Genomic DNA, 45472 nt, shown 5'->3' with positions numbered 1-45472 from the left:
TCATGAGCGAGGATACCGCAAGCATCCCTTGAGCGAGGCGCAAAAAGAGGCAAACCGGGAGAAATCGAAGACTCGTGTGCGGGTAGAGCATGTGTTTGGAGATTGGGTAATGCGGATGGGAGGGAAGGGGAATTTGTATATTAATCGCTTGCATCTACCATTATCTCACCAGTTTAAAAGAGATTGATTTATCGATGGGCGATCGCCACGCCTCAGACTAGAAACCGGGTTGCACGGATCGCCAGGTTCCGCCCCAATTGTCCCAAAAACCCGGTTTCTTGATCAATTTTAATCCCAAAACTGAGGGACTTATTGGTTGAGATACGCCGCCAAGATCGTGATGCAATGATCGATCGCCCCCAGATGGGCAATTTCATAACCGTGGGTGTTATCCGTCGGGAACCCCAAACAGGCCCCCCTCGCCACATGGCCAAACTTCATCGCTATCGAGGCATCACTGCCAAACCCGGCGATCGCCCCCATCTGCACCGGCAAATGCACCCCCCGCGCCGCCGCCATCAACTCCCCATTTAAGCCCTCATCATAAAGGCCATAACTATCCTGAGCAAGGAGAACGGGGCGATCGCCCTCCACCAGGGGATATTCCCGCGCCAAGGGGCAAATTTCCAAGGCAATCAACCGATCCACCCGTTGCCGCTGGGAAAAATACAACGCCCCCACCGCCCCCACCTCCTCCTTCGCCGAAGCTACGAGATAGGTATCATAACGGGGGGCTTTCACGATCTGAGCCAAGTTGAGCAGAATCGCCACTGAAGCCTTGTTATCCAATGTGTAACTGGCAATATAATCCCCCAACCGGAAAGGCTGCTTCCGATGCTTGCCCACCACAACCCGACTCCCTGGCCGTACCCCCGCTATCTCTAATTCAACAGACTGAAGCTTTGTCTCCACCCAAGCCTGCTCCCAACGCAGGGGCGCGTTTTCCTGTTGGGCCTTGTGGGGGGATTCATGGGAAACATGGCGAGAGCCAAAGGAGAGAATGCCGCTAATGGTGTGGCGATCGCCCAAAATATCCACCACCCCCTCCCCATAGACCCAGGGGAATGCTCCCCCCAAAGCCCGCACCGATAGCCGTCCCTGGGGCTGAATCCCCTTCACAATCGCGCCAATCTCATCCTTATGGGCCGTAATCGCCACCGCCCCCGCTTCCCGCCCCGAAATCTTGGCAATGATATTCCCTGCCTCATCCTGCCAATGGTCGATCCCGATGGCTTGCAACTGCTGGAGAATAAACTGATCAATCTCCCCCTCTACACCGCTAGGGGAATGGTGCAAAACGAGTTCAGCAATTTGGTTAAAGAGGGAATCAAAATCTGGCATAATCCAGTCCAACAGATGAGAGGGGCAGGGGGCGATCGCCGGAAAGAAGAAACCGCCCAAATAAATTGGGCGGAAAAGTGGTGTGAGGAGTGAACGGAAACTTTCGTCTCCGCTACCTCCATTGTAGGATAATGCCTTAGTTTTGACAGTCAGCGTTAGATTAATTGCGCATTTGGGGTATGCGTAACAATTCGCAAGGAAAAAATCCCCCGCCCAGTTTTCCCGTGGGGGCGAAAAATTCTTCGCCCTCTCCCTTTCGCGCCTAAATCCGATCGTTGAGGATATTGGCCAGATCCAGCAACGGGCGCAGCGGAGTTGCCTCAGCGGGATACATGACGGCGGTAAACATCCCTACATCCCCCTGCCGGAATGTGATCAAGTCTGCTTTAAAGTTCGTTTCATACAGTTCTAGCTCTAACTGGAGACCCGCCGACTCATCCCCCACATCCTGCATACCGGGCAAAGAGGTGTATTTATTGAGGGCGACGTTTTGCATTTGGGCGAGGCGTTCCTGGATGCGGGCGGCGATCGCCTGTTGAAATTCCGGCTGTTGGGAGCGGGCTAAATAGGCATCAAACTGAGCAGAATCCGCCACCGCCGCATGAAAACCGACGACAATCTGAAAGGCTGTGGGATGGAGAAAGACAAAAATATGATCAGGATTAATCCCATTGGCCTGCATTTGCCCGCTCAATGGGGCAATCTGTTGGGCAATTTGGGCCGCCACCTCAGGGGGGGGAGCAATGAATCCTTCGGGGAGATCCCCTAGGGTGAGCCGCAGGTTGGGGTTACTGGGGGCAACTTGGGCAATTTGAAGCGTTGCCTCTGGAGAAAGGGGGGCAGCCATCGCCGGAGCCGTGAGGGGCATCAGCAGAGCAAGACCGAAGCCCGTCCAACGGAGTAGGGAGAAGAGTTTAATCGTCATAAATTTGTAGATAAAGGCTAAAAATGTTGTGGCGATCGCCCCGGAAAAAGTTCCCGTGGTGGGCAATCCATTGAGTAGGGGCGAAAAATCTTTCGCCCCCACGCCAATCCATTGAGTAGGGGCGAAAAACCTTTCGCCCTCAGTGCTTTCCCATTGCCCCACCCTAGCACAGGGTAAATTAACTTTGAGAGAGCCGTTGTACCGCTGTCCCCCCTAGGAGTTCCGCCGCCTCTTGTAACAGAGCCGGGATGCGGTGACGGTGGGGACTTTCGGCAATTAATCCACTCAAGGTTTTAAAAGCATCAGAATCAGGATTGAGCCGTTGGCCGGGAAACCAATGGCCGCCATTATCCAAGAGGTTATAGCGGGCTTTGCCATATTCGACGAGATCATAGGCTAGGGCCAAATTGCGCAACCACAGAATTGTTTTGACGCTAATCGCCTCCGGGGCCTGATGGGGATCGGGCAAACCCTGATCCCAAGTGCTATACCATTCTGCCCCCAAACACCGCACCGCTTCTGCTTCCAACCGCGCCACAATCGGCGGCAAAATTTCAGCCCCATGGGCTAACAAAGGCAAAGTTTTTAAATGCTCATCAAAATCTTCCGGGCTTTTTGCGCCGATGGAGAGGGTGTGAACTTGGGGATGGGAAAGACAAAAAAGGTTATTAAACACCATCGGGCTGAGAGGATTGCACAGATCGACTAATTTTTGCGGCGGATCATAAAGGCGGCCCCCTTTATCGGAGGGACTGATAATAAAAACCCCCATATCTTGGCTCTGGGCTGCCTCAATCGCGGGCCAATTTTCCTGATTAATGTAGTACCAATGCAAATTAACGTAGTCGAAAACCCCGGAGGCGATCGCCTCACAAATCACATCCGTCGGGCCATGGGTCGAAAACCCCACAAAGCCAATCCGTCCCTGGCGTTGGAACTCCCGCACCACATCCAAACAACCCCCCGGCCGCAGGGTATCGTTTAATAATTCAAAAGTATTAATCCCATGGATTCCCAACAGATCCACCCTCTCTAGGTTCAAAAACCCCAGGGATTGCTCCAGATTGCGGCGAAAGGCCAAAGGGTCAGATTGGGGGGAAACCTTCGTTTGGACAATCATTTCCTCCCTAGGCAGGTGAGGCAAAATCCGCCCCAGTTGCATTTCCGATGTGCCATAACCCCGAGCCGTTTCAATGTGGTTAATCCCCACCGCCAAGGCGCGATTGATGATGGCCTCTAAATTGCGCTGCCCCGCTGGAGGAATCTCCGACCAGGGCGTATCCTGCCATTTGTGTTGATAGCGCATCCCGCCACAGGAGAAGACGGGCATCGCCAGTTCAGTCCGACCAAAACGCCGATATTGCATAGATTGATGTCTCAATATACCCTTGGGAATCTTAACGCAATCCCTCAGGGCTATGGGTTGGCGATCGGTTCACTGGATGGGGGCGAAACATATTTCCAGATTTCGCCAGATTTCGCCAGATTTCGCCCCTCCTGAGATACGGCGGAGCATGGGGCGGCATTGCGGCGATCGCACACTGGATTGAGAAGAGGAAGCTGGCGATGCCCCCTTGTGGGCTTGCTATGTTACCATTTGGGGGGAATTTTTAACACATTAAATCATCCCGGTCAGCGGAGGAAACCCATGAGCAAGGTTCTAGTGCTAAATGCCTCCTATGAACCGCTCAATATTACCAGTTGGCGGCGAGCGGTTGTTTTACTCTTAAAAGGCAAAGCAGAGCAGCTTGAATATACGGTGACAGCAGTTTCTACCCGTTTCCCTTATCCCACAGTGATTCGGCTACGGTACTATGTCCGCGTTCCCTACAAAGAAATTCCCCTCACCCGCCGCAATATCCTAGAGCGCGATGATCATACTTGCCAGTATTGCGATTACCGAGGGGACAATTTAACCCTAGATCATGTGCATCCCCGCTCCCGGGGTGGCCCGGATACTTGGGAGAATTTAGTGGCGGCCTGTGTGCGTTGTAATGTCAAAAAAGGCAGTCGCACCCCAGAGGAAGCCCAAATGCCCCTGCGCTCCTTGCCCCGTCGGCCCTACAGTAGCCTCCATTTTGAAATTGCCCGCTATGTCCGCAGCGGTCGCAATACCGAATGGAAGAAATATGTCATTGGGATTTAACAATCTTCAACTCTGGTGAGGAGTGGGGAGTAGGAAGTGGGAAGTGGGAAGTGGGAAGTGGGAAGTAGGAAGTGGGAAGTGAGGAATCTCAATTTCACTCTATCCTCTCTTCTCTATCCTCTTTTCTTCCCAACGGCCGAAAAGTCCCTCTCCCTCCCTGGGAGAGGGATTTAGGGTGAGGGGCATTTTTAAAATATTTTTTAAAATAATTGTGCCTTCCTGCTGACAACCGAATTTCCCATCAGCACGGATTGCTCCCGCTCTTGCTACAATCAGGACTTAAATCCTTAATCCTTCACCAGAGAGCAACAGTCAACAATGCAGGCGCAGGTTTCCGACCACTGGCAAGTTGGTGAGACCCTCCTTAACCTGTATCGGGTCATTGAGCGCCTTGGCGAGCGGGAATCTAGCGCCACTTACCATGTTTCCCATCGTCTTTGGCATCAGTCTCTGGCGATGAAAGTCTTGCCCCGTCAGCAGCAAACGGAAGCAGAACTTCAGGATTTTCGCCAACGGTGTAAGGGTTGGTTAAAGTTGGGACTCCATCCCCACATTGCCAGTTTTTACTATGTCCGCCAATGGCAGGGGCAACTGTTGCTCTTTTCGGAATATGTGGCGGCGGGTAGTTTGCAAACTTGGCTACAAACCGGGCGGTTAGCTCGCAATAGTGATGCGATCGCCCTCAAGCAAATTCTCGATCTGGCGATCCAATCCGCTTGGGGCCTGGATTATCTCCATCAACACCGCCTTGTTTGTGGCCGGTTCAAACCCCAAAACCTGCTGATCACCAGTTCCGGGATTCTCAAGCTCACCGATCTCCACTACAGCACCAATCTTCGCCCCGTTGATGATCTGCGGGCCTGGGCAACATTGATCCTCGGCCTTGCCCCCCATCTCGATTGGTGGCCGGCAGAACTGCGAGAGTTATGGAAATCCTGTGAAGCGAAACGGCCCCCCACGTTGCAACAATGCACCCAAAGCTTGATTGAGTATTATCACCATCACTTTCACAGCCCCTATAGCCGCCAAGCCCCCATTCCCCAACAGTGGCAGGCGGATAGCCTCAATAATCAAGCTGTTGCCCTCATTGACCTCAACCGTCCCCAGGAGGCGGTGCGCCTCTGGCAAAAGGCGAAACAACTCCAACCCCAACACCCAGGGGCTACCTATAACCATGACCTGTGGCGGTGGCGATCGCGCCAAATTAGCGAGGAGCAACTCCTAGCGGATCTCGCCACCTTGCCCCCCACGGCGGCGGATCTCGTCGCCTTTATGCAACTGGAGCGTAACGATCCCCAAGCGGCCCTCCAGGCCTTTGCCACCTATCGCCACCATTGCCCCCAACTCTCCGCCACCCAACAGGCCGCCTTTGCCCTCGCCCAAGAAGTGCAAAGCCGCACCACCAGCCCAGAGGGCAAAACCCTCGACCCCCAAGCCCCCACAGTTTTAGACTATAGCCCTGATGGCCAATATGCCCTCTGGGGAAGTCCCGATGGCAGTATCCTACTTTGGGAATGTCGCACCTATCAGAGCCATCGCCTTGCGGGCCATCCGGGGGAACGGATCACGTTAATGGCCTTCAGCCCCGACCAATGTTATTTAGTCACCATTGCCAGCCATCCCACCACCAATGAGCAAACCCTGAAGCTCTGGAGTCGGATGACGGGGAAATGTCTGGCCACATTTTCCCAACTGCAAACTTGGGAGGGTCTAGAGCGGGGCCCGATCCAACAGCGTTGGAGTGCCGATGGTCGTTATTTTTTGCGCCAAACGGAGGTGACGCTCCGGTTGATGGAGGTGGCGACGGGGGATTGCTTATTCATCTCTCATCGGGATGGGACGGCCCTCTTGCCCACACCCCAAGGACAGTATGGCGTGACCGTTAGTTCACAACCTCGGTTATGGGATCTCCACCGGGAAACCTGTTTAACCAGTTTTGCCGCTCCCCAAGGGGTGACGGCGATCGCGATGCACCCCGATGGCCGCCGGTGCTTAACGGGCAATGGGGCGGGGGAGTTAACGATTTGGTCGTTGCAGGGGAAGGTTTTAAAAACACTACAAATTGCGCCGACGTTGATTCATTCCTTGAGCATTAGTCGAGATGGTCAGTTGTGTTTGGTGGGGAGCCAAACAGTGGAATTGTGGTCATTAGAAACGGGGCAATGGTTGCGATCGCTCACCCGTAACCCCTCCCAACGGGCGGTGTTAAACCCCGATGGCAGCCAAGCGTTGGTGAGCGGCGAGCAATTGACCCTCTGGCATATTCACCAAGAACAAATAACGTACCAAGCCCCCTTTTACCTCTGTGCGGCTCAGTCCTTGGCCGCCGAGCGTTCGGTGACTCAGGAATACCACCAAGGGATTGCCCAGGCTGAAAAGGCCCTAGGGCAGGGGCGATGGTTGGAGGTGTGGCAGGCTTTACAGGGGGTGCGATCGCTCCCTGGCTATCGGGAAGACCGCCATGCCTTTGGCCTCTGGACGCAACTTTATACGAAGCTCCCCCGTCAACAGCTCCAACATACTTGGGAACTCCAAAGCTTCACCGCCCATGTGGGCAGCATCCACACCGCCGCCTTCACCCCCGACGGCCAAGCCTTTACCGGCAGCCGCGACGGTACGATTAAACGCTGGCACATCACCCCAGAGCGCACCCTCGGGCAGGTGGTGGGCAATCCCCGTGGCTATCTCGATAGTTGTAGCATCCATCCCCAAGGGCAGACGGTGATCACCAGTAGCCGCAAAAGTGGCTTGCAGCAATGGGATGTAGCCACGGGGCAACTACTGCAAACCTTGAGTACACCTCAATTTCACTGTATTCAGTTAGCCCAGAGCATCGACGGCCATTACCTCGTTGGGGGGACAGCCCAAGGGGAACTCTATCTGTGGGAACTCACCACCGGCCAAATGCTGCGTCATTGGCAAGCCCATGGGGCGGCCATTAACGCCCTCTGTTTTAGCCCCGATAGTCTTTACTGTGTGTCAGCAGGGGCCAGTAATAGCTGGAAACGCTGGGACATTGCCACGGGGGTTTGTGTGCAAACCGTCACCACGCCCCAATCCACGCTCACCTCCCTGGCCTATAGTCCCGATGGCCATTACCTCGTCACCACCAGCCAGGATCAAACCCTGATTGTTTGGGCGGTGAACCTGGGCCGTCGCCTCCATACGTTGCGGGGCCATCAAGGCACGATCACCGCCGCCTGCTTTAGTCGTGATAGTCATCATTTGCTTTCTGGTAGCACCGATGAAACGGCGAAATTGTGGAATGTGCTGACGGGGGATTGTGCAGCCACTCTGGCTGTACGGGGAACAGCGGTGACGGGGGTGGCCTTGAGTCCGGATAGTCGCTATGCCTTGACGGTGACGGAAAATGGCTACGGCAAGCTGTGGGCGTTGGATTGGCAGTTGGCGGAGCAGCCTGATGAGGGTTGGGATGAGGGGGCAAGACCCTATTTGGAAACCTTTTTAAATCGCCAAACTCCCTACCGGGCGGAGCCGGCCTTGGATACGCCGATGATTTCCTGGCAACAGCGTTGGCAGGATTTCCCTTGGGGGTTTGTGGGGTTATGGTTTGGTTTGGTGTGGGCGGGGACGGCGGCGGCCCTGGAGATTTTTGGCGGGGTTTGGACTACGCCTCAGGCTTATTTGTTGGCGGTGGGGATGGCGATCGCCCTCCTGAGCTATTTCGGCGGTCGGCAAATCGGCAACCCGACGATTCAACTGGGTTCGCTGTTTGGGGCGGGGGTGTTAACGCTGGTGGGGGTGGTGGATGCCACGGTGCGCTGGTCTTCCTTGGCGGCGGTGCTGTGGGGGGCGATCGCCACGCTGATGATCTCCGGGGCGCTCTGGGGCTTTTCCCCCTTCACAGCGGTATCCACCCCCCCAGGTCTCAGGGTTTGCCAAGCCCTGCGCCGCTACTGGGGAATCTGGGGCGGGGTGGGAATTTTAGCCCTGGCCACTGGGGCGGGCATCACAATGGAATTGTTGACGGGAATTTTAGGGGTTCCGGCGGTGGCGATGGCGGGGGTAACGGTGGCGATCGTCTTGGTCAGCCAATTGTGGCAATTAATCCGCACGGGGGTTCGGCCCCCCAGTTTGCTCCAAGGGTTCTGTTTGATTCTGCTTTTGGGGTTAACGGCCTTTAAATGGGCTGTCCCCAGTTATTTGGGGATTTTACCGAGGGAACTCTGCACCGATGTCCCTGCTATCCATGCCTATTTGGCCCGGGGGGGTTCTCCCAATGGTCGGTTAAACCACGATGACGGTTTGCCCCTGATCCAATGTGCGTTTCGATCTCAACAGGGGGAGATTGTTGAACAACTGTTAGCGGCGGGGGCGGATGTCAATCAAGAGGACGATGCGGGGAATACGCTCTTAATCGATGCGGTACGTCAGGGCAATGGTGCATTTGTCACCCAACTGTTACAGCGGGGGGCGGATGTCAATCACCGCAATCACAATCAACGGACTCCGCTTCATTTTGTCGAAGATGTGGCGATCGCCCAGCAATTGCTCACAGCAGGGGCGAGGGTGGATGCTTTAGCCCCCAATGCCGGTACGCCACTCCATTGGGCGATCGCCTCCAATCAACCGGAACTCTTCCAACTCCTCCTCACAGCCGGGAGTGATATCAATGCCTACTGTGCCGTCTGTGAAGCCCCAACCCCGCTCCACGCCGCGATCTTCCATGACCGGATCCCCATGCTCACCCAACTCCTAGCCGCCAAGGCTAACCTGACCCAATTGGATGAAGATGGCCAAACCCCCCTGGAGTTTGCCCAGCGGCAAAATCGAGCCAAAGCCGTACAAATCATTGAACAGGCCTTAAGACGGCGAGAAAACTAAGGTCACATTCTGTTATAAAACTTAAAAGAACCCCTCCACGGAATTGATAACCGAGAATGCTAAGGCTGATCACCGATTTCGACGGCCCGATCATGGATGTATCTGCGCGGTATTACCATGTGTACCAAATTTGCCTAGGGCGCACCAAAACCCCAGATCAACCGTTGACAGTGCTTTCCAAGGCAGAGTTTTGGGACTGTAAACGGGCCCAAATTCCAGAGCGGGAAATTGGCCGCCGTTCCGGTTTGGATCGCGACCAGGCGCGGCGTTTTGCCCACCTGCGCCGGGAATTGGTGCATCAAGTCCCCTATTTAATCCATGACCGCCCCGTCCCGAAGGCGATCGCCGCCCTCGAAACCCTCCAAGCCTGCGGTATTGATCTAGCCATCCTCACCATGCGCCGCGAGCGGGAGTTAGCCGCCCCCCTCCAACGCTACAACCTAGAGCGCTTTTTCCCCCCCGCCCAACGGTATTGCATTGGCAACGACTACCATAAAACCGGCGATGTCAATGATAAAACCCTGCTCATGGCGCAAGCCCTTGCCACACTCCCCCCGGCTCGCAAAACTTGGATGATTGGGGATACCGAGGCGGATATTGTCGCCGCCCAGACCCACAAGATCCCGGTGATTGGCGTATTGTCGGGGATTCGCAACCGCGATCGCCTCGCCAGTTACTACCCCGACCGCATCGTTCCCGACCTCGCCGCCGCCTTAGAAATCCTCTGTCCCCCCGTTTCCATTAGCCGTTCCTAACGTAAAAAGCTACTGGACAGCCAAAACAGAATCAGCGTGACGATATTCACCACCTGGGGTGCTGACAATCCGCCATTGCCCAAAGGGACACCGCTTAAATTGACCAACACCGTCCCAATCCCCACCCCCAGCACCAAGCCCAGGAAGGAGATCAAGAGCGATCGCCCAAAGCGTTTTTCCTTGCGCACCAAGAAGTAAATATTCGCCCCCAAGGCAAAGGTCAAGACCAGCGCCAAAATGGGGTCTTTGGCCGATTGGGCCAAAAGCACCAAACCAACCCCCACCCCAAACACCACCGCCGGCCAAAGAATATCCCCTTGGCCTGGTGTATCCAAGTAGTCTTGGAGCCAACCCAAGGAGGGGGAAGTTGTCCCCGTTGCCACGGGCGTAGGGGCCACGGGGGGCTTCGGAAAGCGGATACCATCGGGGACTTTGATTTTGCCTTCTTGACGCAGTTTGAGGCGATCCATGATGATAGCATCATAGGCTGCTTCAATCCGGTCAACTGCCTGACGATCGCCGCCCTGTTCTTGACTCAAACGATTGCGAGCCGTCTGGATTTCTTCAAAGGAAGACTCTGTTGTCACCCCAAGGGTTTGATAGGGATTTTGCTCACTCACTGTTGGGATACCTCTGAGATCGGTTGGGCCGGCCGACCACTTCCGGCGAGACAGTATCGTTCTACACTGGAAGCGTCCAGCGTTGACTTTTTCGTAGTGTAGCCCGAACTGCCTCAATCTGCGACAATCCAGGCGCGATCGCCCCAGTCCGCTGGCGGAGAGGATGTCAATTTTTCGCCTCATCCATGATTTAGGGTGAATTCTGAGTACACTCATAGTGTGAACTCCAGAATAATGCTAAATCGGTGTGTTTGAATTTTCCTAAAGAGTAACTATGGCGACCGACCCCACCACCAAGATTCTCGTCGTGGATGACGACCCAGCCATTCGTAATCTGGTGTATCGTTTCCTCCGTCAGAAAGATTATCAAGTCGAAGCAGCGGCCGATGGGAAGTCTGCCTTAGAACTCTTTGGGCGATTTAACCCCTCTTTGGTAATTTTAGATGTCAATCTTCCCGATGCCCTGGGGTATAACCTTTGCGAGGAAATGCAAAAACGGACTGATGTTTTTGTATTAATGCTCACCAGTCGCACCGACACCGAAGATAAGGCCATCGGCTTTGAGAAAGGAGCCGATGACTATCTCACCAAGCCCTTTGCCCTCCAAGAATTAGAATGGCGGGTGAATGCTCTCCTCAAACGCACCCGCACTGTCACTCCCCCCATGGAGCAACTGCTGCTCACCTTCAACCACCTGAGTATTGATCCCCTTCAGCGACAGGTACAGGTGAACGGCAACTTGGTTCCCTTCACCACCCTAGAATTTGATCTGCTTTATTTTTTAGCAAAAAACCCCAACAAGGCCCTCAGCCGTGCTCAGTTGATTAGCGAAGTCTGGGATTATGATGAATCCGCCATTGGCGATCAGCGGGTGGTGGATGTGCATATTGGCCAGATTCGCAAAAAAATTGAAGCCGACCCCTCCCAACCTTCGATGATTAAAACAATTCGGGGTTTTGGCTATCGCTTTGATGCGGGGGAGTAACCCCCTTGGATTCAGAAAGGACATAAATCTTAACAGGAAGGGGGCGATCGCCTCCGTCCCTCCACCCCTAGAAAACTCGCCCCTTGACCCGCGCCCCCATCGTCAAGCCTGGCCAAACCCAGCCCCCATCGGCAAAAAGCGTAAGAATGTACTGTAAATTCTCAGAATTTGCGATATACTGAAAACATTCATTGCACCATTACCCCTTAAGGCTCAATGGCAATGCGTTTACAGCCTTTACCCAGTCATCAAACATCACCCTTGAAGAGCCGTCACTCTCCCTAGGGAACGGACGAAAGTCCGCAAAACACTACTGTATTTAAATTTATGAACACACCCAGCAGCAAAACACAAATTCTTGCTCAATTTCAGCAACTGCTCACCCAACATAAACAAACCGCCTCCCAAATTGCCACCAAGGAGGAAGAAGCCGAAAAAGCCAAAAATCAAGAACTCCTCACCCAAGCCGCCACCTACACCGTTGATAGCATCGTCAATGGCATGGCCACCCTCCAGCTTAACTTCGGCAGTGCCATCACCGAATTAGCCCAACGGTTAGCCCGTGAATCCGGCAAACTTGACGAGCTAAAACGCGCCATCTTGGTTGAGCAAGACAACTTACAACAGCTACGCCAAGTGCGGATCGTTGCCGATGCCCTATACATTTTGCGCCAAGAGCATCAAAGCCAACTCAGGACTTTAACGGAAGAAGCCCAAACTCAACGGGAAGCCCTCGCCAAGGAAATCAGCCAAACCCGCAAACTTTGGGAAAAAGAACAGGCAGAATTTACCCTTCGTGTTGAAGAAGAAGCCGCCCAAATTGTTAAAGATCGCGAACAAAGTCAAGAGGATTATACCTATCAAATTCAACAGCAGCGTAAAATTGAGTTGGATGAGTATGAACAAGCGAGGCGGCTGCAAGAGCGGATGTTACAGGAGTTAAGCCGCGAAAAAGATAAAGATTGGCAAGAACGGGAGCAAGTTTTGACTGCGAATCAAGCCGAATTTGTCGCCAATGAAGCAAAAATTGCGGGATTTGAAGAAGCCCTTAAACAGGCTTACAATGATGCAAAGGGAGAGGCGATTAAAAAAGCCGAGCGTGAGGCCAAGGTTAAATCTGATCTCTTAGAAAAAGAATGGGAATCTGAAAAACAGGGCTATGAATTCAAAATCACGGCAATTGAGGCAACAATTCAGCGTCAATTAGAACAAATTGCAGAGTTAACTACCCAATTGCAAACAGCTACAACCCAAGCGCAGACTTTGGCGATGCGTGCTTTTCAAAGTGCAGAGGCTACGAAAGGTTAAGGGTGACAGTTTTGATTGATAACAGCAAAACCCAGTGCTGCCACATTGGGGAAGGATTAGGCGAAAGTCCACAGTCCAAACTAATCACGCATCTCCCTAAAACCAGCTTGATCATCTAGTGCGATCCTAAATCAATTGAAAAATAAGCCCTCACCCCCAATCCCAGTTGGGAGAGAGGATTAGTCAATTTCACAGATCATTCAAGATTGCCATAGCTTGGGTTTTTGAGCATTTTTCATTCCACTTCTTAGCGAGGAATTCCCATGGTTAAAAAAGTAACAGCCAAAAGCACTAAAGCTGAAATTCTCGAGGCTTTTGAGGAACTCAATCAAGAGAAATCTACTCTAGAAGCTCAGGTTCAACAACTCCAAAAACAAAGCCAAACCCCTCCCCTTAATCCTACGCCTGTTACTCCACCCGCTCCACCCGCTTCCCCTCAACCGCAAAAACCGGCCATGACATCCACCCAACAAGCCAAGTCTGATATTAACTTAATTCTCAAAGATCTCGAAACCTTACAAGTAGGTTTCGGGAGTGCCGTGAGTTCTCTTTCTGAGCATCTGATTAAAGAGGCTTCGACCCTGGCTGAAATTCAGAATGCTGTTACCGAAGAACAGGAACAGTTAACAGAATTGCACGAATTGTCTGAGATTGGTGAAAACACGTTAGCAACATTGATTGCTGATTATGAAACCAGTAGTAAAGCATTTTCTGAAGAACTGAATGGGCAACAAGAAACCCTCGATCAAGAGTTACAGGCGGCCTGTCATGCTTGGCAAAAAGAGCAGGAATTGCATAATGATGCTGTTGCGGAACGAGATAGTAACTATGAAGTTACTCAAAAGCGTGATGCGACGGAACATGAGTATAGTTTACACCTTGAGCGGCAGTTAGCCCAAGAAGAGTATGAGCAGGAGAAAAAACAGCGTTATCAAGAGTTAGCTGAAATTAAAAGCTCACAGGAAAAGGCTTGGGAGGAGCGGGAGAAGGCGATCGCCCAACAGGAAAAAGCCCATCAAGAAGCGAAGGAAAAGGTTACTGTTTTTGATGCCAATGTAGAGCAGAAGAAAAAAGAAGGCCAAGAGGAGGGTTATCGTATTGGGGTTTATCAGGCGAAGGTGCGCCACGATTTACGGGAGAAGGAAATTGAAGGGGAGAAACGCAATTATGCCTTACGCATTCAGGGTTTAGAGCAAACGATTCAACTCCAAGAAACCCGTTTACACAATCTGGGGCAACAGTTGGAATCTGCATTGAAACAGGTGCAAGATTTGGCGGTGAAGGCAATTGAGGGAACATCTAACCGCAATTCCTTTGATGCCCTTAAAGAGATTGCCATTGAGCAGGCGAAAAACCAACAAAAAAGTAAGTAATGATCAATGGGTCTGTAGGGGCGAAAAATTTTTCGCCCCAATTTTTCGCCCCAATTTTTCGCCCCTTTGTCTTTACCAGGGACTGCCCACCATCATAAAAGCACTCCAATAGAAGGGATGATTTAAATCGGGGTTGGTGGTTTGGGTGAGAGTAGGAGGGAGGGGGATGGTGGTGCGATTGCCCCCGCTGCGCAACACTAAAGCATTGCCCTCAATGGTTTTTTGCCCCTCTAATAGGGAAAGTTGAGCGCGGCGCAGGGCTTCGGCTTTGATCGTCACTTCAGGATCGCGCAGGTGGCGATAAAATTCATTCATTAAGCTTAAACTGCCTAAATCGCTCACATACCATAGGCTAGCTAGGGCAGATTTGACCCCCGCCCCCACCGCCAACCCGGCAAAGCCGAGTTCTGCTTCTGGACTCCCCAAGGCAGTCCGGCAAGCACTGAGAACGAGGAGTTCAATTTGAGGATCGGTGTACCATTGCAGTTGGCGGAGTTCTTCAAAGCCGATCGCCCGATCCCACAGTTGAATATAGGCTTGATCGGGGCGATCGCGGAAATCCGCATGGGTGGCGAGGTGAACAATTTGATAATCTTGGTTGCGGCTGTAATTCCGCAGGTTCTCAAAGGTAAACGCTTCGTTATGGAATGTAGCCCCCCCATCTTGAGTGATTAAGGCCAACTCCAAAGGTACGGCGGGTAAAGGGTTGTGGGTGGCAAAGGTGGAGGCCCCCATGGCCACGACGGGGGCTTGATGGAGGGGTTGATAACTGCTGTTGGTGAGGCTAAGGCTAGGGATTTGCCCAAGGCTGAATTCTTCGATCAGGAAGTTTTCGCCATCGTGAAGCGCCGCCAAAGGAATCGTCCGCAGCCCCGCATCCAGGGTAAACAGCAACGTATCGATATTGAGAGATTTCAGGTCAGCATGGATGGGGCGAATCAACCAATCGTAGAGTTGTTGGGCGGGTTGGCGATAGCTCTGAAGGAGGCGAGGGTTGCTCACCCCACGGCTGAACCGCCCGATCTCCATTTGGAGGGCAACTTGATTCGCTTCTGGAACAACACGGCGAATCAGGTAATTTTCCGGCGTGACCACCACCACCTCTAACTGATGGGGATAGCTAAACACATAAATGAGGGCGGGGTTTGTGCCGGTTTGGGCATGGATGCGGCTGAGGGTGGCCCGCATCGAGGCGATGGAAGTCCCTTCGGATTCTTCTTCCTCTTCCCCGTTGCTTCCCCGTCGGGCGGCAAGTTGTGAGCCAAACTGCTCTTCAAACCGAGCGGCAAAGGCTTCATCTAAACGGGGTAGTTCTAATTCAAGGCGACCGAGATCGCCGCCGCCTTCGCCATCCCAATTGAAGCCTTTTTCGGTGAAGGTGGTGCGCGTACCAAGGCGATCGCCAATGTTATTCACCAAATCATCAAACAAATCAACCCCCGCCTGGGTGTTGGGGGTCGAGCCAGCAAGGATCGTGGCGAAATTGGGGGGGAAAATATCGGGGGTAATTTCGATCCCGGCTTGGCGATGGGTGAAGCGGTAGCTATTGAGGGGCAAAATTGTTTGTTCCGGCCCTGTGCCGGTGGTAATGCCGCCCGCGCTGCCGTTGATCGTGCTATCGCCCACGATAAAAGGAATCATCCCTTTCCCCCCATGACGAATCAACACCGTCCCCCCCCCAGCCCCGCCAGCGGTGGCAATGCTCCAGTTGCCCCCTTGAAACGCGCTATTGCTAACCGTTCCCGTCAGGCGTACCATTTTGGCAGTTTCGAGGCGAACTGCTCCCCCTTGGCCCGTCAGGGATTCAGTGAAAATTGCGCCCGTATGGATGCCTTGGGGAGCGGTGAGGGTGACGGCTCCGCCGTTGCCTGTGCCGGAACTGGTATCCATCAGGCCTTGGCCGTTGGTGGTAATTGACCCCCCGGCACTGGTGATTGTCACCGCGCCGCCGCTGCCACTAGCCCCGGCAGCAATCACATTGCGGAACGCAATCTCTCCCGGTGCGGTCAACGTCACCGCGCCGCCGCCACCACTGCTAAACGTGTTAATGGTTCCGGTGGCGTTGATCGTCGTTCCGGCTTGGATGGTTAAGGCATTGCCTTGGGTTTGAATGGTGTTATTGATAGCCACTGCTTGACCACTGAGGAGCGTGAGAGGATCACGCACCGCTGTAGCACCAGTAATTGTCAAGGGTGCGGTACTATCGGAGCGACCGAAGGTGATCCGGTTCAAACCATCGTTAAACAGGCTTAATTCTGTGCTGGTAATATCCAAGGCAGGGGTATTATTTTGGCTCCCACCGATGAACATCCCTTGGTTGGGGTTGAGGGGGGCAATCTGAAGATTTCCCGTACCGGATACCCCCACACCATCCAGATCAAACTCACTCCCCCAAATTTGCACATCGCCAAACACCCGTAAATCTCGAAATGCTGTGCTACCGCTGATTGTACTATCCTGTAGCGTGGTGTTGGCCACGGCGAACCGACTGGCGATCCCATCATAATTAGGGGCAACATTACCGCTCACAGTACTATTCACCAGGGTTAAATTTTGGAAATTGCCAATGCCGCCCCCCTCATTACCGGTAGCATTTTGTTGAACGGTACTGTTGATCAATGTGGCATTGGTGCGGTTGAACAATCCCCCGCCATAATTGCCGCTGATGTTACCCTGTACCGTTGTGCCAATGATATTGATCGTGCCATCGTTGGTAATCCCCCCACCGGAAGCCCCCGTACTGCGATTATTACTCACGATGCTATTTTGCACCGTTGCCGTCCCATAGTTGCTTAAGCCACCGCCCGCTCCGCCAAAGGTGACTAAGCTTTCATTACCAGAAATCTCACTGTTGATTACCGTCAGCGTTCCACCCGGTCGATTATCAATGCCGCCCGCTCTGGAGTCAGCGGTATTGTTGCGAACAGTGCTATTTTGCAGCGTTAAAATCCCCTCATTGCTAATACCCCCAGCGGTATTTAAAGATCGGTTATTTTGCACGGCAAGATTACGCAGCACTGTGTTGCCGCTATTGGTATTGAGAATTCCCGCTCCCGGATTGCCACTATTCCCGCCCTCAATGGTGAGATTGGTTAAGGTGACAGTGCCATCAATTTGGAGGATGCGAAACTGATTCGTGGCGGTGGCGGCCCGGGCCAAGGTGGCATTATTGCCTTGAATTTCCAAGCTCCCGGTTAATGCAGGGAGGGCAGAGTTGCCCGTGGCACTGAAGCCACCGGTATCAAAGAAGGTTGTAAATTCGTAACGGCTATTGGTGGCTAAAATGATCGTGTCAAAATCGGGATTAAGATTGGCTTGTTGAACGGCCCAGGTGAGGCCGCCGGTAAAGCCGGAGCCGGTATTAGAAATATCGCCCGGATTGACTAAATAGGTGGCTAATGTGCCTTGATATTGTTCAAGAACGTTGGCATTAAAAGGCGTTAGGGCTTCAATGGCTCCGGTTTGGGCTTCCAAAACCCAATCCCCCCCTAGGGTGGCGTGATCGCCGGTGATATTGGTCGATCCCGCTACATCTGCGCCCGTGGCTTGGGAAATGGCCCCCAATAACGCCTCCCCCACTGTCCCCAAGGCCGTAAAGCAACTGTAAATCAGAATATCCGCCCCCGCTGCTAAATTCGCCCCCCAATTGCTGAGGGTGTCCTGATGTTGGGCCACGGTATTTGCTGTTACCAAGGTACGACCTAACAGGAAATGGCCCTGATTGCCTTCTGCGACCAAATTCACTGCCGCCACCGGCTGCGCCGCTGCTCCCAAGGCGAGGGCGATCGCCTCTAACCCTTCCTGATCCCGGCCAATCACCTGGCTAATCGTCCCCGCTACTCCCCCATAGAGCAGGCTGTGATAATCCTTGACCCGGCTATCAATGAAGGTATAGCCCAAGGGGCCGCTCCCCCAACGGGTAACGCGGGGGCCAAAGAGTCCATCAGCGGTGATCACCTGACGGGGATCGGCAACGGTAAGCTCACCTGTAGCGATCAGGTCAATCTGGGGCGCAGCAATCCGCCCGGCTAATTGCATCCCGCCGGTTAATAACCCCGGTAACTCCAAGGGCGTAAACCCCCGCGCCACTGCTTCAGCGGGCAAGTCCACGGTGAGCAACATTCCCCCTTGGGAGAGGCGGACGTGGTTTTCCCCGACGGCGGCGAGGGTTAAACCTTGGCCGGCGGTGATTGCTCCGGTATTAAGGACTGATCCGGCAATTAAACCCACCTGACCCGGTGCGGTGAGCGTCCCCTGATTGAGGATGGCGGCGGGTTGATCGGTGAGGAAACTGAAGTGGTTGGGGGTTCCCACCAATTGGGCGTAATCGTTGGGGCCCGTGGCATTGAAAAACCCTGTACCAAAGCCGAGGCGATCGCCCGTCGTCGCGAAAAAACTCCCCCCCACATCAAGGCGAGCATTGGGGCCAAAAATAATCCCCGCCGGATTGAGCAAATATAAATTCGCCCCACTGCCCACCACCTGCATTAAGCCATTAATTTGGGAGACATCCCCCCCCACCACGCGCCCCAAAATATTCACAATGGCGGGATTGCTCCAAAACTGGGCCACTTCCCCCGCGCTGAGGTTAAACCGCTCAAAACTATGGAACAAATTCTGGCCATCACGGGATAAGCTCCCGCCTTGAATTTGCCAGATTTGGCCATGTTGATCCAGGATTGTGCCTGTGCCATCGGGGGCAACGGTGATCGATTGTCCATAGGCATTGCCCAACGTCAACAGCCAAAAGCAGCAACCTAAACCCGCAAATCCTCTCAAATTCATCGTAATTTAGCCTTTGAAATCTGATAAATGTCCATCTCTTAATCAGCTCATTGACCCATGGGATCAAAATAATAGGTTGAAGATGGGAGGCGATCGCCAAAAGTTCCCCCAATTCCATAGATTTGCTGAGAAATGTTAAGCATGATCTTTAAAAAAATTAACCCCAATTGAGGGATAAGTCTCCCACAATATAAATAGAACATTAAAAGAGTTCAAGCAGATCGTCTTTGCCAACCGGAGGGAAATGTCTTATGGATGCTCAAGAACTACTCAAACGCTACAACAACGGTGAACGAGATTTTCACGGCATTAACCTGATGGGGGCAAATCTTCAGCAGGCCAAATTGTCTGATATTGATCTCCGGGGGGCCTATTTAGGAGCGGTGAACTTGAGTCGGGCGAATCTGAATGGGGCGAATTTATCGGGAGCCTTTTTATTTCGGGCTGATCTCTCCATGGCAAAGGTGAACACAGCGAGTTTAGTCGCAGCGGATTTAACCAAAGCCAACCTGAAAGGGGCCGAATTTATTAAATCCGTCCTCAAAGGCGCAAAACTGAGCGGCGCAACCTTAAATCATGTCAACCTACGGCAATCAAACCTAGAATCCGTCAACCTCTGCGGAGCTAATTTACAGGGCATTAACTTTCGGGGGGCAAATCTTCAAAACGTTAATTTTAGCTGGGCAAATTTGTCCGGAGCGCGGTTAAGTGGGGCAAATTTACGCGGTGCAAACCTGAATGGAATTAAGCTCACTGAAGCCTATATGAATGGGGTCGATTTGCAAGGTGCAAACCTGGATGGGGTGGATCTCAGTGAAGCAAAACTCAGCGGTGCAAACCTCAGCGATGCGATTTTAACAGTGGCAAACTTGAGCTTTAGTCAAATTCGCACGGCATTTATGGCTCGAACCAATCTTCAAGCCGCAAATTTGGCAGGAAGCAATCTGATGCGGGTAGATCTCACGGAGGCAAATTTATCCAAAGCAAACCTCACCCAGGCCAATCTCCGCAATGCAGATTTAACCGCCGCCACCCTCAATCAAGCGGATCTCAGCGGGGCAAATCTGCAACGCACTAGTTTGCACAATGCCTATTTGTGGGGAGCTAATTTTACCGAGGTCAATTTGATGGGGGCCAATCTGACGGGGGCGAATTTCCGAGGCGCGAAGGAGCAGGGGGTTAATTGGGAAGTTGCAGTTTTAGACCACACCACATTACCCAATGGCTCCATGGTCGGTTAAACCGACTTCAACTGTTCCTCAAAACCCTCACCCCAAACCCCTCGGTTGGGCGAGGGGCTTGAGGAAACCCAACCGTTTAAGGGGAGAGGGGCGAAAAATTTTTCGCCCCTACAGTTTTCGCTACAATGGCTGGGTGATTTTTCTGCTCGCTCCGATGGTCGATCTTTTTGTTTACGGTACGCTCAAGCCCGGTGAAATGAATTATGCCGCCTATTGTGGCGATCGCCCCCACACCTTTGAAACCGCCTGGGTTTGGGGGCAACTTTTCCATCTTCCCCGCCAGGGCTATCCCGCTCTCACCCCTGGCAACGAAAAAGTCCAGGGGATCTTATTCCACTTTGATGATCCGCAAGTGTTGGCGGCCATTGATCCCTTAGAAACCTATGAAGAGGGGCGATCGCCCCATCTCAATGAATACCAACGCCAACGCCAACCCATTTTTGATCCCAATGGGGCCTCCCTAGGGGAAGCCTGGATTTATGTGATGGCCCTTGACCGGGTGATGGCGGATGGTGGGATTTGGCTACCCTCGGGGCAATGGTCTGGGGGGGGTTATGAAGGATGAGGGATGAAGGATGAAGGATGAGGGATGAGGGATGAGGGATGAGAGATTTTTCCTGCTTCCGACTCCCTTCCAAATGGGTACATTGTCCGAACTGGGATGCATTAGGGGCGATGATCTGGCTTGAGCAGGAAGGTGGCCAGGATAATCCCCAAAATTGCTAAACCGGCCATGGGATAGAAGGCGTAGGTATAGCTGCCAAACCAGTCACGAATTTGGCCGGCGGTGAGTGTACCAATTAAGGCCCCAACTCCGTAGGCGGTGAAGACAATGCCGTAGTTTTGGGCGTAGTGGTCGGGGTTGAAAAAGCGGAGCGTGGTGGTGGGGGCGATCGCCAGCCATCCCCCCAAACAGAACCAAAACAGGCAAAAGGCCACCAGATAGTTGATCACCTGGCCGGTTTGGGCGTGGGCCATTAAAATGCAGGCGATCAGGATTAAAACGTAGGTGGCGATCGCCACATCCCGCGGCCGGAAGCGATCGCTCAACCAGCCAAACAGGGGGCGACTCAAGCCATTAAACAGGGCAAAGAGGGAAACACTACTCGCAGCAATGGCCGGCTCAATTTGAATCACCTCCTCCCCCACCGGGCTAGAAATCCCAATGGCCGTCAACCCCACCAACGCCCCAATGGTATAGCAGAGCCACAACCCATAAAAAGAGCGGCTTTTGAGCATTTGCGGCGGATAGGTTTGGGGGGGAATCTTGGCCCGGGGTGTATCGGTAGCGTGATCAGGATGCCAATCCTTAGGGGGAAGTTTGAGGGTGACAGCAAGGGCCGTGATCAGGATCGCAAAGGCAATACCTAAAATCCGCAGCGTCACCTGTACGCCGTAGACATTAATTAAATGATTCGCCAAGGGTGCAGTAATCAGGGGCGACAGGCCAAAGCCGATAATCGTCAGACCCACCGCCAAACCCTTGCGATCGGGAAACCAACGGGCCATCACCACCATCGGCACACCATAGGTAATGCCCACCCCTGTACCGGCAATGATTCCATAGGTGAGCGTCATCATCGTGATATTGCTGCTAAAACTGGAGAGGATATAGCCCGCCCCAACGATTAAGCCGCCGATCGCCGTCGTTAAGCGGGTTCCCAAGCGGGGAATATAAAAGCCAGCGATGGGCATGAGGATGGCATAGGACACCAAAGCGACGGTATAGGGAAGGAGGCTTTCGGTGGCAGTGATGTTAAAGGCCGCTTCTAAAGGTTTGCGAAAAACACTCCAGGAATAAACCGTACCCAAACAGAGCAACACAGTGATCCCCAAGGGAATCAGTAACCATCGCCCCTGTGCTGCGGGTAAGCCAAAAATACGGTTTGATGAGGCGGGGGGATGAGACATAGACAATTCAATGGTTGATGATCCAAAGGAATGCTAGGGCGAACGTTAGCATTTTTCAAGGCCAAAAAAAGGAGGGGCGAAAAATTTTTCGCCCCTACGGGGATGATCAAGCCATCAATGGATGGATTATGCCGCCGCGAAATTGCTGGCGACAAAATCCCAATTGATCAATTGGGTGATAAACGTATTGATGTAATCAGGACGCTTGTTTTGGTAATCCAAATAATAAGCGTGTTCCCAAACATCCATCGTTAACAATGCTGTTTGGCCATGCACCAAAGGCAGATCCGCGTTGCCGGTTTTGGTCACTTTCAATGTGCCATTTTCCAGCACCAACCAAGCCCAGCCGCTGCCGAACTGGGTTGCACCGGCCGCCTTAAAGGCTTCAACGAACTGGTCAAAACTGCCAAAATCCGCATTAATTTTATCCGCCAAGGCCCCGGTGGGTGTGCCGCCACCATTGGGTTTCATACATTGCCAGTAGAAGGAATGGTTCCAAGCTTGGGCGGCGTTGTTGAACAGGCCCGCTTTATCGGGATTGCCCGCAACGCTTTTGATTACATCTTCAATGGCTTGGCTATCGTATTCCGTATTCGCCACCGCTGCATTGTAGTTGTTGACATACGCTGCGTGGTGCTTGTCGTGGTGGAATTCCAGAGTGCTTTTGGAGATGTAGGGTTCTAATGCCGTGTAATCGTAGGGCAGTGCTGGAAGTGTATAAGCCATAAAACCTGAGTGTGTTGTGTTCTCTCTTCAGATCATACTGCAAAGGCGAAAGTTGAGGGGAGGGCGGGTCGGCCCTTGCGCTACCGTAATACATATACTACAATGCTACAAGTGAATTGGGAAACTCCCCATGGCCTACGAAACTTTGCCGTTATCCACTGCTGCCCCCGTCCTCTCCTGGGCGGGCCATGACCTCAGCAGTGAAGAAACCCGGATGGCGAAAAATGTCGCCTCCCTCCCCTTTGTGTTTAAGCACGTTGCCCTGATGCCCGATGTTCATTTAGGGAAAGGGGCCTTGGTGGGTTCGGTGATTGCCACCCAGGACGCGATTATTCCCGCTGCGGTGGGGGTGGATATTGGCTGCGGCATGGCAGCGATCCAAACCCCTTTCCGGGGGGAACAGTTGGAGGGGAAACTGAAGCGGATTCGCCAAGAGATTGAGGCGGCGATCCCCGTGGGATTTGAGGCGAATAAGGAGGGCGATCGCACCGTCACCAACTGGCAGGGCTGGCAGGGGTTTAAAGACCTCCACCCTGGCGTGAAACGGTTGGAAACGAAGGCTGTGCAACAAATGGGTTCCCTCGGTGGGGGCAATCATTTCATTGAGCTTTGCCTCGATACCGAGGGCCAGGTGTGGCTGATGCTCCATTCCGGCTCGCGCCATATTGGCAATCAATTGGCCCAATGCCACATCAGCACCGCTAAGGAACTGCAAAAACTCGCGGCTCAAAAGCTCCCCGATCCCGATCTCGCCTATTTCGTCACCGGCACACCGGAGTTCGCCGCCTACTGGCATGACCTCCAATGGGCGCAACAATACGCCCGTTATAACCGGGAGGTGATGATGGCGCGGTTTAAGCGGATTGTCGAGCAGCATCTCGCCGGGGGCAAGCCCACGAAGCCGCTCCTGACGGTGAATTGTCACCACAACTACGCGGAAAAAGAGGTGCATTTCGGGGAATCGGTGTATGTGACCCGGAAGGGGGCGGTGCGGGCCCAAGAGTCGGATTATGGGATTATTCCCGGTTCGATGGGGGCAAAATCCTACATTGTCAAGGGCAAGGGCAACGCCCACAGCTTTTGCAGTTGCAGCCATGGGGCGGGGCGGTTAATGTCGCGCTCTAAGGCGAAACGGGAATTCACCCTTGAGGATTTGATCGCTCAAACGGAGGGGATCGAATGCCGCAAAGATGCCCAGGTGATTGATGAAATTCCAGCCGCCTATAAACCCATTGAAACGGTGATGGCTAATCAAGGGGATTTGGTGGAAATTGTCGCCACGCTTAAGCAGGTGCTTTGTGTGAAGGGTTAACCCTTCCCCGTTAGGAGGGCGATCGCCCCCTTGTTTTAGAGCATTTGCACTGAAATCATGGCTTTTTGAAGCTTTTCATCCGGATAATCTGAACGACAGAATGAGGAGTGTAGGTGATTGAACTGCCTAAAAATAGACACCTCAGCAGGAATCCCCCGCATAATGAGAATTGCTGGCTCGTGTCGTCTTTCATCTCCGCAATAAATTGACGGGGCTTTCAGACTCCCGCACTATTTTAGTAAAACGAGCTACATTGAACGATTCAACAATACCCTGAGGCAGCGAGTCTCTTTGATCGTATCTTAATTTCCCAGGCAATGAACCGTTCCTTATCTATCATCACCGCCGATTCTGCTTTTGATGCCTATGCTGTTGATCAACTGTGGTTATGGATTACATCACCAAACTCAGCATTCAGATTTTCAACATACTGTTTAATGGCTGGTTGTAGGCTTAAGTGGGCGGGGTTGTCGATTAAACTACGTCTTTTTAGGGATTGGATTGCTCTGAGAAACTGGGAATCTGATAAAAGCTCTGGAGGTTTCTGGTTAATTTTTACGGGTTGGTTTTGGTCGGCTAACCACTGAAGTAGAATTTTCTCGGTTGCTGAGAGGCGTTGGTAGTGTTGTTGGAGAATGGGTTCTACGTCTCCTAAGAATAGAGTGGGATAAGCGAGAAATTCTTGAACGCTACCGTTGAATAAATCTAGGATCGTGGAGGCAATGAGATTAAGCCATAGGGGGTTACTGCTGTAGCGTTCAATGAGTTCTGGCCAGTTTTGCTCGTCTTGTAGTTTTCTTGTTTTCAAAATCTCAATGGCTACTGTCTCCAGTCCCAAAATGCGTAGGGTTCTACAGTGGGGGGTTTCGGTTTGAAGGGTGGTGATTTCCAGGGGCTGTTCCCAGGTGAGCAGCAGGAGGCAACTATTGTGGGGGAGTTGTCCGATTTCGTGAATCAGGTGGCCATAGTCTTGGTAGTTGGGATGGTAGTGGCCGACTAATTCACCGGGGGTTAGGGTTTCGTGGAAGTCATCGAGAATAATGAGGCAGCGATGGCTCCTGAGATGGTTGATTAGGGAGTTTTGGGAGCTTAAGGGGTTGGTAATGGGTGGGTCTTGGTTGGGCTGGGGAGGGGTCAGAAAGTCGAGGATGTTGTTTTGGAGGGCGGTGAGGGTGGGAAATTTGCGATGACTGCGCCACAGGATGTGATCGAAGTGGTCTTTGATTTGTTCTACCAGTTGTCTCGTTAGGGCAGTTTTGCCGATTCCTGATAGGCCGGTGAGGGTGATGATGCGGCTCTTTTCTTGGCAGATCCACTGTTTGAGGGTGGCTAGTTGTGCGGTGCGGCTGTGGAGGTTGAGGTATTCGGGGGCTTGGCTGAGGTCGTGGCGGGGTTGAGCGGTTGGGTGGGTGGGCGATCGCTGACCTTTTCCTGCTTGATTGTATAAATCATTACAGACATTTATTTGATCACCAATATGCACACCATCATTGTAGTAGGTAAATATTTCTCGTTCGATCAGGGAGCGCACATTCTTCTTTTTAACATCCTCCCCCAGCAGTTCAGACAGGACTGTCCACAATTCCGATGCTGACTTGCGGACATGATCATTAGTGCAATGGTACTCTTCAGAGATATCCTGATATCCTTTACCCTCCCACGCCCCCTTCAAAATGACCCGCTCCAGCGAGTCCAGGTGCTTCCCAGTTCTGACGAAAATCAACTCATCTGTCCACTGCAACGCTTGTTGAATGTTCATGGCTGCTAAACCTGGTTGTAGTTTTGTATGGTTTTTTATATTTAACCCCCATTATCCCACATTCTCCCATTTTTAACTTTGGAAATACCCCTAAATTCCCACACTCAAGGGGATGACAAAAGAAAAATAGATTGGAATAATTGCTACAGAACAGGATGTTTCTTGATTCGATAAACTGATCTGAAGGATATTAAAACTTAAAACAATGACTCAAGCAAAAGAAAAATCACTCACTACTCCTCAACTAGAGACAGATTCTATTGTTCTTGATTTAGAACAATTTGATTTGTGTGATTTAGATTCTCTGAAAGATACCGCACTTGGTAACATTTTACAAAAAAATATTTCAAATGGTAGTGGTCATTCTGCATATTTGAAAAACCCACCCCTCTAAAAGACAAGGACTCAGGTAAAAGCCAGGACTCAAGTCAAGTAAGGGTTCTGGCGAGGAACTATTTGCTCAGGTTAGAAAAAATTTTATTGATTTCAAAAAAAATTCATGAATCATTTTACACCTTTGCGATCACTTGTTTGTAAAGTTATATCACGCTGTAACATTAACTGTGATTATTGCTATATGTATCATGGCAATGACCAAAGTTGGCAACAGCAGCCCCTAAAAATGGCAGAAGAAACAATTAAACAGTTGGGAAAAAGAATTAATGAACATACTCAAAATCATCAAATCTCTGAGTTTTCTGTAATAATGCATGGTGGAGAACCACTTTTGGGAGGCTTAGAATATCTCGAAAGTTTTCAACGAATCATTAGTCAGAATGTTACTGAGATTGAATTGAAATTTGGCATACAAACAAATGGTATTTTATTAAGCAAGGAAATTTTTGATTTTTGTGTAAACAATAATATCAGTATTGGATTGAGCATGGATGGCTACAAAGAAGCCAATGATCAACACAGATTAGATTATCAAGGTAGATCTTCATTTGAAAAGGTAGAAAAGGCACTTGAATTATTAAATAGTGATCAGGGTAAAAAAATTTGGAGTGGTTTTTTGTGTGTCATTGATCTACACAATGATCCCCAAAAAGTCTATTCTTATTTATCAGAATATAGTCCTCGATTTATTGATTTTTTATTACCTTTAAATCATCATAATTTAAGACCTTTTGGAAAAGAAAAATCTCTTGATGTAACTCCTTATGCAGATTGGCTATTAAAAGTTTTTGACATGTGGTATCACCAAAAACCTCAAACCATAAGGATAAGAAAGTTTGAAGATATTGTTTCTTTATTTTTAGGACTTCAAGTAAAGTCAGAAGAATGGGGATTAAATCCTATAGATTTTGCAGTTATAGAAACTAATGGAGATATAGAAGCTGTTGACACTTTAAAAGTTACTTATCCAGAAGCTACAAAGTTGGGAATGAATATATTTACCCATAGTTTTGATGATATTTTTTGCTCGTCGAAAGTTATTGAGCGTCAAGAAAAGTGGAAATATTTGAGCACAGCTTGTCAAGAATGTAAGCTAGTTAAGGTTTGTGGTGGTGGTTATCTCCCTCATAGATATTCTCAAGAAAATCAATTTCAAAATCCTTCAGTGTATTGTTCTGATTTGAAGAAAATAATTACTACGATTCGTCAAGAAGTGATTAAAAATTTAGAGGCAACAAAACATCGACATCTTGTATCTTGAAATAATCTTAAGCCTGAATATTGCATTATGGCTATAAAACTAGATACTGACACTGTGAAAAAGTTAGTTTCCCCTACAGGTTCATCTGATCCATTGATCAATGCGATTTTTTTGACAGAATATCATAGAACATTGCTCAGATTTACGAATTTTTATCAACAGCTACAGTCAGAATTTCCTAGTTTAAATCATGATACCAATTTTAGTCAGTATTTTGAATTGGTAAAATCTTTTTCTAAAGCTACTCAAAAAAAGGTTTTAGGGCATCCATCTTTTAGTGCTTGGTTAGATACAGCTTGGCGATTAATTAATCAAAAAGATCATTTTTTATTTCCAGGGATACACATTAAGGTTCATTTAGAATCCTTCCAAAAGTTTCTTTTGGCAATGGCGTTGTGTGACGAGATAGAGAGTTTTAGTTGTTGTATATACACTGATCATTCTGGTACTGTTACCATACCTGGAGCAGGAATTTATTTACAACATCCTCATAATATAGCCCTTGAAAAAATCCACATTGTTACTAACAATGGACATTTTGAAATTCATACGGATGGCGATCAGATTTTGGATATGCTTGAAAAAGAAATTCCCCATCTTAAAAATGGAATTGAATTAAATAGTTTTGACAGTAATTTTAAGTTAGCTGGTCGCTACAATTTGAACTTTGAAGAATTAACACCAACTTCGATTGCTAAGTGGTTATTAAGCTTAGAAGAAGCTTGGTTTTGGATAGATAGCTGTTCAAATTTTTTAGCTAGTGAAATGTTAATTGGAATACAATCGTTAAGTCCCATATATTCTCATGCTACTGATGTTCACAAAAGTCAAACGTTTCGAGAAATACCTGGACTTTTAGTATTATCTTGGATGTCAGATACATCAGTAATAGTAGAGTCTTTAGTTCATGAATATCATCATCATAAGCTTAATGCTTTATTAAATTTAGATCCAATTATTATAGGAGGTAGCACTGAAGAAATACATTATTCTCCTTGGCGTGATGATCCTCGACCTCTTACTGGTATTTTACAAGCAATTTATGTGTTTCAAGCTGTTTTAGAGTTTTGGTATAATTTCCTGAATAAAGATATACCTGTTTTGAAAAAAAAGCATTTAAAAAAGATAGTATATGCCACAAAAAAACAACTAAAAACTGCAATTAAAATCTTAAAAAATGATGCAGAATTTTCTGAAATTGGTCAAGCATTGATTCAAGCAATAGAAGAAAATATCAATAAATTTGACTCGGAAATTCCCAAAAAAGAGCAATACTCAATTAATTCTAAATTAAAAGAACATCGGAAAAAGTGGGAGTCTGAAAATTCTCATTTAGTAAGTCAAAAATAAATTATGAATAAACGATGACAAATAGTTTAAATTCTCTTCAAATGAGCATGCAATTACGTTTATTTGTTCTACAGAAAATCATCACCACTGATCAATGTACTGGCTCAATTGAAGCATTGCCCAAAACAATGTTAAACAAACGTGGTGGTCTAGGCGTTTGGCAAGGTAAAGTCTGGATTACCGATAATTTTGATACTCCCCTAGATGACTTTCAGGAATATATATCATAAACAACCTAATTAATACTCATAGGAAATTCGATTTTGGCATCGATTTATGTAAGGGCGAAAAATTTTTCGCCCCTACATCACCGACAGCTTTGGACGATATGATTAAGCGGATTTATATCATGTCTTTCTTGATTCCATAGGTTAATCTCCAGCGATAACCTTCGATTTTCGCTAGACTGGTTCCATCCCTAGAACCCTTCACCCTTGCCGATGGTTGCCCCTAGCCTCCGCTGGACTACCCGCGATTTAACCGCCATGCCCGACGATGGCGGCTGGAAACGTTATGAAATCGTTGATGGAGAACTGTACGTGACCCATGCCCCCCATATTCGCCATCAAAATGCAGGCGGTAATCTTCAGTTTGAATTAGAGTTGTGGTCACGCCAAACGAAATTGGGCAAACCCGTCAGTACACCCGGTGTAATCTTTTCGCCCTATGATGCCGTGATCCCCGATCTCGTTTGGGCCAGCAATGCCCGCTTAGAGCATGGCCTGGATGAAGCCGGGCATTTTATCGTTGCGCCAGAATTGGTCGTCGAAGTGCTTTCCGCCGGATCGCAAAATATCCAGCGCGATACCGAAATCAAACTGAAACTCTATTCCCGCTATGGGGTGCAGGAATATTGGATTGTCAATTGGCAACTGCAAACGGTGGAGGTGTACCGACGGGTGGCGGCACAGCTTGAGCGAGCAGCGACGTTAGGCGTGGGGGATGCGCTCACATCACCGCTATTGCCGGGGTTTGAGGTGGCGATCGCCCCCATCTTCAATTAATCTGCAATCCACTTGATCAGAATCCGACAAAGTAGGGGCGTTGGCGTAAGCCTGCTGGAGGCACAAAACTTTTTCGCCCCTACTTTGCCTCAGCAGCAGATTTTTGAGGGGTGTGATCGGGAAAAGCTGTTAATGGGCAAGCACAGTGTAGATGCGGCTTGGTCGTGAAAGGGGGAGCGGTTAGCGGCTGGGGGTCAAGTGAATGCGCCCAGCATCCATTTCAGCCATGAGCAGTTCAAGAGCTTCATAGTCTACATCGGAAATATGACCAATGCGGGTTAATTCCAGATTGATCGCGTTCTCAATTTCAGGTGTTAGGCGACGAATGTATAACGCTTTCTCCACCAAGCGGCGAATTAAAGGTGCTCGTGTCACTGGATTTACACATCATGAAAGTAGATATGTCCATGATCCGCCCTCTCTGGGGTTGATGATGTGATCAATTATTCAGTACAGTGTGATCTAAGTCACGACTAACCTAGGGAATATACGGAAAAACCGAGGCGATTGTCGGCTGATTCTTGAAAAACAGGAGATAACGGTTAAAGTTTGGGGCGATCGCCCCCCTGGCGATAGTGCCAGTAATCTGTCAAGATTTGGCCATGATCGAAACAAAGCGGTTCAGGGAGGCGATCGGGGAGGAATAGCCCAACGGTTTTGGCATCATCGGCGGCGCGGGGTTCCCCGCTGGCGGTGGCGATAAACACGATGCTGATCGTGTGTTGTCGCTGATCCCGCTGGGGATCGGAATAGACGTAAAACTGCTCAACCAGTGTCACATCAAGGCTAATTTCTTCGCGGGCTTCTCGCCGCGCCGCCGTTTCCACTGCCTCGCCATAGTCCACAAACCCCCCCGGAATCGCCCAACCATAGGGCGGATTTTGCCGCTCAATCAGGATGATCGGGCGATCAGGGCGATCGCTTAGTTCGATAATGATATCGACGGTGGGGGTGGGGTTGCGGTAGGTCATGAGTTGTTCAATAGGAAAGGTTTTATGGGTGACGCTATCACGATTTTAGGGGCGGGGGCCTGGGGAGAGGGCTTGGCAGCCTTAGGGGCGGCGGCGGGACAGCGGGTACAGGTATGGTCACGGCGGGGAGCGTTGGATTTAGCCGCCTGTTTAGGTGAGAGTCGGATCGTTGTTTCGGCGGTGGCCATGGCGGGGGTGGAGGGGGCGATCGCCCATCTTGCAACCCTACCCCTGCCAGAGGATCTGATCCTCGTCACTGCCACTAAAGGCCTTGATACGCAAACCCAGCAAACCCCCGCCCAACTTTGGCAAGCCGCTTTCCCCCACTATCCCATCGTCGTTTTATCAGGGCCCAATTTATCAAAGGAAATTGCCCAAGGTTTACCGGCAGCAACGGTGGTGGCCAGCACCGATTTTGCAGCGGCGACCCAGGTGCAAACCTGCCTAGCTAGTGATCATTTCCGCGTTTATCTCAACTGCGATCCCATCGGGACGGAATTGGGGGGGACGTTAAAAAACGTCATGGCGATCGCTGCCGGGGTTTGTGATGGTTTAGCCCTGGGAACCAATGCGAAAGCGGCCTTACTCACCCGTGCCTTGCCGGAAATGGTGCGGGTCGGTGTGGCCTTGGGGGCGCAACCGGAAACCTTTTTCGGCCTCTCCGGTTTAGGGGATTTACTGGCCACCTGTAGCAGTCCCCTGTCGCGGAATTATCAGGTGGGCTATAGCTTGGGCCAGGGGCGATCGCTCCCCCAAATTCTCGCCCACCTCGAAGGCACAGCAGAAGGCGTGAATACCGCCGCAGTTTTACTCAATGTGGCCAAATCTCACAAAATTACCCTGCCAATTACCATTGCCGTTAACCAGTTATTACAAGGCGAAATCACCCCCATAGCGGCAGTGGAGGCTTTAATGGCCAGGGAATTAAAAGCCGAAGGCGAAAACTGGTGGTCTTGACCCCTGTAGGGGCGCAACGCTTGCGCCCCAACGCTTGCCATTGTGCAACCCTCAATAAACCCGGCCCCGCCATTGCCGAGGCTGTTGTTGAGCAGAAAGGATGATCCGCGCCACCGCTGCCAAATCTGCAAACGGTGAAAGCCAAAACCAGATCGGTTTTTTCCCTGCATAACTAGGCGCGATCGCCCCCAACAACGCAAACCGAATCAACACCAAAAACCCATTCACCCCCCCCAAAATTGCCAAGGGCAACGTCCAAATCCCGCCAATCCAGAGCAAAGCTATTCCTACCGTGATCAACAGCGGTAAACCCTGCGTCACCATTAAAAACCAACAATCCGCCCAAGTTTGCCCAGGGGTAGCCGCATCCTTGAGATCGAGCGATCGCCCCCATTCCCGCCAAGTTTCCGCCATCCCCTCATACATCCGCACCCGGATCACCCTGCGCCCATCGAGGAACCCAACGCGATAACCTTGGAGGGCGATCGCCCGCGCCAACGTCACATCATCACAAAAGGAACCCCGCGCCACCTGATAGCCATCCATCGCCGCCAACACCGACCGCCGACAAAGAAAGCATTGCCCATTGGCCATCACCCGCTCCGGGTGGGCCGCATCGGTTCCGGAAGGATCGAAGCGATAGAGCAGCGTCATTAACAACGCCGGTTGTAGCCACCATTCCCCCGGTTGATTCAAAATAAATTGAGGGGAAAGGGAGATGAGATCATAGCCCTCAGTTTCTGCAATCTCCAGCAATCCCGCAATTAACCCCGGTTGCGGCTGCGTATCCGCATCAATGCCCAACACCCAAGGGCTATGGGGAGAACTGTGGCGAAACCCATAGTCCAACGCCCAAGGTCGCCCCACCCAACCGGGTGGGAGGGGATCATCGGTAATCACCCGAAAGCGCGGATCGCTCTTCGCCTCTGCCTCTACCAACGCCGCCGTCCCATCAGTGGAGCGACTATCCACCACCACTACCTCCCGCAGGGCATAGCTTTGGCGACGCAACCCCGCCAAACAGGGGCCAAGGCGAGCCGCTTCGTTTAGGGTAGGAATGATCACGCTCACCACCCCCAATTGATCCGTGGAGGAGAGAGCCGGAGCCACGGGGGGACGGCGTTGAGGCCCCTTGAGGAGGCGGGCGAGGAGCAGGGCGATCATCGGCAAACTGAGGAGGAGATAGAGGGAGGCGATCGCACTGATCACAATGATAGATTGGGGCATGAACGCAAGGGGAGAAAAGCAGGCTGATCCTACCCTAAAACCGGGTTCTCCCCCAAACCTACAGCCCACTTTTGCTATAAACCAAGAACTTTAGTTCTTGGCGGATTGATACGCAATCCGACTTTTATACCCGAAAAATAGCGAAGACTGAGCCTGTCGAAGTCAGAGCGGCCGGGGTTCGGCAAACTCATCCCCAGGAATCTTGGGTTTTGCCTGACCAGATTTCCGATGACATCTTTAAACGAGAAGGCCCCTTTTGCCATCCCAACCCGATAAAATTCAGATCGTGGGCTCCGTAAAGATTGATTGTTTTTTTGTATGACTTTCAAATATTCCTGTTCAGAGTTTGGAGTTTTCCTATGGTTTTTCCCCGCATCTCGCAACGCAACCGCCTACTTCCCATTTTAATTATCCCTTTCATCGCCCAAACCACGATTGTGATTGGGTTAGTCAGTTACATTTACTTTCAAACTTCAAAACGCACGATTAATGACCTAGCGGCCCAACTGCGAGGCGAGCTAACAGCTCGCATTGAGCGAGAATTAAGTGGCTATTTTACCAGTCCCCATAATATTAATCAACTCAATGCCGCTGCTTTTATTGGTGGAGAATTAGATTTTGAAAATCCCCAAAATATTCACCAAATGTTTCAGCAGTTTCAATTTACGCCGTTTTTATTTAGCATCTATTGTGGTACGGAAAAAGGGGAATTTTTGGGGGTAGGGGCGCAGGAATTTGGCGGCAAACCCTATCTACAAAATTTAAGCAAGCAGACAAACTATCGCTTTCATTATTACAATACCGATGTCCAGGGCAATCGTCTGAGCTTTGTGGCCGATGATGGCCCCTATGATCCGCGATCGCGGCCATGGTATCAAGCCGCAGTAGCTGCCCAACGCCCGACTTGGAGTGAAATTTATCTCGACTTTGCCACCTTTTTACCCACCATTACCGCCGCTCGCCCCGTCTATAGCAGTGATGGCAAACTCTTGGGGGTTTGTGCCACGGATGTCTCAACCCCCACTGATTTTCGTCAATTTTTATCAAAACTCCAGATTGGCAAAACAGGTCAAGCTTTTGTGGTGGATACAACGGGCCGCCTAATTTCCAGTTCTACCGATGAACCGTTAACCGTGGGGACAGGGGATGATTCCGTATTGCTCACAGCACAGCAAAGTGAATCGGTGTTAATTCGGGATACGGCGGCTTATTTGCAAACAAGATTTGGTGGCTGGGATCAAATTGAGCGATCGCAGCAATTGGATTTCACCTTAAATCAGCAAAAATATTTTGTCCAGGTTTTACCTTTTCGCGATACCCATGGCCTGGATTGGTTAATTGTCGTAACCATTCCAGAGGCGGATTTCATGGCCGGCATCTATGCCCAGAACCGCAATGCTATGTTCCTGATGATTGTGGCATTAACGGGAGCGATCGCCATTGCCCTCTGGACTGCCCGCCGGATTGTCCGACCCATTACCCGTCTTTCTGAAGCGGCCAATGAGATTGCCACAGGGGAACTCAGCCCGGCGATCGCCCCCAGTAGCATCCTCGAATTTCAAGGGTTAAATATTGCCTTTCAAAAAATGGCCGTTCAACTCCAAGCGAACTTTCAAGAATTACAAAAGCGGGAACAGGAGCAGGATAATCTCATTACCGCCTACAGTCGATTTCTCCCCAATCAGTATTTAGAATTTTTACAAGTTAGCAGTGTCACTGAAATTCATGTCGGGGATCATGTACAACAGGAAATGTCGGTACTCTTTGCCGATATTCGCAACTTTACCTCCATGTCTGAGCAGATGACCCCAAGGGAAACTTTTGAGTTTATCAATATTTATTTAGCTTGGATGGAATCGGCCATTTCAGATCAAAATGGTTTTATTGATAAGTATATTGGCGATGCAATTATGGCCCTATTCCCCGGCTCACCGAGAGATGCCATTAATGCCGGTATTGCTATGCTGGAAAAACTCAAACAATACAATGCTCAACGCATCCAGCAACAACAAAACCCCATTGAAATTGGGATCGGAATCAATACAGGAATCCTGATGTTAGGAACCGTTGGGGGTGAAAATCGGATGGATAGCACCGTGATCAGTGATGCGGTAAATTTAGCCTCTCGTATTGAAAACTTGACAAAGGAATATGGTATTCCCCTCCTGATCAGCGAACATACCTATGCTCGCCTGGGCAATGCTTCATCAGAAACTCACTCCTTTGATTGTTGCTATCAAATCCGTGAATTAGATCGGGTACGGGTCAGGGGCAAATCTGAAAATGTGACCATTTATGAAGTCTTTGATGCTGATCCCTTTCCGATTCGCGTCAAGAAACAGGAAATGCTAGAAATATTTGAAACGGCAATCATCCACTACCGTCTCTGTGCCTTTGATCATGCGGAAATTTTATTTAGTCAATGTGTTGCAGTCAACCCTGGAGATCAAGGGGCGCGGGTTTATCTCAATCGTTGTCAACAAAAATATTACAACTTCCAAGTCACAATGCTTGAAACTAGCTTTGCTCTGATCAAAAATCCCCAACAATTTACAGATCGCTTTTATGAAACCCTGTTTGAGCGTCTCCCTCAAGCCCGTGCCATGTTTGTGAATACCAACTTTATCCAACAAAAGCAAAAACTCTGGAGCAGTATTGAGTTGGTTTGTGAGAATTTGCGTCGCCCGGATCTACTTTCTGGTGTACTCAAGGGTTTGGGAGCAACCCATGTGCAATATGGGGTGCAACCTGAACATTACGCCCTTGCGGGGGATGTCTTTTTAGCGACGTTTGCAGAATGTCTTGGAGAGGCTTGGACAGAGGAAGTTAAGCAAGCTTGGACTGCCGCCTATGCCACCATCCAGACTTTAATGGTGACAGGGGCGGAGGAGGTGCTGAAGATCACACGCGAGGAATCAGCAGATTAGGCCGTTTGGACACAGGCCCGCAATTGCTCACGAATTTTGTCATGATCCAAATCCTGACCAATCAAGACTAATTGCGTTTGACGGGGGCGATCGCCCCATTCATCATCCTCAATGGAAAACCGTTTACCGCTGAGATGAAAAATATGGCGGCTTTGGCTCTCCTCAAACCACAAAATCCCCTTAGCGCGGAAAATATTCGAGGTTAACTGGTTATCGAGGAAATATTGAAATTGGCGAATGGACAAGGGTTGATCACTTTGGAAAGAAATTGAGGTGAAACCATCCATTGCTAAATGATCAGAATGGTGATGGCCGTGATCATGGCCATGATGATCATGGCTGTGATGATCGTGATCATGGTGGGCATGGCCATGATCATCATGGTGATGGCTCGGATCATGGCAATCGGGATCATGGCAATCTTCCCCATGATTGTGATCATGAGCGTGATCATGGTCGTGATCATGGGTTGATGGCTCATTCTCTGGATTGAAATAACTAGAGGAATCAAACAGCCCCACACTTAAAATTAAGGGTAAAGGAGCCTGAGATTTCGCCGTGCGCATAATCCGCGCATCGGGTTTAATATCGCGAATCCGTAGCTCCAGGCTATCCACATCTGCTTCATCCACTAAATCCGTTTTATTCAACAAAATCACATCGCCATAAACAATCTGACTATAGGCCGCTTCGCTGTTGAACAAATCGAGACTATAGTTTTCACAATCAACGAGGGTAATAATCGAATCTAAACGGGTCATATCCCGCAGTTCTGTCCCTAAAAACGTCAGGGCAACGGGGAGCGGGTCGGCTAAACCTGTGGTTTCTACCACCAGATAATCAATGTTTTCTTGGCGTTCAAGAACCTTATAAACCGCATTGACCAAATCTTCGTTAATCGTGCAGCAAATACAACCATTACTCAGCTCCACCATGTCGTCATCGGTGGTAATAATCAATTCATTATCAATGCCAATCTCCCCAAACTCATTCACTAAAACAGCGGTGCGAAGTCCCTCTTGATTACTCAAGATGTGGTTGAGCAGCGTGGTTTTGCCGCTGCCGAGGAAGCCGGTGATGATCGTAACGGGTAGGCCTTGCTTGGGGGCGCTCATGCCGGTGGTGGCGGTGGTTGGATCAACGGTTTGCATAGTCTTCTGTGGCGGTTGCGTGCGTTTCTATTATTGCGTATCTCGCGATTCTCGATCGCCCCTTGAGGATGGCGATCCAGAATAGGGGGGTGTTGCTGGCAAAGGGTATAATGCAGCGATCGCTATCCTTTGCAGATCATGCCCTTGATGGAACCTTTAGTGTTAACGGATCTGTGGGCCATGGTGGCCCAACCGGATCAGATCGATTGGCAACCCTTTCACCCCGGTGTGATGATCCATCGCCTCTATCAGGATGACAGCACGGGGGCGGCGGCGGCGCTGCTCCGTTATGCGCCGGGGGCAACGGTGGCTCCCCATATTCATAGCGGCTTTGAGCATATTTTGGTCTTGGCGGGTTCTCAACAGGATCAACGGGGGGATTACCCCGTGGGGACATTGGTGATTAATCCACCAGAAACGGGCCATTGGGTGAAGAGTGAGGCCGGCTGTATTGTCCTGGCGATTTGGCAGCGGCCGGTGGTTTTTGAGGGGGTGGGGGTGGCAAAATTGGATTAATCGTGATCAGGATGGGAAGTCTATGGTGCATGGCATTGTGGCGGGGATGAGCTACCCTCTCCGGGGCCTGGGGTTGTTGCGGCGATCGCCCCGCCTGTGGACATTTCTGATCCTGCCAATTTTCGTCAATATCATCGTCGGGGCATTGATCTATGTGGGGCTGTTGTTGCCCGCCTGGTCGGGGTTAGATGGCGCGGCCCTCTGGTTGGATCAGTGGGCCAGCGGTTGGATTGCCCAGTTGCCGGCCTGGATGGGGCTATTGGAGAACTTAATTTTAGGCGTGGCTTGGCTGGTGAAGATCCTGCTGACGTTGGCTTTATTCCTGCTCACGGGTTTTCTCCTCCTCCAATTTGGCACATTGATCGGCTCCCCCTGGTATGGCCAACTCTCGGAAGCAGTGGAGCGATCGCGCCTCGGCTATGCGACGGTGATTGATGTGGGGATTGTCCGGGATTTGGGCCGGGCGATTTTGTTTGAATTGAAAAAATTGCTGTTGTGGGGGGCGATCGCCCTAATACTCCTTCTACTGAGCTTTGTTCCGGGGATCGGTCCTCTGGTCATTTCCCTCGGTTGGTTCAGCCTGACGGCACTGATCACCGGCCTCGATTTCCTCGATGGCCCCTCGGAGCGTCGCCGCTACCGCTTCCGCCGCAAGCTGGCCCTCATCTTCCAAGCCCTCCCCGCCAGTGCCAGCTTTAGCGTCGTGTGCTGTCTACTGATCACGATCCCCTTTTTAAACCTGCTCACCATCCCCCTTTGTGTGGTAGCAGGGACAATGTTTTGGTGCGATCGCCTCGCCCCCCGCCTCGAACCCACTCCCCCCAGCACGGAACCCCTCCCCCTCAACGAATAATCGCACAGTTAAAGAACTGGGGGGCTATGGGCTTGCGGGTATGTCGGTGGTGTGGGTAGGGCGAAGGAGAATGAGGCGATCGCCTTCACGGCTGCGGGGAACGACGACGAGGAGGGGGCGGCGGTTTTCATCGCGTTCTGGGAGGGCGGCAAAAATGTAGTAATCGCCATCAATATCAATGAGTAGTCGCCAGACTCGATCCTGACCGGGGTTATTGATCGCGCTACTGAGAAGTTGTTGATAGCTGCGATCGTCACCAATGATGCGAATGCCTTCGGGATTGCGGAGGTCATCGGGGTTAATGCCGAGGGGAAAGGTATCGTCGCGCACGACAAGGGTAATGACGGGTAGGGAGGAGGTGGGGTTAACGGCATCTCGCCAAGCATCGGCTGTTCCTTGCCATTGGGCAAGCCAGAAGCAGGCGGCTAGCAACCAACAGAGAATGACGGTTTCATCAATGAGCGATCGCAGGAAGCGCAGGGATTGGTATTCGAGGAGGGGGAATTTGAGGAAGGAGGTGAGGAGTTGGAGGAGGTTGTGATAGATGGAGAATAGGGGGCGTTTCCAGGGGGTTTTGGGAGGTTTGGCGTGGGTGAGATGGGTGTAGAAGTGGTTGAGGGTTTGGTGGCGGATTTTTTTAGCTAGGGTTTGGATTTGTTGGGAGGGTTTGCCTTCAAGAAGCCAAAGGCTACAGTAAACGCCAATAATAATCAGGGCAATGGTTGCGAGGGTGTGGAGGATGGCGGGGAAGTTGCCGAAGAAGACTTGAAAGGCGGCGAGGTAGAAGGATTCTAAGGGTAGGGGGATTGTGGTGACTTCGAGTTGAAAGAAGCCGAAGTAGCTCCAACGATAAGTCCAGCCGGTGAAGTAGAGGACGGCTCCAAGCATGACGAGGAGGCTGGCGATTCTGCCCAATGCGAAGGTTTCGGGGGGGAGGTGGGGCGGGTCGCTGATGTTGGATTGGGGTTGAGGATGGGGGGCCATGCCTTGGGGTTGGATTGTGGGGGTAGCTGTGGAAATTTTAGCTAGGATAGAGGTTATAGCGTGCGCTTTTTTTGAGAGGCGATGGACTGATGAAGAATTTGCGTGGCGTGGGGTTGGTGATGGTTGCTCTGTTGGGTTTGGCGGGGTGTGGGGAGCTGGATGGGCCTGAGGTGAGAGCGGCTGATCCGGTGGATCGGTTATGGACGGAGGGGAAGGTGCAGGTGATGTTGCCGGTGCAGGTGAGGATTGAGTTGAGGTCTGGGGGGGTTGGGGATCATGAGTTGGTGGAGTTTAATCCGGAGACGGGGGAGTTGGCGTTGGCGGGTGTGGGGGAGCGTTTATCGATGGGGGATATTGTCAAGTTGGAGCGGAATCGGCGGGAGGATCAGGGGGTGGTGTTGGGGCAGCGGAGTAAGATTCGGGGGCCGGAGATGGGGAGGCCGGAGACTTGGGAGGTTCCTTTGGGGGCGATGGAGAATCGGGAGGGGATGATTGAGATTCGGGGTAGGGAGGTTTGGGATGATGAGGAGTTACGGGGGAAGTTGGAGCGTCAGAATGGTCAGGAGTTTGTGTTGGAGTGGATTGTGCCGTTGTCGGAGGATGAGGTGGAGATTATGGTGAGTGGGGTGGGTCGTATGGGGGGAACAGATGATGCCAATTAATATAGCAATCCGCCATGATTTGTGAAAATTCTGACTCCCCTCCCCCAAGTAGGGGCTGGGTCTCCCTGCCCTAGCTGCTTATCCTTCAATTTTGAGTGATTCTAAATCTCGATACCCATTGATAATCCGAGCGATATCGATGCCATCGGGTCGAGGAAAGTAGAAAATGATGTAATTATCGACGATGAAGCCTCGGAGATTGGTCTGAATGGTGTTGTAATTTTTGCCCATGTTGGGAAATTGAGCAAACTGGCGACATTTTTCCCGAACTTTTTCAAAAAATCGGATCGCCATATCTCGATCAATGGCAGCTTTTGATTCATAAATTGCATCTAAATCTGCTCGGGCCGCTTCGGAGAAAGAATAGGTTCCCATTATTGACCGGGGTTTGGTTGCTGTAAACGGTTGAAGATGCGATCGAAGACTTGTTCTCCGTCTATCACTTGTCCCTGTTTAATTTGAGTGGCACCGATCGCGATTTCCTGACGCAGTTCGGTGAGGTATTGCTGGCGTTGGTCGAGGAGGTCTAGGGCGGCTAGGATGACCTCATGGGCGGATTGGTAATGTCCTTGGTTGAGTTGCTCGGCAATCCGTTGTTCGATTTCTGGGGTGAGTGATAGGTTCATGGGAACAGGAGGAGCGTTATGGATTACTTTGATGATAGTCGCGGAGGTGGCTCTGCTGTGGCGCGGGCTTGGGTGGCTCTGTCGCTATCGGGGCGACTCAATTTCTGCGCCTTCGGACAATAATAGAGGAAAGGGAGTCACGGGGAGGGTTGAGCTATGAGGGGACGTTGGGTGGGTTCGCTGTTGACGGTTTCGCTGTTGTTGGGGATGGGGTCTCTGTCGTCTTGGGTGGGGGCGGAGACGGTTTTGGTACAGGGGAGAATGTCGGAAAGGGAGGTTGAGCAACTGTTAGAGCAGGGCTTTCAACAGACACAACAGGGGCAACCTATGCAGGCTATAGAAACATTTGAGCGTGTTTTAGTGGCGGCTCGACAATGGCAAGCCCGGCAGTTGGAAGCTACAGCCCTTTTAGGAATTGGTCGCAATTATGAGCAAATTGGACAAAGACAACAGGCTTTAGAGTTCTATAGGCAAACACTGATTCTTTTTCGAGAAACAAATGCGAGATTAGGAGAATCCGCTACTCTTAATAACATTGGTGCGGTGTACAATACATTGGGTAACCGGACTGAAGCTCTGAACTACTTCAACCAGGCTTTGCCAATTACGCGAGAAGTGGGCGATCTCCCTATGGAAGCCACCACTCTCAATAACATTGGTGGAGTGTACGATGCCTTGGGCAACCGGACTGAAGCCCTGAATTACTTCAATCAGGCTTTGCAAATTTTTCAAGAAGTGGGCAATCGCTCTGGAGAAGCCACCACTCTCCATAACATTGGTGGAGTGTACGATGCCTTGGGCAAGCGGACTGAAGCTCTGAACTACTTCAATCAGGCTTTGCAAATTTTGCGAGAAGTGGGCAATCGCTCAGGAGAAGCCACCACCCTCAATAACATTGGCTTGGTGTACCATAACTTGGGCAATCGGACTGAAGCCCTGAACTACTACAATCAGGCTTTGCTAATTACGCGAGAAGTGGGCGATCGCTCTGGAGAGGCCACCACTCTCAATAACATTGGTTTGGCGTACAATGCCTTGGGCAAGCGGACTGAAGCCTTGAATTACTACAATCAGGCCTTGCCAATTCTGCAAGAAGTGGGCAATCGCTCAGGGGAAGCCACCACTCTCAATAACATGGGTGGAGTGTACGATACATTGGGCAACCGAACTGAAGCCCTGAACTACTACAATCAGGCTTTGCCGATTACGCAAGAAGTGGGCGATCGCTCTGGAGAGGCCACCACTCTCAATAACATTGGTTTGGTGTACAATGCCTTGGGCAAGCGGACTAAAGCCTTGAATTACTACAATCAGGCCTTGCCAATTCTGCAAGAAGTGGACAATCGCTCAGGGGAAGCCGCGACTCTCAATAACATTGGTGTAGTGTACAATGCCTTGGGCAACGGGACTGAAGCCCTGAACTACTACAATCAGGCTTTGCTAATTACGAGAGAAGTGGGTGATCGCTCAGGGGAAGCCACCACTCTCAATAACATTGGTAGGGTGTACCACACTTTGGGTAACGGGACTGTAGCTCTGGTCTACTACAGTCAGGCTTTGTCGATTACGCGAGAAGTGGGCGATCTCTCAGGGGAAGCCACCACTCTCAATAACATTGGTGGAGTGTACAATGACTTGGGCAAGCGGACTGAAGCCCTGAACTACTACAATCAGGCTTTGCCAATTCTGCGAGAAGTGGGCGATCGCTCTGGAGAAGCCGACACTCTCAATAACATAGCCTTTGTCTACCGAGACACAAACCAACCCGACAAAGCCATCACCTACTGGGAAGACTCCCTCAACATCCTCCTTGAACTCCGAGGCGAACTACAAAAAGAATTCCGCGAGACTTTCCTCCAAACCAATCGCGGTAGAGCCGTTGCCCTCGTTGACCTGCTCATCGACCAAAACCAGCCCCAACGCGCCTTTGAATGGGCCAACCGCGTCACCACCTACGAACTCGCCGACTATAACCGCCTCATCGGCGTGCGCGTCGCCAACCCCGAAACCCAAACCGCCCTCGATGATTGGAACAACCAACATCAACAAATCCAAGCCCTTCGCCAACAACTCCAAGACAACTTCAGCACCGACCTCGTAGACCAACTCCGCAACCTAGAAACCCAAGTCAATCAACAAGCCGAAACCCTCGCCAACACCCACCCCGAAATCGCCGAACTCTTTGAAATCCAACCCGAAGACCTTAGCCAACTCCAAGCCAGCCTCCCCCCCGGAACCGTCGTCCTCCAACCCGTCCTCCTCACCAACATCCAAAACGTCCCCGACACCATCGCCCTCTTCCTCCTCAGCCGCGACAGCCTCAGCGTCAAAAAAGTCCCCATCAATGGCGATGAATTCAACGAGTCCGTCAAAAACTACCGCCAAATGCTCCAAAGCTACAACAGCGGCTATCTTCCCCTTGCCAACACCCTCTACGACCACCTGATCCGCCCCGTTGCCCCAGAGATCGAAGCCCTCAACCCCCAACAACTCGCCATCATCGCCACCGGCCCCCTCCGCCAATTCCCCTTTGAAACCCTCCGAGACTCCCAAACCGACACATTCCTCCTGCAACAATACCCCATCCATTACCTCACCCGCCTCTCCAGTCGCTCCCTCCTCGCCAACCCCACCGCACCCATAACCCTCCCCCTCTGGACAATCCCCCTCCTCCTCACCATCATCGGCATAGGCGCAACCGCCAAACACCAATGGAAACTAGGCGGAACCCTCCTCACCGCCGCCCTGATCACCTCCACCCTCACCCCCCGCCTCACCCCCAACCATCGCATCCTAGGCTTTGCCAACCCCAAACCCCAAGACCCCTTTGATCTCCCCGGAACCGAAGCCGAAGTCGATGCCCTCCTTCAGCTTGCCCCCACCAGCGAAATCTACCGCCACCAACAAGCCACCCTCGAACAATTCAAACGACAATCCCCCCGCCATCGCTATCTCCATCTCGCCACCCACGGCTGCTTTCAGCAACTCGGCTGTTGCCTGCAAGAAACTTGTCCCGATTATCAGCCAGACATGAAAGCCAACACCCTCCTCTTTGCCGATCAAGAATATCCCCTAGCAGACGCAGCATTACTAGGGTTACAAAACACCGAACTGGTCGCATTAACCGCCTGTCAGACCGCCCTACAAACCAACATCGATGGCGATGCCATTATGGGCATGGCCTATATCTGGGAACGAGCCGGAGCCAAGGCACTAATGGCAACCCTCTGGAATGTTGATGATGAAATCACAGCAGCAATCACCACCGAATTTTATCGCCTGATCATCGAAGAAAAACTCAGCAAAGCAGAAGCCCTACAACAAGCCAAACTAAGCCTCAAAGACTTCGATCGCCATCACCCCTACCTCTGGTCTCCCTTAATCCTCATCGGCGATCCCCGTTAGCTGGTAGCGGAATGTTTTGGTGCGATCGCCTCGCCCCCCGCCTCGAACCCACTCCCCCCAGCACGGAACCCCTCCCCCTCAGCGAATAATCATCCTCTTTGGGGATAGGGTGTGTTCTTAAAATCTAATTTTCAAAAAAAGGAGAACTATTGAAAACGATTTTCATGATTTTTACCAGCTTTTTTCGATTTCAATATCTTGAGGCGTAAGATAAGAAAATTCGATATTCATGACTTCCAAAAGTTTTAAAAACATTTCAGGTTCTAATCCTATGATTTCTGCTCCTTTTTGAAGACTAATCAGCCGAGAAACTAAAGCGCCAACGACGAAAATAAATTTTTTCTTTTGTTCAATATTGTTAAACAGTTGCACTTCGGCAGCAATTGCTTGGAATGGGGTTGTATTTTCCATTGAAGCGACTAAAAGCATGATCGATTACCTTGATTATAATCAGGGAAAACTGGAACGACAAAAATCCCTGTTTGCAATCTTAGATTACAAACAGGGGGTTTGATAACTTTTTAGTTCGCCTGTACGAGCTTAACTGCTCTTCTGACTCGCGGTTTGGATGTACAGAATCAGCAAGAAAACCGTCGGAACTAATACAAAAAGAATCGTTGCGATAAAGCCTAAGTCGTTGACCTGCATAGTTAGCCTCTGGAAAAATCGACACCCCTAGAATATCACCCTCAGGGGGCGAAACAGATCCGCCCCTATTCACAGAGGTTTAGGGGGTGGGGTCGCTCCACGGTTTTCTAGGGCTTCACCCGTACCGTCACATCTCCACTATTCACCACCGTTTGGCAAGCGAGGCGATAGGTATCGGGCTTTTTGCGGAGCTTACGGTTTTCCGTTTCCGTGCGCTCCGAGAGGCCCGCTGCACCGGATAACACCTCAACAATGCAGGTTCCACATTGGCCATAGCCACCACAGTTCGTCAACTTGCCCTTGAGGGTGTAGAGGTCTACTTGATTTTGTAACGCCTGTTCCCGGAGGTTTGCCCCGTTCGCCGCAATCACCTCCTGTTTGAGGCCTTGTTTTTCATTGATAAAGGTAATGTTCGCCATGCCTGCTCCTACGCTGGGGGATCGGTCTTAGCAAGCCAAGACCGCTGCCTCTATTGTATGAAGAAATGCTAACTTTTTTAAAG

At 50.9% G+C, this 45472-nt stretch carries 38 protein-coding genes and 1 pseudogene; 21 read left to right on the top strand and 18 right to left on the bottom strand.

Features of this window, described 5'->3' with window-relative positions; all coding sequences use genetic code 11:
* Positions 1 to 187: pseudogene (locus VB712_RS20320) on the top strand (hypothetical protein); the annotation flags it as partial.
* Between the two features lie 122 nt (positions 188 to 309).
* Here the strand turns inward: VB712_RS20320 and VB712_RS00635 are convergent.
* The 3 genes from VB712_RS00635 to VB712_RS00625 form a co-directional block, all read right to left on the bottom strand.
* Positions 310 to 1341, bottom strand: coding sequence for a M42 family peptidase (locus VB712_RS00635; RefSeq protein WP_323251068.1), 1032 nt, complete (start codon positions 1339 to 1341; stop codon positions 310 to 312).
* Between the two features lie 262 nt (positions 1342 to 1603).
* The gene (locus tag VB712_RS00630; RefSeq protein ID WP_323251066.1) at positions 1604 to 2428 is read right to left on the bottom strand and encodes a hypothetical protein; all 825 of its coding nucleotides are present in this window, start codon (positions 2426 to 2428) and stop codon (positions 1604 to 1606) included.
* Positions 2429 to 2444: 16 nt separating this feature from the next.
* Positions 2445 to 3632 carry an aldo/keto reductase gene (locus tag VB712_RS00625; RefSeq protein WP_323251064.1) on the bottom strand — a complete coding sequence of 396 codons (1188 nt, stop codon included), beginning with the start codon at positions 3630 to 3632 and terminating at the stop codon, positions 2445 to 2447.
* Between the two features lie 282 nt (positions 3633 to 3914).
* Here VB712_RS00625 and VB712_RS00620 point away from each other — a divergent pair, with 282 nt between their 5' ends.
* From VB712_RS00620 to VB712_RS00610, 3 genes are all read left to right on the top strand, one after another.
* Positions 3915 to 4412, top strand: a complete 498-nt coding sequence (locus tag VB712_RS00620; protein ID WP_323251062.1) for an HNH endonuclease — start codon at positions 3915 to 3917, stop codon at positions 4410 to 4412.
* A 318-nt stretch (positions 4413 to 4730) separates the two neighbouring features.
* Positions 4731 to 9257, top strand: coding sequence for an ankyrin repeat domain-containing protein (locus tag VB712_RS00615; protein WP_323251060.1), 4527 nt, complete (start codon positions 4731 to 4733; stop codon positions 9255 to 9257).
* A 56-nt stretch (positions 9258 to 9313) separates the two neighbouring features.
* On the top strand, positions 9314 to 10012 hold the full coding sequence (locus VB712_RS00610; protein ID WP_323251058.1) for an HAD family hydrolase: 699 nt from the start codon (positions 9314 to 9316) through the stop codon (positions 10010 to 10012).
* Here VB712_RS00610 and VB712_RS00605 read toward each other — a convergent pair.
* Positions 10009 to 10632 (bottom strand): CPP1-like family protein, encoded by a 624-nt coding sequence (locus tag VB712_RS00605; RefSeq protein ID WP_323251057.1) that lies wholly within the window; start codon positions 10630 to 10632, stop codon positions 10009 to 10011. The genes VB712_RS00610 and VB712_RS00605 overlap by 4 nt on opposite strands.
* A 274-nt stretch (positions 10633 to 10906) precedes the next feature.
* On the opposite strand from VB712_RS00605, the gene VB712_RS00600 reads away from it, so the two are divergent.
* From VB712_RS00600 to VB712_RS00590, 3 genes are all read left to right on the top strand, one after another.
* On the top strand, positions 10907 to 11617 hold the full coding sequence (locus VB712_RS00600; protein ID WP_323251055.1) for a response regulator transcription factor: 711 nt from the start codon (positions 10907 to 10909) through the stop codon (positions 11615 to 11617).
* 327 nt (positions 11618 to 11944) lie between these two features.
* A complete protein-coding gene (locus VB712_RS00595; RefSeq protein ID WP_323251053.1) occupies positions 11945 to 12925 on the top strand; it encodes a hypothetical protein in 981 nt (326 codons plus the stop codon).
* A gap of 263 nt (positions 12926 to 13188) precedes the next feature.
* Positions 13189 to 14298, top strand: a complete 1110-nt coding sequence (locus tag VB712_RS00590) for a hypothetical protein (protein ID WP_323251051.1) — start codon at positions 13189 to 13191, stop codon at positions 14296 to 14298.
* Between the two features lie 72 nt (positions 14299 to 14370).
* On the opposite strand, the gene VB712_RS00585 is transcribed toward VB712_RS00590, so the two are convergent.
* Positions 14371 to 19083, bottom strand: coding sequence for a CHAT domain-containing protein (locus VB712_RS00585; protein ID WP_323251049.1), 4713 nt, complete (start codon positions 19081 to 19083; stop codon positions 14371 to 14373).
* Between the two features lie 251 nt (positions 19084 to 19334).
* Here VB712_RS00585 and VB712_RS00580 point away from each other — a divergent pair, with 251 nt between their 5' ends.
* Together VB712_RS00580 and VB712_RS00575 are read left to right on the top strand one after the other, a co-directional pair.
* A complete protein-coding gene (locus VB712_RS00580; protein WP_323251047.1) occupies positions 19335 to 20324 on the top strand; it encodes a pentapeptide repeat-containing protein in 990 nt (329 codons plus the stop codon).
* Positions 20305 to 20889, top strand: coding sequence for a gamma-glutamylcyclotransferase family protein (locus tag VB712_RS00575; RefSeq protein ID WP_323251045.1), 585 nt, complete (start codon positions 20305 to 20307; stop codon positions 20887 to 20889). The genes VB712_RS00580 and VB712_RS00575 overlap by 20 nt, the downstream gene beginning before the upstream one ends.
* A gap of 101 nt (positions 20890 to 20990) precedes the next feature.
* Here VB712_RS00575 and VB712_RS00570 read toward each other — a convergent pair whose 3' ends face one another.
* Positions 20991 to 22235, bottom strand: a complete 1245-nt coding sequence (locus tag VB712_RS00570; RefSeq protein ID WP_323251043.1) for an OFA family MFS transporter — start codon at positions 22233 to 22235, stop codon at positions 20991 to 20993.
* Positions 22236 to 22361: 126 nt separating this feature from the next.
* Positions 22362 to 22961 (bottom strand): superoxide dismutase, encoded by a 600-nt coding sequence (locus tag VB712_RS00565; protein ID WP_323251041.1) that lies wholly within the window; start codon positions 22959 to 22961, stop codon positions 22362 to 22364.
* A gap of 130 nt (positions 22962 to 23091) precedes the next feature.
* On the opposite strand from VB712_RS00565, the gene VB712_RS00560 reads away from it, so the two are divergent.
* Entirely contained in the window at positions 23092 to 24273 is a 1182-nt protein-coding gene (locus VB712_RS00560) for an RtcB family protein (protein ID WP_323251039.1), read from the top strand.
* Between the two features lie 376 nt (positions 24274 to 24649).
* On the opposite strand, the gene VB712_RS00555 is transcribed toward VB712_RS00560, so the two are convergent.
* The gene (locus VB712_RS00555; protein ID WP_323251037.1) at positions 24650 to 26032 is read right to left on the bottom strand and encodes an NB-ARC domain-containing protein; all 1383 of its coding nucleotides are present in this window, start codon (positions 26030 to 26032) and stop codon (positions 24650 to 24652) included.
* A 205-nt stretch (positions 26033 to 26237) separates the two neighbouring features.
* On the opposite strand from VB712_RS00555, the gene VB712_RS00550 reads away from it, so the two are divergent.
* The 5 genes from VB712_RS00550 (at position 26238) to VB712_RS00530 (ending at position 30043) form a co-directional block, all read left to right on the top strand.
* The gene (locus tag VB712_RS00550) at positions 26238 to 26426 is read left to right on the top strand and encodes a hypothetical protein (RefSeq protein ID WP_323251035.1); all 189 of its coding nucleotides are present in this window, start codon (positions 26238 to 26240) and stop codon (positions 26424 to 26426) included.
* A 105-nt stretch (positions 26427 to 26531) separates the two neighbouring features.
* Positions 26532 to 27689, top strand: coding sequence for an FxsB family cyclophane-forming radical SAM/SPASM peptide maturase (locus VB712_RS00545; protein ID WP_323251033.1), 1158 nt, complete (start codon positions 26532 to 26534; stop codon positions 27687 to 27689).
* A 27-nt stretch (positions 27690 to 27716) separates the two neighbouring features.
* Positions 27717 to 29039, top strand: coding sequence for an aKG-HExxH-type peptide beta-hydroxylase (locus tag VB712_RS00540; protein WP_323251031.1), 1323 nt, complete (start codon positions 27717 to 27719; stop codon positions 29037 to 29039).
* Between the two features lie 47 nt (positions 29040 to 29086).
* Positions 29087 to 29269 (top strand): DUF2281 domain-containing protein, encoded by a 183-nt coding sequence (locus VB712_RS00535; RefSeq protein WP_323251029.1) that lies wholly within the window; start codon positions 29087 to 29089, stop codon positions 29267 to 29269.
* A gap of 210 nt (positions 29270 to 29479) precedes the next feature.
* Entirely contained in the window at positions 29480 to 30043 is a 564-nt protein-coding gene (locus VB712_RS00530; RefSeq protein ID WP_323251026.1) for a Uma2 family endonuclease, read from the top strand.
* A gap of 180 nt (positions 30044 to 30223) precedes the next feature.
* Here VB712_RS00530 and VB712_RS00525 read toward each other — a convergent pair whose 3' ends face one another.
* Positions 30224 to 30418, bottom strand: a complete 195-nt coding sequence (locus tag VB712_RS00525; protein ID WP_323251024.1) for a hypothetical protein — start codon at positions 30416 to 30418, stop codon at positions 30224 to 30226.
* Positions 30419 to 30585: 167 nt separating this feature from the next.
* Entirely contained in the window at positions 30586 to 31014 is a 429-nt protein-coding gene (locus tag VB712_RS00520) for an NUDIX hydrolase (protein ID WP_323251022.1), read from the bottom strand.
* A 24-nt stretch (positions 31015 to 31038) separates the two neighbouring features.
* On the opposite strand from VB712_RS00520, the gene VB712_RS00515 reads away from it, so the two are divergent.
* Positions 31039 to 31971 (top strand): NAD(P)H-dependent glycerol-3-phosphate dehydrogenase, encoded by a 933-nt coding sequence (locus VB712_RS00515; protein ID WP_323251020.1) that lies wholly within the window; start codon positions 31039 to 31041, stop codon positions 31969 to 31971.
* A gap of 51 nt (positions 31972 to 32022) precedes the next feature.
* Here the strand turns inward: VB712_RS00515 and cruG are convergent, their stop codons facing one another.
* Complete coding sequence (cruG, locus tag VB712_RS00510) at positions 32023 to 33198, bottom strand: 2'-O-glycosyltransferase CruG (RefSeq protein WP_323251018.1); 1176 nt, start codon at positions 33196 to 33198, stop codon at positions 32023 to 32025.
* Between the two features lie 359 nt (positions 33199 to 33557).
* Between cruG and VB712_RS00505 the strand changes: the two genes are divergently transcribed.
* A complete protein-coding gene (locus tag VB712_RS00505) occupies positions 33558 to 36125 on the top strand; it encodes a cache domain-containing protein (RefSeq protein ID WP_323251016.1) in 2568 nt (855 codons plus the stop codon).
* Here VB712_RS00505 and VB712_RS00500 read toward each other — a convergent pair.
* Positions 36122 to 37276 (bottom strand): GTP-binding protein, encoded by a 1155-nt coding sequence (locus VB712_RS00500; protein WP_323251014.1) that lies wholly within the window; start codon positions 37274 to 37276, stop codon positions 36122 to 36124. The two genes, VB712_RS00505 and VB712_RS00500, sit on opposite strands and share 4 nt — an antisense overlap.
* Positions 37277 to 37414: 138 nt before the next feature.
* Here VB712_RS00500 and VB712_RS00495 point away from each other — a divergent pair, with 138 nt between their 5' ends.
* Positions 37415 to 37792, top strand: coding sequence for a cupin domain-containing protein (locus tag VB712_RS00495; RefSeq protein WP_323251012.1), 378 nt, complete (start codon positions 37415 to 37417; stop codon positions 37790 to 37792).
* Between the two features lie 22 nt (positions 37793 to 37814).
* Complete coding sequence (locus VB712_RS00490; RefSeq protein WP_323251010.1) at positions 37815 to 38645, top strand: EI24 domain-containing protein; 831 nt, start codon at positions 37815 to 37817, stop codon at positions 38643 to 38645.
* A gap of 24 nt (positions 38646 to 38669) precedes the next feature.
* Here VB712_RS00490 and VB712_RS00485 read toward each other — a convergent pair whose 3' ends face one another.
* Entirely contained in the window at positions 38670 to 39599 is a 930-nt protein-coding gene (locus VB712_RS00485; protein ID WP_416236211.1) for a hypothetical protein, read from the bottom strand.
* Positions 39600 to 39718: 119 nt separating this feature from the next.
* On the opposite strand from VB712_RS00485, the gene VB712_RS00480 reads away from it, so the two are divergent.
* Complete coding sequence (locus tag VB712_RS00480) at positions 39719 to 40291, top strand: hypothetical protein (RefSeq protein WP_323251006.1); 573 nt, start codon at positions 39719 to 39721, stop codon at positions 40289 to 40291.
* 78 nt (positions 40292 to 40369) lie between these two features.
* On the opposite strand, the gene VB712_RS00475 is transcribed toward VB712_RS00480, so the two are convergent.
* Both VB712_RS00475 and VB712_RS00470 read right to left on the bottom strand, forming a co-directional pair.
* Positions 40370 to 40666 (bottom strand): type II toxin-antitoxin system RelE/ParE family toxin, encoded by a 297-nt coding sequence (locus VB712_RS00475; RefSeq protein ID WP_323251004.1) that lies wholly within the window; start codon positions 40664 to 40666, stop codon positions 40370 to 40372.
* Positions 40666 to 40917 (bottom strand): ribbon-helix-helix domain-containing protein, encoded by a 252-nt coding sequence (locus VB712_RS00470; protein WP_323251002.1) that lies wholly within the window; start codon positions 40915 to 40917, stop codon positions 40666 to 40668. Before VB712_RS00470 ends, VB712_RS00475 begins: the two co-directional genes overlap by 1 nt.
* Before the next feature lie 156 nt (positions 40918 to 41073).
* On the opposite strand from VB712_RS00470, the gene VB712_RS00465 reads away from it, so the two are divergent.
* Complete coding sequence (locus tag VB712_RS00465; RefSeq protein ID WP_323251001.1) at positions 41074 to 44322, top strand: CHAT domain-containing protein; 3249 nt, start codon at positions 41074 to 41076, stop codon at positions 44320 to 44322.
* A gap of 171 nt (positions 44323 to 44493) precedes the next feature.
* Here the strand turns inward: VB712_RS00465 and VB712_RS00460 are convergent, their stop codons facing one another.
* The 3 genes from VB712_RS00460 to VB712_RS00450 form a co-directional block, all read right to left on the bottom strand.
* Positions 44494 to 44733, bottom strand: coding sequence for a hypothetical protein (locus tag VB712_RS00460; protein WP_416236210.1), 240 nt, complete (start codon positions 44731 to 44733; stop codon positions 44494 to 44496).
* Between the two features lie 129 nt (positions 44734 to 44862).
* Positions 44863 to 44970, bottom strand: a complete 108-nt coding sequence (gene psbM / locus VB712_RS00455) for a photosystem II reaction center protein PsbM (RefSeq protein ID WP_323250996.1) — start codon at positions 44968 to 44970, stop codon at positions 44863 to 44865.
* Between the two features lie 107 nt (positions 44971 to 45077).
* On the bottom strand, positions 45078 to 45389 hold the full coding sequence (locus VB712_RS00450; protein ID WP_323250994.1) for a 2Fe-2S iron-sulfur cluster-binding protein: 312 nt from the start codon (positions 45387 to 45389) through the stop codon (positions 45078 to 45080).
* Between the last annotated feature and the right edge of the window lie 83 nt (positions 45390 to 45472).

Origin of the sequence: Spirulina sp. CCNP1310, from assembly GCF_034932185.1 — a bacterium.
Lineage (GTDB): Bacteria > Cyanobacteriota > Cyanobacteriia > Cyanobacteriales > Spirulinaceae > Spirulina.
Note: the sequence above shows the minus strand (reverse complement) of the source record. Positions and strands in the feature narration are given on the sequence as shown.

Bases quoted from the DNA above. Each gene is read 5' to 3' on its own strand.
- VB712_RS00635 (WP_323251068.1), bottom strand. From the start codon at position 1,341: ATGCCAGATTTTGATTCCCTCTTTAACCAAATTGCTGAACTCGTTTTG.
- VB712_RS00625 (WP_323251064.1), bottom strand. From the start codon at position 3,632: ATGCAATATCGGCGTTTTGGTCGGACTGAACTGGCGATGCCCGTCTTC.
- VB712_RS00620 (WP_323251062.1), top strand. From the start codon at position 3,915: ATGAGCAAGGTTCTAGTGCTAAATGCCTCCTATGAACCGCTCAATATT.
- VB712_RS00615 (WP_323251060.1), top strand. From the start codon at position 4,731: ATGCAGGCGCAGGTTTCCGACCACTGGCAAGTTGGTGAGACCCTCCTT.
- VB712_RS00610 (WP_323251058.1), top strand. From the start codon at position 9,314: ATGCTAAGGCTGATCACCGATTTCGACGGCCCGATCATGGATGTATCT.
- VB712_RS00600 (WP_323251055.1), top strand. From the start codon at position 10,907: ATGGCGACCGACCCCACCACCAAGATTCTCGTCGTGGATGACGACCCA.
- VB712_RS00595 (WP_323251053.1), top strand. From the start codon at position 11,945: ATGAACACACCCAGCAGCAAAACACAAATTCTTGCTCAATTTCAGCAA.
- VB712_RS00590 (WP_323251051.1), top strand. From the start codon at position 13,189: ATGGTTAAAAAAGTAACAGCCAAAAGCACTAAAGCTGAAATTCTCGAG.
- VB712_RS00585 (WP_323251049.1), bottom strand. From the start codon at position 19,083: ATGAATTTGAGAGGATTTGCGGGTTTAGGTTGCTGCTTTTGGCTGTTG.
- VB712_RS00580 (WP_323251047.1), top strand. From the start codon at position 19,335: ATGGATGCTCAAGAACTACTCAAACGCTACAACAACGGTGAACGAGAT.
- VB712_RS00575 (WP_323251045.1), top strand. From the start codon at position 20,305: ATGGCTCCATGGTCGGTTAAACCGACTTCAACTGTTCCTCAAAACCCT.
- VB712_RS00570 (WP_323251043.1), bottom strand. From the start codon at position 22,235: ATGTCTCATCCCCCCGCCTCATCAAACCGTATTTTTGGCTTACCCGCA.
- VB712_RS00565 (WP_323251041.1), bottom strand. From the start codon at position 22,961: ATGGCTTATACACTTCCAGCACTGCCCTACGATTACACGGCATTAGAA.
- VB712_RS00560 (WP_323251039.1), top strand. From the start codon at position 23,092: ATGGCCTACGAAACTTTGCCGTTATCCACTGCTGCCCCCGTCCTCTCC.
- VB712_RS00555 (WP_323251037.1), bottom strand. From the start codon at position 26,032: ATGAACATTCAACAAGCGTTGCAGTGGACAGATGAGTTGATTTTCGTC.
- VB712_RS00550 (WP_323251035.1), top strand. From the start codon at position 26,238: ATGACTCAAGCAAAAGAAAAATCACTCACTACTCCTCAACTAGAGACA.
- VB712_RS00545 (WP_323251033.1), top strand. From the start codon at position 26,532: ATGAATCATTTTACACCTTTGCGATCACTTGTTTGTAAAGTTATATCA.
- VB712_RS00540 (WP_323251031.1), top strand. From the start codon at position 27,717: ATGGCTATAAAACTAGATACTGACACTGTGAAAAAGTTAGTTTCCCCT.
- VB712_RS00535 (WP_323251029.1), top strand. From the start codon at position 29,087: ATGCAATTACGTTTATTTGTTCTACAGAAAATCATCACCACTGATCAA.
- VB712_RS00530 (WP_323251026.1), top strand. From the start codon at position 29,480: ATGGTTGCCCCTAGCCTCCGCTGGACTACCCGCGATTTAACCGCCATG.
- VB712_RS00520 (WP_323251022.1), bottom strand. From the start codon at position 31,014: ATGACCTACCGCAACCCCACCCCCACCGTCGATATCATTATCGAACTA.
- VB712_RS00515 (WP_323251020.1), top strand. From the start codon at position 31,039: ATGGGTGACGCTATCACGATTTTAGGGGCGGGGGCCTGGGGAGAGGGC.
- cruG (WP_323251018.1), bottom strand. From the start codon at position 33,198: ATGCCCCAATCTATCATTGTGATCAGTGCGATCGCCTCCCTCTATCTC.
- VB712_RS00505 (WP_323251016.1), top strand. From the start codon at position 33,558: ATGGTTTTTCCCCGCATCTCGCAACGCAACCGCCTACTTCCCATTTTA.
- VB712_RS00500 (WP_323251014.1), bottom strand. From the start codon at position 37,276: ATGCAAACCGTTGATCCAACCACCGCCACCACCGGCATGAGCGCCCCC.
- VB712_RS00495 (WP_323251012.1), top strand. From the start codon at position 37,415: ATGCCCTTGATGGAACCTTTAGTGTTAACGGATCTGTGGGCCATGGTG.
- VB712_RS00490 (WP_323251010.1), top strand. From the start codon at position 37,815: ATGGTGCATGGCATTGTGGCGGGGATGAGCTACCCTCTCCGGGGCCTG.
- VB712_RS00480 (WP_323251006.1), top strand. From the start codon at position 39,719: ATGAAGAATTTGCGTGGCGTGGGGTTGGTGATGGTTGCTCTGTTGGGT.
- VB712_RS00475 (WP_323251004.1), bottom strand. From the start codon at position 40,666: ATGGGAACCTATTCTTTCTCCGAAGCGGCCCGAGCAGATTTAGATGCA.
- VB712_RS00470 (WP_323251002.1), bottom strand. From the start codon at position 40,917: ATGAACCTATCACTCACCCCAGAAATCGAACAACGGATTGCCGAGCAA.
- VB712_RS00465 (WP_323251001.1), top strand. From the start codon at position 41,074: ATGAGGGGACGTTGGGTGGGTTCGCTGTTGACGGTTTCGCTGTTGTTG.
- VB712_RS00460 (WP_416236210.1), bottom strand. From the start codon at position 44,733: ATGGAAAATACAACCCCATTCCAAGCAATTGCTGCCGAAGTGCAACTG.
- psbM (WP_323250996.1), bottom strand. From the start codon at position 44,970: ATGCAGGTCAACGACTTAGGCTTTATCGCAACGATTCTTTTTGTATTA.
- VB712_RS00450 (WP_323250994.1), bottom strand. From the start codon at position 45,389: ATGGCGAACATTACCTTTATCAATGAAAAACAAGGCCTCAAACAGGAG.